Genomic DNA, 55,482 nt, shown 5'->3' on the forward strand with positions numbered 1-55,482 from the left:
CGGGTCATGGCCGACCTCTACGGGTCCGGTAATCTCGTCCGCGAGGGCCTGCTGCCCGCGCAGGTCGTGGCGCAAAGCCCGGAATGGCTCCGCCCGCTGGTCGGCATCCAGCCCCGGTCGGGGCATTTCCTGTATTTCCTCGCCTTCGAGATAGGCCGCTCGCCCGACGGGTCTTGGTTCGTCCTCGGCGACCGGACACAGGCGCCCTCCGGCGCGGGCTTCGCGCTGGAAAACCGGATAGCGACGCTCAGGATCTTCTCGGACCACTACCCGCAGGCCAACGTCGAGCGGCTCGCGGGCTTCTTCCGGCAATTCCGCGATGCGCTGAACGGCCTGCGGGACGAGGGATCGGGTCGCGTCGCGATCCTCACGCCGGGGCAGGAGACCGATACCTTCTTCGAGCATGCCTACATCGCGCGCTACCTCGGGTTCACCCTGTTGGAGGGGGAGGACCTGCGGATCGCCTCCGACCGGCTCGCCGTCCGCACGGTCCGTGGCCCGGAGCCGCTCAGCGTGATCTGGCGACGCCTGGACAGCCGCTACGCCGACCCTCTCGAACTCGACGAGAACTCGGCCCTCGGGACGCCGGGGATGGTCGCGGCCCTGCGTGCGGGTGCTGCGACCATGGTCAACTGCCTCGGGTCGGGCGTACTGGAGACACGCGCGCTTCTGGCCTTTCTGCCGGGGCTCTGCGAGCGGCTGATGGGCGAGCCTCTGAAGCTACCCAACATCGCCACATGGTGGTGCGGTGCGCCTGCCGAGCGCGATTACGTCCGGCAGAACCTCGACCGGATGCTCGTGGGCCCTGCCTTCTCCACCCGCCTCCCGTTCGAAAGCGACCGGGCGGACCTAGACCCGGACGTCTCCATCGAAGAACTGCTGGATCGGGAGGGAGAGCGTCTTGTGGGTCAGGAGGCGGTCACGCTGTCGACGACGCCGGCCTTCGTCGATGGGCAACTCAGGCCGCGCCCGATGACGGTCCGCGTTTTCGCGGCGCGCACGCCGCAGGGGTGGACCGTCATGCCCGGCGGATACGCCCGGATCGGCCGCACGGGCGATGCCGCCGCACTCGCCATGCAGCAAGGAGGATCGGTGGCCGATGTCTGGATCGCCTCCGACGCGCCACCGGAGTCCGTGAGCCTGACCGAGCCGGCGACAGGTCCCTTCGTCCGGCGGATGCCCGGGCTCCTGCCCTCCCGCGCGGCCGACAACCTCTTCTGGCTCGGTCGCTACGTCGAGCGGGCCGAGGGGCTCATCCGCCTGCTGAGGGCCTACCACATGCGGCTCTCGGGGGGCGGCACCGCCACGCAGCCGCTGCTCGACTACTTGAAGACGTATCTCGGCACCTATGCCGAGCCGGACGACCCTGTCCCCGAGGCGCTACTCGACCTGTTGGGCGCTGCCCGGAGCTGCGCGCTCCGCGTCCGCGACCGGTTCTCGCCCGATGGCTGGCTCGCGCTGGACGAGCTGGAGGAGGCGGCGCGGGAGATGGCCGGGACCCGGCGGGCTGGAGACGACGCCGCCCGCGCCATGGGCGATCTCCTGCGGCGGCTCGCGGGGTTCTCCGGCCTCGTGAACGAGAACATGTTCCGCTTCACCGGCTGGCGTTTCCTGACGATCGGCCGCTCCCTGGAGCGGGCACATGCGGGGGCCGAGCTTCTCCGGGTCTTCGCCGACGACGACGCTCCGTCGGGCGCCTTCGACGTGGCGGTGGAGGTCGCGGACAGCGTGATGACCCACCGCCGCCGCTACTCGGTGGAGACCAACCGGGCGACGGTAATCGACCTGCTCGCGCTCGACGACAAGAACCCGCGCGCAGTGGTCTACCAGGTGGCGCTCATGCGCGGCGAGGTGGCCGAACTGCCCGCCGCGACGGTGGCCGGACGGATGTCGGAACTCTCGAGCGCGCTCTTGCGGCTGCATACCGAGCTGCAGGTCGTCGCCCCGGAGGACCTGGACTCGGGGACGCTCGCCGGGATCCGGGACGAGATCGCCGCGCTCTCGGACCGGCTCTCGGCGCAGTACCTGGCCTAGGCGATGCTCTACGATATCCGTCTCTCGATCAGCTACGACTACGACCAGCCCGCCGCGGCGGGGCGGCACCTCTTGCGGATCCTGCCGCGTGGCCTGCCGGACCAGCAGGTGATCTCGGGCCGGATCGAGACCGATCCGCCCGCCTCGTTCCGCCGCGACGGGACGGACTTCTTCGGCAACCCGACGACCGAGATCGCCATCGACCGGCCGGTCGACGAGATGACCGTCTCGTTCACTGGACGTGTGCAGCGGGAGGTTACGGATTCGGTCTTCGACCTGGCGCCGCGGCTCGAGGATCTACCGGGTGAGATCGCGGGGTTCGCCGCGCTCGGGCCGGAGGCGCCGCATCATTTCCTGGGGCGGTCCGACCGGGTCCATCCATCCGCCGAGATCACCACTTTCGCGCGGGACGCGACGCGCGGGGCCCGGTCCGTCCTGGGCGCGCTCACGGCGCTGACCCATGCCCTGCACGCCGAGATGGCCTTCGACGCGGAAGCGACGGAGGTGAGCACGCCGACGCTCGAGGCGTTCAACGCCCGGCGGGGGGTCTGCCAGGACTTCAGCCATGTCATGATCGCCGCTCTGAGGGGACTGGGGATCCCGGCGGGATATGTCTCGGGCTTTCTTCGGACGCTGCCGCCCGAGGGGCGGGCGCGGCTGGAGGGGGCCGATGCCATGCACGCCTGGGTGCGGGCCTGGTGCGGGACCGAGATGGGGTGGGTGCAGGTGGACCCGACAAACGACATGGTGGCCGGCAACGATCACGTCGTGGTCGCCTTCGGACGGGACTACGCGGATGTCGCGCCGATCCGGGGGGCGCTCCGCTCTTCAGGGAGCCACTCGACCCGGCACGAGGTGGACGTGGTGCCGGTGAACATGGAGCGTCCAAGTTTGGACAGTGTTTCAACTTATTGAAATAACTACACTAATATGGTTAACGGAATTTCCGTTAACCATTTTGGCCCCACGCTCCTAGCTCTGAAGGGCGCGCACGAGAACCGGCAGGCTTTGGTCGAGGCGATAGTCGATCGAGGAATGGTTGTCGTCGAATTCCTCGTAGACGTGGGCGACACCGGCCGCCTTCAGTAGCCGCGTGAGACGCCGGGCGCCGTAGAGCAGGTTGAACTGATCGACGCGGCCGCATTCGATCCAGAGCGCCTTCATCTCCTTCAGCGCCGGGACATGGGCGGGCGCGGCGACGACCGGGTCGTGCTCCAGCCAGGCCTCCCACCGCTCCGGGATCACCTCGCAGGTCTCCATGTCCACCGGCAGGCGGATGCCGCAGAAGGACCCCGGATCCGGATCGTAGGTGGCGGCCATCGCAAGCGTCATGAGGACGTGAATACCGCCGCCGGCGAACTTCGGGCCGGCTTCGAAGCCTGTGAGCCAGTCCTCGACCGAGCCGGCCTTCGCCAGCGCCCGCAAGGCCTGCGGCATGTCAGGCAGGTAACAGAGCTCGAAGGCCATGTCGCCGGAGTGGCACGCCGCGGCGGACCAGACATCGGGGTGGCGCATGGCGTGCATGAGGGCGCCGTAACCGCCCGAGGACTTTCCGAAGACCCCGCGCCGCCCCTCGCCGCCGCATCCGAAGGTCGCCTCGACCGCGCGCAGCATGGGCCCGGTGAGCCAGCCGGCCCAGGGCCCCATGGCGGCGGAATCGATGTACTGGTTGCCGCCCAACCGAGTGAAGCAATCGGGCATCGCCACGACCACGGGCGGAAGGGCGCCTTCATGTATCAGGCGGTCCAGACGCTCCGGCAGGTTCTCCCCGAAGTTCTTCCAGTTCGCATGGGCCGCGCCCGAGCCCGTGAACCCGGCGAGGTCGACCAGCAGCGGCAGCCCCTCGCCCGGGTGACCGGGTGGCAGGTAGACGTGGACGTCGCGCGCGACGGGGTCGCCCAGCATGTTGCGGGCGAGCATGTCGCTCTCGACGCGGAGCGTCCGGACCTCGCCGGCGGGAATGTCGTGGCGGCGGCGCATGGGACGTCTCCGGTTCAGGGCTCGTATCTGACGATGGGCTGCGTGACGACGACCACGTCGCCCGCGACGGCAAGCGAGAGCGCGCCGAAGGGCTGCCACCCCGCATCGATATAGTCGTTCACCTGTTTGGAAAGCCGGTCATGCTGCCCGTCAGTATTGTTGCTGGCATAGAAGGTGCGCAGCACCTTGTATTCCGCGATGCGGCTCATGGGCGTCTCCCTCATCCGGCCCGAGGCTAGCCCGAGCGTCGCCTCCGCGAAAGTGGACGCTGAGAATTCTAGGAAAACCGCCGGGACCCGCCGGAGGACTGCGGCCTAGCGCCGCGAACGTCTTGGAACCGCGCGATCAGAGCCGATCTAGGACCTGAGCAAAAGGAGCAAGGACTCATGGTTGGGCTGAAACCGATGATCGGCCGTCGCACACTGGGTGGTTTCGCGCTGGGGCTGACTGCGGTCATCCTCTCCGCTCCGGGGGCGAGCGCGCACGTCAACTGGTTCGTCGATCCCGACGCCACTCCGCTTCCGACCTACGGCATCGGCGACCCCGTCTTTCTTGGCTGGCTGGTGCTTGCGGGGCTTCTCGTGACGGCCTCGGTCTGGCTCGACGACAAGCTGCCGAGCCCGCCGATCGCGGGGACCCGCACCCGGCACGACTTCATGGAGCTGCTCCGGGTCTTCACCGGCATGAGCTTTCTCCTGACCGCGTACGAGGGCGCGCTTCTCGCACCGCACCAGTCTGCCGTCGGGCCGGTGGGCACGGCGATGCTCTTCATGCAGGCCGGGATCGGGATCATGCTGATCGCCAACCGGTGGATCGCCTATGCCGCGGCCTTGATGCTGGTCCTTCAGCTCGGTGTCGCGATGAAGTTCGGGCTCTTCGCAGCGCTGGAATACGCCATCTACATCGGGATCGCCCTCTTCCTGCTGTTCAACAGCCTGGAGGGCGAACTTCAGCGGAGGTTGAAGCCCTATTCCGTCGATGTCCTGCGGATCTGCACCGGCGTTTCCCTGGTGGCGCTGGCAATCGGGGAAAAGCTCGCGCCCTCGTCCCTCGGTCAGACCTTCGTCGCGCAGTACCAGTGGAATTTCATGCAGGGGCTGGGGGTCGAGGCCTTCGACGACCGGCTTTTCGTGCTGTCGGCCGGCATGGTGGAAGCGGTGATCGGCATTGTCCTGATCCTTGGGACGACCACCCGCCTGGCCATCCTCGCGCTGTCGGTCACGATGGCGATCTCGAACGTGGTCTTCATCCTTCAAGGCAACAGCGAAGCCGCACTCGTCGAGTTCATCGGCCACATGCCGATCATCGGCGTCGCGCTCGTCCTTCTGCTGCTGGGTTACGGCCGTCGGATCAAGGTCACCCATGCCTTCCGGTCAGCGGGGACCGCCGCCTCCGGTGCCTGAGACCTGCCCTCCCTAAGGTAACTTTTTCGAGAACTCCCGGAAAAGGCGAGTGCGGAGAAGGTTTTTCATCTTAGGCTAGGGCTGCCTCAGAGAGCGACCGGGCGTCCGTTCCCCGGTCGAGCGCGCGTAGACCTCTCCGACTTGTCCCAAGTCCTCGCGCCTTCTCATCCCCAGTAGGCGGAGGCCCGGGTGCCACTCCCGTGCCCGGGCCTCGATCTACGGTCGTGATCCGTCCGGACAGAATGAGAGACCCCATGGGTGATCCATGGGGCCTGTCAGTCGTCACACATTTTTTGCCAGTAGCGGGAAGTGAACCCCCCGGAGCCCGGATCGGTTCCCGCGGACGCCGCTCCGGGTGGCATTCGGCGCCGCCACCGCAGCGGGTTCAGCCGTAGGGAGACTGGTTGGTCGGCTTGAGGCTGATGTTCTGCTCTGATGCCTTGTCGTAGATCGACTCTTCCGACCGTCCGAGCTTGAGACCGATGACGCGGGTTGGCGTGTTCTCGCTGGCCAGGTGCTTCAGCTCGTTGATGTCCTCGGCGGACCAGGGTTTGCCGTCGTTTTCCGGTGTCTTGCTCATGGCGTCGCATCCCATCTTGGAGTCTGCCGGATAACGGAGCGCCTATGACGCCGGTTCCCCTGGCCCCGGGGTGCGAAGCCGCTCGCGTCCGGGCCCGGAGAGGGTAATGTCGGTCTCGAAGACATGGCTCCTGGCCGAAACGAGGGGATCCCGCATGCAAGCGATACTGGAGTACGCGAGCTACATGCCGCATGGCTACTGCCTGTTCTGGCAGCCCTGGCTGGTGATCCTCTTCGTCGGGTCGGATTTCCTGATCTTCGCCTCCTACTCGGCGATCCCCATCGCGCTCTGGTCCTTTCTCAGGCAGCGGCAGGACATCAGGTATCGCGGCCTGGTCGCGCTGTTCTCGGCCTTCATCCTGCTCTGCGGGATCACCCACCTGGTCTCGATGTTGACGCTCTGGGTGCCGATGTATCCGCTGCACGGTGTGACGAAGCTGATCACCGGCATCGTCTCGGCCGCGACGGCCGTCATGCTGTTCCGCCTGATCCCCGAGCTCGTCCGGATCCCCGCGCCGTCGGAGCTGGAGCGTGTGAACGCCGAGCTTCGAAAGGAGGTCGAGGCCCACGAGAAGACGTTCGCCCTGCTGCGCGAGGCCCAGCGGGACCTGGAGGAGAAGGTGGAAGCCCGGACGGCGGAGCTCGAGGAGCTCAACGGTCGGATGGCCGTCGCCGCGCGGGAAGCGGTGCACCGGTCGAAGAACCTTCTGTCGGTCGTCACCTCCATCGCGCGCCAGACGGCCCGCGGGGCCGTGTCCAAGGACGACTTCGTGCAGAGCTTCATCGGTCGGATCGATGCCCTCGCCTCGGCGACCTCTTCGGTCATCCGGGGGGACGGGGCGCGGTCGGCGGATATCGGGGACATCGTCCGGTCGCAGCTGGAGCCGGCGCTGCTGACATACGGCGACCGGATCGCAGTGGAGGGGCCGCCGGTCGCGGTCGGTCAGCAGGGCGCGCAACAACTTGGGCTTCTGCTCCATGAGCTCGCCACGAACGCGCAGAAGTTCGGTGCGCTGGCGGGCGAAGAGGGGTCCATCGACGTGCGATGGGACCTGCGGGAATGGGCCACAGGGGATCCCGCCCTGAACTTCACCTGGAGAGAGGCCGGGCCCGGGGGGAGCGAAGCCAGCCTGCCCGATCAGGATGCCGGAGGGTTCGGCAGCAAGCTCTTGACCACCGTCGTGCCCGGAATGCTCAGCGGCTCGGCCACGCGGAGGCTCGAGCAGGGGTATCTCGTCTACGAACTGACCGTTCCGCTCTCCGCGATCGAGCCGGATACCGAGGCAAAGGAGGCAGGCGTGGCCGAAGCCTCTCGCCTGACGGAGCGCGAGTACGGCGTGCCGACCGCGGCGCGGGTCCCGCTTTGAGCGACGAGCCCCGGGGCAAGCCTTTCGGAGTCTTCGCTCTCCAAGGCTCTGCTCGCCGAGGAGAAAGGCAAAAGATCAGGGGAGTGTGGTGCCGGTGATAGGACTCGAACCTACGACCCCATCATTACGAATGACGTGCTCTACCAGCTGAGCTACACCGGCCACGGCGCGCCTCTTAGCACCGGCCCCGGGGAGGCGAAAGGCTATTTTTGCGCTTCTTCCGAGGGCCCCTGGGTCTCTTCGGCACCGGGCGCCGGCGTCTCGTCGACGACCTCGGCCTCCACGGGCGCCTCGTCGTCGGTCTCGGCCTTCTTGTCCAGCGCGCCCACGATCAGGGGCAGCATCTCGGTCCCGCGCGGCATCGCGACCTCGGACTCCGGTGGGCGGGTCCAGGTGAGGGTGTCGAAGCTGTGGCAGTTCGGGCAGACAGGCGCCCAGTCGCGCGTGATGTTGTGGCAGTTGTCGCAGATCCACTGCGGGCCGCGCGGCGCGTTGAGCGCCCGGGTCAGCCAGCCGCGCACGACCGAGTCGTCCTTTCCCTCGCCGCGTTCGATCGCGGCCATCAGGGTGAGCACGCGAGCCGTGGGATCGGTCTCCACCAGGTCGCCCAGGGCCCGGCGCGCCTCGGGGAAATGCTCCGCGGCGACGTTAAGCTCGGCCATGAGCATGCGGCTCTCGGCGTGCCCCGAGTTCGCACCGGTGAGCTCGCGGAATCGCTTGAGGCGCGCGTCCGGCTTTTCGTCCGGCCGGATCTCGGCAAAGGCCGCGGCGAGATCGGGATGCGGCTTGGTCGCCCAGGCCTTCTTGAGGACGCGGGCGGCGGAGCGCGGCGAGTTGCGCGCAATGTGGGCGCGGGCAGCCATGATCGCGGCGGGGATCAGCTCGGGCGACAGGCGGTTCGCCTCGATCGCGCCGTCGCGGGCCTTGTCCTCCTTGCCGTCGGCCATCTGGTCGCGCGCCTCGGAGAGCGCCAGCACGGCGTCGCGGCGCTTGTGCACGTCGCGCGGCATGGTGCCGTTGCGGAGCTTGGAGGCGAGCGTCGTGCGGGCGCCGGACCAGTCCTCCTCGTCGGCCTGGAGCCGCAGGAGCGTGTCCGAGACCTCGGTGTTCTTAGGCCGGAGGGTGAAGGCCTTTTCGGCAAGCTTGAGCGCGGTCTCGGTGTCGCCTTCGGCCAGCTTCTGCTTCATCAGCCCACGCACGCCGACGAAGCGGGTGCGCTCGTCCGACAGCAGCGCCTTGTAGGTCTGTTCGGCCTTGCGCTTGTCGCCGGCCATCTCGGCGGCTTGCGCGGCGAGGAGATTGGTCAGCTCGGGGCGCTCCAGATAGCGGTTCGCCCGGTCGGCCTTGATCATCGCGAGCTGGCCGTCACCCGAGGCGAGCGCCATCATGCCGTCGGCCAGGGCGTCGTAACCCCGGCGTTCCCGGTTCCGGGAGAAGTAGCGGGAGATCGCCGTCTCGTCGCCGTTGAGAAACTTGAAGGTCGCGACCAGCAGGCCGATCAGCTTGAACGCCAGCCAGATGAGGGCCACCAGCACGATCGCCGCGATGACGAGCTGAAGCGCGCTCAGCGAGATCTCGTAGCCGCCGGCGGTCATCGTCGCGCTCGCCGGCACCTCGAGCAGAAGGATAGCGCCCCAAGTCAGCGCCATCACGGCGGCGACGAAGGCCAGGATTTTGATCAGGGACCAGAGCATCATGGGGTGTCGCCTCAGTTCGACGTAACGTCTTGGGTGAGCGTCTCGACCGCGTCACGGGCCGCGATCCGGGTCTCGGCCGCCGAGATCCAGTCGGTTAGCGGCTCCTGCGCGTCGTCGGGCAGGTCCTGCAGCTCGGCAAGGGCATCGGCCAGGCGGCCCTGTTCGACGGCGGCACCGGCGCGGGACAGCACGGCGTCGGCGCTGTCGCCTTCGCGCGGCTCGACCGAGCGGACATTGAGCTGGCGGGTGAAGAAGGCTCCCATGCCGCCGCCTTCCTCGTCCGCTCTGGCCTGCGCGAGCGCACTGCGGGCCGCATCGGGGAAACGGTCGCGCAGGGCGGCCAGGCTGGGCACGCCCTCTTCGGCGTTCGCGGCCAGCGCCTCGGGCGTCTCGACCGCGCCGGTCGCCTGCAGCGCCGTCAGGGCCTCGGTAAAGGGTGCGCCGTTTTCGATGGCAGCGCGAATGTCTGAGAGTGCGGCGGCCGCGGCGGCACGGGCGGCGGCGGCTTCGGTGTCTTCCTCGATGGCCTCCGCCTCGGAGCGGATTTCTTCGAGCCGGGTCGAGACCTCCTCGGTCAGACCGGCAAACCGCTCCTCGATCTCGGCGGCGCGGGCGTTCAGCCCCTCGACCGCCTGCGCCGTCTCTTCACGAAGGGCGGCGATCTCGCGCTCGTAGGCGGCGACGGCCTCTTCCGACAGGCTTCCGTCGGCTTCAGGGCGCTGTTCCACGTTCGTCAGCCGGTCATCGAGCTGATCGAGGCGGTCGCCGAAGGAGGCCAGCGTATCACCCAGCTCGGTCTGCAGGGCGTCGATGCGGGCCGAAGTGTCGGCGCTGGCGCTGGTCGCGGCCTCGAGCTCCTGCTGGAGCGGGGTGAGGTCGGGGCCCTCTGCGAGCGCCTCGGTCTGCGCTTCGATCTCGGACAGACGCTGGTCCAGGCCGGTAATGGTTTCGTCCCGCGCTCCCAGTTCCGAGGCGAGGTCGAGCGTGCCGTTCTGCTGGCCGAGATACCAGGAGGCGCCGAAGCCGAGCGCGGCAGCCACGACGCCGCCGAGGAACAGGGGCACGAAGCCGCTGCTGCGCCGCGCGCGGGCTTCCGGCACCGGGCCGGTACTCTGATCGGGGATCGGAACGGGATCGGCGGGCGGCTCGGGGCGGCTCGGCGTCTCGGGCTCTGCTGCGCCCGGCGCTTCCGGCGCTTCCTCGGAGACCGGGACGTCGCGCCCGGACCGAGGGAGGGGCGTCATGTCGGCATACTCCGGCGGGACGCTCTCAGCGCCCTGGTCGGTCGATGTCCTCTTGTCGTCCTGCGCCACGTCCGCGCCCCCTCTGCCTTCACGGGACCGCTCGGGCCCGATCCGCAACGTAGCCCGCCGGGCAGGTGGCCTCAAGCCGACGCGTGGGATCCGCGACCGCGCTCAAGGACTTCGCGGGTCAGGGCGAGCATATCCGATGCCGAGGGATGCGGTGCGACGCGGCATTGGGCGGGATGCAGAGAGACCACCGCTTCCGCGACGGCGGGAGACATCGCGACGACGAGGAGCGGCGCGGCGAAGGGCCCCTCCGCGGCGAGCAATTCGGCGGTCCGGGGGGAGAAGAGCGGGACGACCACGGGCTCTGCCCCGGCGAGAAGGCGCCGCGCCTCTTCCGAGAGAGGGAGGGGGGTCTGTTCGTAGACGATACGCTCCTCGGTCGGCAGACCCGCCTCCGTCAGCCGCCGGGCGAGATCGCCGCGCGCGTGGCGGCCGCGGAGGTGCAGCAGCGGTGTAGGCGGTTGCAGCGACAGGATTTCATAGTAGAGCGCTTCGGCGTCACCTGCGGCCGCACGGGCATCGAGACCGGCCAGCCGGGCGGCCTCGGCCGTGGCCTCCCCCACGCAGAGCGCGGGCGTGCCTTGCGGAACGTTGAGCCGGGCGGCGGCTTCGGCCCCGCGCAGGGAGGTCAGGACCAGCGTGCGGGCCGACGGCAGGTCGGGGGACAGCGGTTCGATCCGGAGCAGCGGCGAGATGACCACCGGGCCTGCGTCGCCAAGCTGCCGCGCAAATCGCTCGGACTGGTCTTCGGGGCGGGTGAGCAGCAGCGCGGGCATGGGACGGGCCATTGTGAGGCGTGGGGGCCAGTGTTACTTGAGGCCCGATCAGGAGCAACCGCCCCCCATGAGTTCCGCCCCCCTCGTCCTCGGTATCGAATCGAGCTGCGACGACACCGCCGCGGCGGTGCTGCGCGACCGCGAGATCCTCTCGAACGTGGTCATGGGACAGGCCGAGCTGCATGCGGCCTACGGAGGCGTCGTGCCCGAGATCGCCGCCCGTGCCCATGCCGAGAAGGTCGACCTCTGCGTCGAGCAGGCGCTGGAGGGCGCCGGTGTGTCGCTGGGCGAGATCGACGCGATTGCGGTGACGGCCGGGCCGGGGCTGATCGGCGGGGTGCTCGCGGGTGTGATGTGCGGCAAGGGTCTTTCCGCCGCGACCGGCATTCCGCTGGTGGGCGTGAATCATCTCGCGGGCCATGCCCTGACACCGCGGCTGACCGAGGGGCTCGAGTTTCCCTACCTCATGCTGCTCGTATCGGGTGGGCACTGCCAGTTTCTTCGGGTCGACGGACCCGAGAGCTTCACCCGCATGGGCGGGACCATCGACGATGCCCCGGGCGAGGCCTTCGACAAGACGGCCCGCCTGCTGGGGCTTCCGCAACCGGGTGGGCCTCACGTCGAGCGCGCGGCGGAGCGCGGCAACGCAGGCCGCTTTCCCCTGCCCCGTCCCCTTCTGGATCGGCCCGGCTGCGACATGAGCTTTTCCGGGCTCAAGACGGCGCTGCTGAGGGCGCGGGATGGCATGGTCGCCGCGAAGGGCGGACTGACCGAGACCGACCGCGCCGACCTCTGCGCCGCGTTCCAGTCAGCGGTCACGGCGATCCTCGCGGAGAAGTCCCGGCGGGCGCTGGAGGCGGCGCCGGACGTCACGGGCTTCGCTGTGGCGGGCGGCGTGGCGGCGAACGGGGCGGTCCGCGCCGCGCTGACCGGTATCGCCGAGGCGCGGAACGTGGCCTTCGTGGCGCCGCCGCTCGCGCTCTGCACCGACAACGCCGCGATGATCGCCTACGCCGGGGCGGAGCGGCTGAAGGCCGGGAAGACCGATGACCTGGATCTCCCCGCGCGTCCGCGCTGGCCACTCGACACGCGATCCCCGGCGCTGCTGGGGTCGGGCAGAAAGGGAGCGAAGGCATGATCGCAGTTGCAGGAGCCGGGGCTTTCGGGACGGCGCTCGCCGTGGCGCTCTCGGCCAACGGGGCGGTGACGCTCTGGGCCCGCAGCCCCGACACCGCCGCCGAGATGGCGAAGACGCGGGAGAACAAGGAACGGCTTCCGGGGATCGAACTGCCCGAAAGCGTGACCGTGACCTCCGACCCGGAAGAGCTGCTGAAGGCGGACACGATCCTGCTGTCGATGCCCGCGCAGACCGTCCGCGCTTTCGTCGAGAGCCACCGCGACAGGCTCGACGGCACGACGCTGGTCGCCTGCTGCAAGGGCATCGACCTGGAGACGCTGACCGGGGCGGCGGGCACGGTGGCGGAGTCCCTGCCCGGCGCGGTGCCCGCAGTGCTGACCGGGCCGAGCTTCGCCGCCGATATCGCGCGGGGGCTGCCCACGGCACTGACGCTGGCCTGCGCCCGCCCGGAAGAGGCGATCCGGCTGCAGGAGAGCCTGTCGACGCCGTGCCTCCGGCTCTACCGGACAAGCGACGTGGTGGGCGCGGAGCTGGGCGGTGCGCTGAAGAACGTGATCGCCATCGCCTGCGGCGCCTGCATCGGCAAGGGCTACGGGGTGAGCGCGCGGGCCGCGCTCATGACCCGGGGGTTCGCCGAGATGCAGAGGCTGGCCGCACACCGCGGGGCCGATCCCGTGACACTCATGGGGCTCTCGGGTTTCGGCGACCTGACCCTTACCTGCACCTCTGACATGTCGCGGAACTACCGCTTCGGGCTCGCCTGGGGCGCGGGGGAGGACTTCGACACCTCCGCGACGGTGGAAGGCGTGAAGACGGCGCAGGCCGTGGCGCGACTGTCTCGCGAGCAGGGGATCGACATGCCGATCACCCGTCTCGTCGCCGATGTGGTGGACGGGGAGATCGACATTTCCGACGCCCTGGGCCAGCTTCTGTCCCGGCCGCTGAAGGAGGAGTGATGCGCTACTGGCTCTTCAAGTCCGAGCCCTCGACCTGGGGATGGGACGACCAGGTCGCCAAGGGCGACGCGGGCGAGGAATGGGACGGGGTCCGCAACTACCAGGCGCGCAACATGATGCGCGAGATGGCCGTCGGCGACCGGGGCTTCTTCTACCACTCGCAGAAGGAGAAAGCCGTCGTCGGCATCGTCGAGGTCATCGCCGAGGCTCATCCGGATTCGACCACCGACGACGCGCGGTGGGAATGCGTCGACATCAAGGCCGTCCGTCCCTTCGAGACGCCGGTGTCGCTCGACACGATCAAGGCAGAGCCGGCGCTCTCCGAGATGGTCCTGGTGAAGAACACGCGGCTGTCCGTGCAGCCGGTGACCGCGGAAGAATGGCGCCGCATCTGCGAAATGGGGCAGACGAATCCCGACTGAGGGCGCATGCTCCGCGATGTCACAGGACATACGGAGGTCGACATGGGTTTCGTGAGCGTCATCGCGGCGGCGGCCGCGGCATTCGTCTTCGGTGCGGTGTGGTACGGCTTTCTTTCGAAGCCCTGGATGGAGGCGGCGAGCGTTCCGTCCGACGAGAAGGGCCGCCCCGCGAACTCCAGCAGCCCGGTGCCCTACGTCACCTCTGCCGTCTGCATCCTCGTCGTCACGATCATGATGCGGCACACCTTCGCGACCTCCGGGATCGAAACGCTGGGCGCCGGGTTCGTAGGCGGCCTGGGCATCGGCGCCTTCTTCATCACGCCCTGGATCGTCCTGAACAACGGATACGCCATGCGGCCGCCCGTGCTGTCGGCCATCGACGGCGGCTACGCCACCATCGGGTGCGGGCTGGCGGGGCTGGTGCTGGTTCTCTTCTGACGGGTCAGAGATAGACCCCTTCGCGGCCGAAGTGCTTGGTCAGCATGTAGTAGACCACTGCACGGTACTTGTTGGTCTCGGACCTGCCGTAGGTCTCGATGACCTCTTCGATCGCATCCATCAGCTCGGGGCTGTCGCGCAAACCAAGTTTCCTGATGAGGAAGTTGGAGCGTATCGTCTCCAACTCGTGCGGCTGGCCCGCCGCCACGGTCGCAGCGTCCGCATCGTAAATCGCCGGGCCGCAGCCGATGGTGACCTTTGTGAGCAGGTCCATGTCGGGCTCCATGCCGCACTTCAGGCGCAGGTCGTCCGCGTAGATCGCGATCAGGTTGTCTCTTTTGCTCATGTCTCCGGTCTCCCCCTCGGCGGCGCATGCTGGCCGCGCGGCAAGGGTAGTGTCGGACGACGTGTCGGGTCAAAAGAAACGGCCGCGCAGCGGGGCTGCGCGGCCGATAGAGGTGGTCGGGCTGGACCTTAGGAGTCCGAACCTTCCTCGCTCTCCATCATGTCGCCGAGAACGACGTCATCCTCGAGGCCTTCGACACCGGTCTCGTCGAACTCGGGACGCTCACGGAGGGCGTCGCGCGTGGCGTCGAGGCCGAGGCTGTCGCCTTCTTCACGCAGCTGGAATTCCTCGATCGGGATCGCCACTGTGTACTCGGCGAGGCCGAGGAAGCCGCCGATGCCGATCACGCCGGCAAGACCGCCGTCCTGTTCGACCACGTAGTCGATCTCGCCGATACGCTCGTCTTCGGGCGAGAAGACGACGAGGCCGATGAACTCGCCGACCGTCATTTCGGCGATGGACGTGGGCTGACCCTCTTCGGCCATGCCGGTGTCGCCTTCGGTCATGTCGGTGGACATGCCGTCGCCTTCGCCGGTGGCGGCGTCTTCGGACATATCGCCTTCGGCGGCCATTTCGCCTTCGCCTTCAGCGGACATGTTGGACTCGCCGTCGGCGGCCATATCGCCTTCACCTTCGGCGGCCATGTCGGACTCGCCCTCGGCAGCCATGTCGCCCTCGGCGTCTTCGCCTTCGGCCGTTTCGGAGCTCTCTGCGTCGGACGACACTTCAGCGTCCTCGGCCATCTCCATTTCGCCTTCGACCTCACCTTCGCTTTCGGCGCCGGACTCGGCCTGGGCTTCGGTGTCGGTCGACATCTCGGTGGTGGCTTCGGTGTCGCCTTCGGTGGTGTCGTCCTGAGCCAGGGCGGGGCCCGCGAACAGGGCGGCAACGGCGGTACCGAGCATAAGGTTCTTGAGGGTCATGATAGTCTCTCCTGAGAATGACTTATTGGCAAAGCGACGCGCAGCCCCCCTCGGTCGTTCCCCCGTCGGCCACTATCGGCAGTGTCATGCAATAAAGCCCTCTCGGGCTCGGCCGGTTCCCGCCAAGCCGCCACGTCGGATGCTTTTTCACATGACGATCAACGACAAAGGGGCAGGAACGACGTCCCTGCCCCTTGCTCAATGCTTTGTAGCGGCCCGATCAGTAGCGGTAATGCTCCGGCTTGAACGGCCCCTCGGGCGCGACGCCGATGTATTTCGCCTGGTCAGGCGACAACTCGGTCAGCTTGACGCCGATCCGGCCCAGGTGAAGGCGCGCGACCTTCTCGTCGAGGTGCTTGGGCAGGATGTAGACCTGGTTCTCGTACTGGTCGCCCTTCGTGTAAAGTTCGATCTGGGCGAGCACCTGGTTGGTGAACGACGCCGACATGACGAAGGACGGGTGCCCGGTCGCGTTGCCGAGGTTCAAAAGCCGGCCTTCGGACAGGAGGATGATGCGGTTGCCCGAAGGCATCTCGATCATGTCGACCTGTTCCTTGATGTTGGTCCACTTGTGGTTCTTCAGGCTGGCGACCTGGATCTCGTTGTCGAAGTGGCCGATGTTGCCAACGATCGCCATGTCCTTCATCGCGCGCATGTGCTCGATGCGGATGACGTCCTTGTTGCCGGTCGTCGTGATGAAGATGTCGGCGCTGTCGATCACGTCCTCGAGCAGCACGACCTCGAAGCCGTCCATCGCGGCCTGAAGCGCGCAGATCGGGTCGACCTCGGTTACCTTGACCCGGGCACCTGCGCCGCGCAGCGAGGCGGCGGAGCCCTTGCCCACGTCGCCGTAACCGCAGACCACGGCGACCTTGCCGGCCATCATGGTGTCGGTGGCGCGGCGGATGCCGTCGACGAGGCTCTCGCGGCAGCCGTACTTGTTGTCGAACTTCGACTTGGTCACGCTGTCGTTGACGTTGATCGCGGGGAAGGGCAGCCGGCCCTCCTTGACCAGCTCGTAGAGCCTGTGAACGCCGGTGGTGGTCTCTTCCGACACGCCCTGGATCATGTCGCGCTGCTTGACGAACCAGCCGGGGCTCTCGGTCATGCGCTTCTTGATCTGGGCGAAGAGCGCCTCTTCCTCCTCGGAGGTCGGGGCGACGATCAGGTCCTCCTCGCCCTCCTCGACGCGCGCGCCGAGCAGGATGTAGAGCGTCGCGTCGCCGCCGTCGTCGAGGATCATGTTCGCGCCGCCCTCGGGGAACTGGAAGATGCGGTCGGCATAGTCCCAGTATTCCGGCAGCGTCTCGCCCTTGATGGCGAAGACCGGCGTGCCGCCCTCGGCGATCGCCGCCGCGGCGTGGTCCTGCGTCGAGAAGATGTTGCAGGAGGCCCAGCGCACGTCGGCGCCGAGCGCGACCAGCGTCTCGATCAGGACGGCGGTCTGGATCGTCATGTGAAGCGAGCCGGCGATCCGCGCGCCCGCGAGCGGCTTGCTCTCGCCGTATTCCTCGCGCAGCGCCATGAGACCCGGCATCTCGGTCTCGGCGATGTCGAGTTCCTTGCGACCGTAGCCCGCAAGGCCGATGTCCCGCACGATGTAGTCCTTCGCCATTCCCGGCACTCCTGACGCTGTCTCTCGGATTGCAGGCGCATTAGCAGGAGGCACGTTAATGAACAACAAGCGGCTGTGTCGCGGCGGGTGCGACGTCGGGGTTGCCCTCCCCGACCCCTCCGCCCTAACTCGGGCCGGACCGACCGGAGGGACACATGCCGCCTCGCGCCTGGCAACGAATGCTATCGGGACGCAGGCTCGACCTGCTGGATCCCACGCCAGTGGACATCGAGATCGAGGACATCGCGCACGGCCTCGCCTTCGTTGCTCGCTGGAATGGGCAGACGGCGGGCGACTACGCCTACTCGGTGGCCGAGCACTCGCTGCTCGTGGAGGAGATCTTCCGGCTCCAGCACCCCTCCGCCCCGGTGAAGTGGCAGCTGGCCGCTCTGCTGCACGATGCGCCGGAGTACGTCATCGGCGACATGATCTCGCCGGTGAAGGCAGCGGTCGGCCCGTCCTACGGCGAACTCGACACGCGGCTGCTGGCGGCGATCCACATCCGGTTCGGGCTGCCCGCGCAGGTGCCGCAGACGGTCAAGAAACAGATTAAGAAGGCTGACAAGGTCTCGGCCTGGCTCGAAGCCGTGCGGATCGCCGGGTTCTCCGAGGCTGAGGCGACGCGGTTCTTCGGCCGGCCGCCCCCGGCGCTGATAGAGACTTGCGATATCCGCCTGCGACCCCCGGTCGACGTGCGCCGGGACTACACCGCGCGTCACGCGGAACTGCTGGCGGCGCTCTAGTCCTTCGGCGGTGGGGCGACGCTGCCGCGCTCGACCACCTCGATGGGCAGGACGGTCCGGGGATCCGTCTCCTCTTCGGGGCTTTCGATCATGCGGATCAGCAACTCCGCGCTGCGCTTGCCGACGCCCGCCTTGTCGACGCGGACGGTGGTCAGGCCGGGCGGGATGAGCCTCAGGACCTCGCTGTCGTTGAAGCCGGTGACCGAGACGTCGCCCGGGCAGGACAGCCCCATCTGGTTGATCGCTTCGATGGCGCCCAGGGCGAGGCGGTCGTTCGCGGCGAGGATCGCGGTCGGACGCTCGACAAGGGACAGAAGCGCCTCGGTGCAGCGACGGCCTTCGGACTCGATGAGGCGGTCTGAGCGGATGATATGGTATTCGGGGATCTTGAGGCCGAATTCCTTCACCGCCTCTCGGAAGGCGGCGTGCCGCTCCACGCCGGTCGAGAGCTGCTGCGGACCGGCGATATGGGCGATGCGGGTGTGTCCGGCATTCGTCAGTAGCCGGACCATGGCGCGAATGCCCTCGGCATCGTCGCTGACGACCGCCGGGATTCCTTCGGCGTCCAGCGCCCGGTTCACCGTGACGACGGGCACCTTCTGCCGGCGCAGCTCCTCGAAGAAGGGATCCTCGCGCTCGACGGCGGCGTGGATGATCCCGTCGACGCCGCGCTCCAGCAGAACGCCGACCTGGCTGCGCTCGCGGTCGCGGCGGCTGTCGGTGTTCACGATGATGGAGACATAGCCCAGCGGCTCCAGCACGCTCTCGACGCCGCGCACGATGGGCGGGAAGAGCGGGTTGGTGATGTCGGGGATGACCAGACCCACGGTCTTGGTCCGCTTGGTCCGCAGGCCCGAGGCCAGGCGGTTGGGGCGATAGCCCATCCGCTCGGCCGCCATGCTGACCTTCTGGACGACCTCGTCGGTCAGGGCCGATCGGGCCCGCGGGTCCAGCGCCCGCGAGACCGTGGAGACGTGAAAGCCCGTCTCCCTGGCAATATCCTTCAGCGTAACGCCCCGCACCGCTTACCCTCTTTCCTGTCCGGCTCCGACGCAAACTATCGTTTGTGCCGGCCCGGCACAAACGTTTGCGTTAACACACCAGGAAATATGGGCGCCGCGCATCAGATCATCATGCGCCTCGGGTCTTCGATCAGACGCTTGAGGTGCGCTGCGAAGCGCGCGGCGTCCGCGCCGTTGAGCGCCCTGTGGTCGTAGGATAGGTCTATCGGCAGCATCGGGACCGGCTCCGGCGTGCCCTCGGTCCAGCGCGTCGCGGTGTAGGTCCGCGTCAGGCCGAGGATGGCGAGCTCCGGCGGGTTGACGATCGGCGTGAAGGCGGTGCCGCCGATGCCGCCGAGGCTGGAGATCGACATCGAGGCGCCGCCCATCTCGTCCGGGCCGATCTTCCGGGCCTGCGCGCGGGCGGCGAGGTCGGCGATCTCGGAGGCAAGCTGCCAGAGCCCCTTGCGGTCAGCATCGCGGATCACCGGCACCATGAGACCGTACGGCGTGTCCACCGCGATCCCGATATGCACGAAGTCCTTGCGATAGAGCGTGGCGCCGTCCGGAGAGAGCGAGGCGTTGAAGTTCGGGAAGGCCCGCAGCGTCTTGGCCAGTGCCTTCACGTGGAAGGCGAGCGCCGTGAGCTTCACGCCCCGCGCCTTCGCCTCGTCCCGCCAGGAGGACCGCAGCGCCTCGATGGCCGTGACCTCGGCCTCCTCGTGGTGGGTGACCTGCGGGATCAGCGTATTGGCCGCAGAGAGATTACGGGCAGCTGTCCGGGAGAAGCGGCTGACCGCCTCTTCGGTCACCGGTCCGTAGGCCGAGTGATCCACGTCCCAATAGCTGGTGTCGCCTGCGGGGGCGGCCTGAGCCTGCCCGCCGCCCTTGCTGTCGAGGTCGTCCATGGTGATCGTCTCCCGCCCCAGCTCCTTGGCGAGGGCGTCGATGTCGATTCCCCGGTCGCCCGCGCGCTTGCGGACGGAGGGGCTGGCGATGGTGTCGCTCATCGTGGTGGCTCCTTACCAGGCGGCGGAGATGTACTGGGTTTCCATGAACTCGAGCATGCCCTCGTGGCCGCCTTCGCGCCCGAGGCCCGACTGCTTGGTGCCGCCGAAGGGTGCTGCGGGGTCAGAGACGAGGCCGCGGTTCAGACCCACCATGCCGTAGTCGAGCCGCTCGCAGACCTGCAGGCCGCGCTTCATATTCTCGGTAAAGACATAGGCGACGAGGCCGTACTCGGTGTCGTTGGCCCGCCGGATCACTTCGTCCTGGTCCTTGAACGTCTGGATCGCGGCGACGGGACCAAAGATCTCGTCGGCGACGCATTCGGCGTCCTCCGGCACGTTGGAGATGACGGTGGCAGGATAGAAGAAGCCCTTGCCCTCCGGCACCTTGCCGCCGCACTGGATCTTGGCGCCGCGCTTTACGGCGTCCTCGACGAAGGCGGCGACCTTGTCGCGCGTGTCGGCGTTGACCAGCGGGCCGACGTCAACCGAGGGATCGGTGCCGTCGCCCATCTTGAGCGCGCTCATGCGCTCGGTCAGGCGCTTGGTGAACTCCTCCGCCACCGACTCGTGCACGTAGATCCGGTTCGCCGCGGTGCAGGCCTCCCCGAGGTTGCGCATCTTGGCGAGCATCGTGCCCTCGATGGCGGTGTCCATGTCGGCGTCGTCGAAGACGATGCAGGGGGCGTTGCCACCGAGTTCCATCGCCGGCTTCAGCACCTGGTCGGCGGCGGACTTCAGCAGCGTCCGGCCGACGCCGGTGGAGCCGGTGAAGCTCACGACGCGCACGCGCGGATCGTGCAGCATGTGGTCCACGAGCTTGCCGGTCCGGCGCGACGGCAGGACGTTGACGAGGCCCTTGGGAACACCCGCCTCCTCGAGTAGCGGCATCAGGGCGAGCATGGTCAGGGGGGTCTCGGAGGCGGGCTTGATGATCACGCCACAACCGGCGGCGAGGGCCGGGGCGATCTTCCGGGTGCCCATCGCCGCCGGGTAGTTCCACGGCGTCACGAGGACGGCGAGGCCAGCGGGCTTGTGCTGGACCATGATCCGCGCACCCGAGGCAGGCGCATGCGTGAGGAGGCCGTCGGCCCGCACGGCTTCCTCCGCGAACCAGCGGAAGAACTCGGCGGCATAAGTCGCCTCGCCCATGGCGTCGGTGTGGCCCTTGCCGTTCTCCAGCGTGATGAGCCGGGCGAAGTCCGGGAGACGCGCCGTCATCAGCTCCCAGGCCTTGCGCAGGATCTCGGAGCGCTCGCGCGGCTTGCGCGCGGCCCAGTCGGCCATCGCTTTCTCGGCAGCGTCAAGCGCGGCGTCGGCGTCGGCGATATCGGCGGAGGCGACGGAGGCAAGCACCTCCTCGGTCGCGGGGTTCAGGACGTCGAAACGCTGGTCACCCGTCGCCGGGCGCCAGCCGCCGTCGATCCAGAGATCGGAGGGCAGCGCGTCGAAGTTCAGGCTCTGGTCGGTCATGGTCAGTCCTCTTCGTCAGAGCAAGTGCCGGAGCGGCTCGTCGAGCCGGCCGGCAAAGGCAGTCAGCAGATCGACCGCCTCGGAGGCGGTCAGTTGAGAGGCGGCACACTCTAGAGTCACGGAAAGCGTCCCGCCCTTGCCGGCGAGGGTCAGCACGGGCTGGGCCTCCGGTCCGAGAGAGACGGCCGTGAGCGGGCTGCCGCGGAGGTCGCGAACCAGGAGATCCGGCGACGTCTCCGCCTCGGCCTCCTCGGTCGCCCCGAGAGCTCCGCCGGCAGGGACGGTGAAGACCCGCGTCGCACCATGCGCTTCGACCGCGACGGCGCCCGAGGCACCGGGCAGACCGGCGGCCGCGAGACCGGCAAGCAGGGCACCGGGATCGGATAGACCCGCCTCACCGGCCCAGGCGACGAAGTCCTCGAGCGCCGAGGGGTCGATCTCGGCCACCAAGTGACGCGCGGGGGCGGCACCGCCGGCAGCGGCCTCGGTCGCGGCGTCCGCCGGCAGAGAGCGCAGGGTCTCGAGGTCGGAGACGTGGTAGGGCTGGGGATAGCCCGCCTTGACCAGCCTCGAGAGGTCGAGCCCCTCTTCCATCGCCAGACGCCGCACCTTCGGCGAGGCGAGGATCTTCCCGCCCGGATCCGCCTGCGGGGCAGGCGATTTCGGCGGGGCCTTGGCTTGCTGCGGTGCGGGCGCCTTCTTCTCCGGTTCGGCCTTGGCCTCCGGCTCCGGCGCCTTGGCGGGCGCGGGGGCAGCCGCAGCCGCGCTGCGGCGCACGGGGTTCTCGGGCTTCTCGGCCGAGACGATCGCGATGGTCTGGCCGGTCGGCACGTCTTCGCCCGGCTCGGCGAGCAGGGCTGCGATGTAGCCGGAGACCCCGGCGGGCACCTCGACGACGCTCTTGTCGGTCTCCACCTCGAAGAGCACGTCCTCCTCACCCACCTCGTCACCGAGATCCTTGTGCCAGGCAACGAGCTGACCTGCGTCCTGAGCCATGCCGAGGGTCGGCATGATCACGTCCTTGCCCTCGGGCAGGTCGCCGCCATCGCCACCCGCATCGGCGGCGGGCTCTGCGGCAGGGGCGGCGGCCGGAGCTTCTCCCGAGCCCTCCGGGCTGTCGGAGATCTTCGCGATCACCTGTCCCACGGGCACGTCGGTCCCCTCGGCGGCGGTGACGTCGGTCAGGTACCCGGCGCCCTGGGCCTCGACTTCCATGGTGGCCTTGTCGGTCTCGACCTCGAAAAGGACATCGCCCTCCGCGACCTCGTCGCCGGGCGACTTGTGCCAGGCGACCAGGTGACCACTGTCCTGCGCCATGCCGAGGGCCGGCATGATGACATCAAGCGGCATGAATGAGCTCCCCGGAGACCAGCTTGCGCGCGGCCTCGACCACGCGCTCGGGCGTCGGAACGGTCAGATCCTCCAGCGCGGGCGAGAACGGCACCGGCACGTCCATCGCGCCCATCCGCAGGACCGGCGCATCGAGATGATAGAACGCCTTCTCGTTCAGGCGGCTCGCGATCTCGCCGGTGATGCCGTAGCTCTGATGACCCTCGTCGATGACGATGGCGCGGGAGGTCTTCTTGACGCTCTCGATCAGGGTCTTCTCGTCCAGAGGCACGATCGTGCGCGGATCGATGACCTCCGCCGAGATGCCTTCGCCCGCCAGGATCTCTGCGGCCTTCTCGGCGACCTGGACCATGGACGAGGTGCCGATCAGGGTGATGTCGGAGCCTTCCCGCTTCACGTTCGCCTCGCCGAAGGGGATCAGGTACTCCTCTTCCGGGACCGGGGCCTTGTCCTGGTACATGAGCTTGTCTTCGAAGATCACGACAGGGTTGTCGTCCCGGATCGCCGTCTTCATCAGGCCCTTTGCCTCGTAGGCCGACGACGGCATCGCCACCTTTAGGCCGGGGATGTGGGCCACGAGCGCATGCAGCGACTGGCTGTGCTGCGCCGCCGAACGGCGGGTGGCCCCGAGGTTCGTCCGAAGCACCATCGGCACGTTCAGCTTGCCGCCGGACATGTAATAGGCCTTCGCCGCCTGGTTGCAGAGCTGGTCCATCACCAGGAACAGGAAGTCCCCGAACATCAAGTCGACCACCGGCCGCGCGCCGGTGAGGGCCGCGCCGACGCCGATCCCGACGAAGCCGGGCTCCGAAATCGGGGTGTCGAGCACCCGATCGGTGCCGAACTCCTCGACGAGGCCGGAGAGGACCTTGAAGGGTGTGCCCGCCTCGGCGACGTCCTCGCCCAGGATGAAGACGGTCTCGTCCCGCCGCATTTCTTCGGCGAGCGCCTCGTTCACCGCCTTCGAGAGTGTGATCTCGCGCATTGTCTTACCGTCCCGTTGTTCACGCCAGAGCGTGTTCGATTCCCTTGTACACGTGCATGTCGACCTCCTCGCCGGGCGGGTACGGCGCATCGAGCGCGTACTTCACCGCGGCCTCGGCGTCGGCGGCGACCTCGTCGTTGATCGCGACGAGCTCGTCGGCGCTCGCGATGCCCTCCGACTCCAGCCACTTGCCGAAGTTCGTGATCGGATCGCGGACCTTCTTCCACTCCGCTTCCTCGTCCTTGGAGCGGTAGTAGTCGCGGTTGATGTCGCCGACGTGGTGCCCGTGGTAGCGGTAGGTCTTGAGCTCGATGAAGAACGGCCCCTCGCCCTTGCGCGCCCTCTCGACGAGCTTGGCGGACAGCTCGTTGACGGCGAGCACGTCCTGCCCGTCGACCTCGAAGCTCTCGATGCCGAAGGCCTTGGCCCGGTCGAGGATCGAGCCCGCGGCGATCTCGTCGGTCCTGGTGTACTCGGAGTAGCCGTTGTTCTCGCAGGCGTAGATGACCGGCAGCTTCCACAGCGCGGCCATGTTCATGACCTCGTACCAGAGGCCCTGTGCCGTCGCGCCGTCACCGAAGAAGCAGACCGACACGTCCTTGGAGCCCTGGAGCTTGGCCCGCAGCGCGGAGCCCGTGGCGATGCCCATGGAGCCGCCGACGATGGCGTTGGCGCCGAGGTTGCCGTGGCTCTGGTCGGCGATGTGCATCGAGCCGCCCTTGCCGCGGCAGTAGCCCTCGGCCTTGCCCAGCAGCTCGCAGAACATCTCCTTGAACTCGGCGCCCTTGGCCACGCAGTGCCCGTGGCCGCGGTGCGTCGACGTGATCCGGTCGTCGTCGTTCAGGGCCTCGCAGATGCCCACCGCCACGGCCTCCTGGCCGGAATACATGTGGGTCAGACCCGGCATCTTCGCCGAGAGATAGAGCTGGTTGGCCTGGTCCTCGAAGGCGCGGATCCGCACCATCTGCCGGTACATCCGGAGATAGTCCTCGGAGTTCGTCTTCGTCTTGGTCGTCTTCGTTGTCTTGCTCTGCGCCATCGTCATTCTCCAAAAGGCGTCGGGGACGGACGCCGCCGCCCGTCCCCCATCCGGACCGCCGGGCCCCGCTCAGTAGCGGTTGGCGATCGGCAGATCCTCGGCTGGGAAGAGCGAGATCACCTCACAGCCGGTGTCGGTCACGACGACCTCTTCCTCGATCCGGGCCGCGGAGTAGCCGTCGGCCGCGGGGCAGTAGGTCTCGAGCGCGAAGACCATGCCGGTCTGGATCTCCATCGGATTGTCGAGGGAGACCGCGCGGCTGATGATCGGACGCTCGTGCAGGGCGAGGCCGAGGCCGTGGCCGAACTGCAGGCCGAAGGCCGAGAGCTCGTCGGGGAAGCCGAGGTCCGTCGCCTTCGGCCAGAGCTTCGCCACCTGGTCGGTGGTGACGCCCGGCTTGATCGCCTGGATCGAGGCATCGAGCCACTCGCGGCACTTCACGTAGGCGTCGTTCTGCGCCGGGGTGGCGCGGCCGACGTTGAAGGTCCGGTAGTAGCAGGTGCGGTAGCCCTGGTAGCTCTGCAGGATGTCGAAGAAGGCCTGGTCGCCGGGGCGGAAGTAACGGTCAGTGAAGTTGTGCGGGTGCGGGTTGCAGCGCTCGCCCGCGATCGCGTTGATCGCCTCGACGTCGTCCGAGCCCATCTCGTAGAGCATCTTGTTGGACAGAGCGACGATGTCGTTCTCGCGCACGCCCGGCTTAAGCTCTTCCCAGATCATGTGGTAGACGCCGTCCACCATCGAGGCAGCCTGCGTCAGGAGCTGGATCTCGTCCCAGTTCTTGATCTCGCGGGCGCCGAGCATGATCTGCTGGCCGTCGACGACGTTCAGGCCGGCTTCCTGCAGGGCATGGAACATGGCCGTCTCGGCGTAGTCGACGCCGACGGGCATGCCCTTCATCCCGGCGTCCTCGATCAGGCCGGCGATTTCCTCGGCGTACTTCTTCATCAGGCCGAAGGACGGCGGGATCGTGCCCCGCATCCCGGTCACGCCGGCGCGGCAGTGGTCCTCGAGCAGCCAGTCGGCGTACTTCTTGTGGTGCACGGCGGCCGAGCCAAAGTCCCAGACGTAGGGCGCGTCGTCACCGGTGAGCAGTGCGAAGCGGCAGAGCTTGTCACGCTCCCACTCGCCGATCTTGGTGCCGGAGACGTAGCGGATGTTGTTCACGTCGAAGAGCAGCAGCGTGCCGCAATCCGAGTTCTTGAGCGCTTCGCGGGTGCGGCTGAGGCGGTAGCGGCGCAGGCGGTCGTGATCGACGCGGCGCTCGAAATCGACCGAGGTGTGGCCGAGCGCGGGCAGCTTGCCCTCCCAGCGCCAGTTGGGTTCGAGGTCCGCCGGCTTGAGGATGTTCGGGGTCAGAGCGAGGTTCATGGGAGGTCTCCGAGTTTGATAGGCACGAAAAGTCTACCGCGCGAGTGCGTCGGCAAGCCAATCCGCCACCTGGGTGCGATACTTGTAGGGTCTGTTGTTGGCGACGTGGGTGCCGTCCTCGATCATGTTGAGGACGACGGGCCCGCTGACCGCGTCGGCCAGTCGTTGCGCGTGGTCGGGCGGCAGCACGCGGTCCAGCGCGCCGCCGACGATGTAGGTCGGGCATCTGATCCGCGGCGCGGCCTCTTCGAGCGTCATGTGGGCGGCGACCTCGCGCGCGGCATCCTCGCCGGAGGCGAAAGCGCGGGCGGTGAAGGCCGCGCGGGTCAGCGGCGGCGCACGGTCGAAAGCCTCGGCGAAATCGAAGGGTCCGGTGAGCGAGACGCAGGCCTTGAGGCGATCCTCGTAGGCGGCGGCCCGGGGGGCATAGTAGCCGCCGAGGCTCACGCCCCAGATGGCGACGCGGTCGGAATCGAGATCGTTCCGCGTCTCGATCATGTCGAGCACGGCGGAAACAGGCTCTTCGTAGGCGGGATGGATGGGCATGTCGTACTCGCCCTCGCCCTGCCCCGGCCCGTCGAAGGCGAGCGTGGCGAGGCCGCGGTCGAGGAAGACCTGCTCGTTGCTCGGCATCTCCTCCTTCGCGGAGTCGAGGCCCATGGCCATGACGACCACCGGCGGACGTTCCACGCCGCGCGGCTTGCGCAGGTTGCCGTAGAGGGTGTGCCCGTTCCAGGGGATCTCCACCCGCTCGCCCGGCGGATCGACGAACGGCAGGGCGCGGTTGCGGCAATCGACGGCGCGCTCGTGGGCGGCGCGCATCTGCGCGCGATCGTGGACGAAAAGGAACTTGCCGAAGTGGTAACAGACGGCGGCGGTCGACAGGTGCTCGGCCCCGCTTCTCTCGTAGCCGCCGGCAAAGGCCGCTTGAGCGAGCCCTTCGTGCACCTCCGCGCGCGACGCCCAGGCAGCGCACCACTCGTCCCAATGGCGGATCGAGCCGGTCACGTCCTGGAAGTCGGCGAGCGGCACGCCGTTGGTGACGAACCGATGCGACCAGTGCGCCGCCGCCGAAGCGACGCGCGGATCGATCTCGCTGTGCTGCTCTGTTGCCGTCATCAGTCTCTATCCTTGGGGCGCCGGGCCGGAGGAACCGGCCCGGCGTGTGGTCTTACATACTGTCCTTGTAGGCCTGGACTTCTTCCTCGACCTCGGCGCGATCGAAGTCGTTGGCCGTTTCGAGGTAGTGGTCGTTGAGGATCTCGTCGGTGGAGACCTCGCTCTCGATCATCCCGACTTCTGACATCTCGTCGATCACGCCCTGCCAGACGTCGTGGCGAACGTCGCCGAAGACCTCGCCGTCAGGACGGTGAAGGTCCTGCGCGGCCTCCAGGAAGATCGTGCCCAGGTCTTCGTTCACCCAGTTCTCGGGGTCGGCTTCCATGACCATCGCCCGGGTCGCCTCGAGGTCGTGGAGGCCAGCGTAGGCGGACTTCGCCCAGGCGTTGAAGAAGCCCTGCACCAGCTCTTCGTTCTCGCCGCCGATCGCATCGGCGCGCATGGCGAAGTTGTTGGCGGGCTGGTTACCCATCTCCGGCGGCAGGACGTCCTTGATCTGGATGTCCTGGCTGCGGATCGCGACGAAGTCGGAGATCGCGCCGACGATGGCCGAGACCTGCTCGGTCTGCAGCGAGTTCGCGAGGAGCGGCGCGCTCTCGCCGAGCACGGCGATGGTCACGTCGTCTTCCGACACGCCGGCGTGGCCGAGCGCGGAGAGAAGCAGGCCCCGGTCGGACTCGCCGACGATGCCGATCGTGGTGCCGGCCAGGTCGGCAAGGCTCTCGGCCGGGTTGCTCTCGAGGACGAAGATGCCTTCGACGGCGCCGTGCATGACCTCGTAGACCACGTCGAAGTCGAAGCCGCGCTCTTCGGCGAGGATCACTTCGGACGGATCGAGGGCCGCGATGTCGACCTGGCCGTTCTCGAGGAACGCGGTCGCCGGCAAGTCACCGCCGTTGACGAGGTTCACCGCGATACCTTCCTCCTCGAAGTATCCCAGCGCCTCGCCCACGATAAGCGGGAACCAGGCCGTGTGGCGCGGCAGCGGCGTGAGCACGTCGACCTCCTGGAGGTCCTGTGCCCATGCCGGGGCCGAGCCGAGGGCCGTGGCGGCCGTCACGATGGCTGCGAGTGTCTTTTTCATATCGTCGTCTCCTCCCTTGAGACTCTTTTCGGATGCATTGGTCGGCCCGCCGTCAGACGGCAGGCCCTTTACCGAGCAGGTCGGCATTCTTCGCGCGCATCCTGCGCGAGATCCGGTTCACGAGGTCCTCGTGCTGCCAGAAGACGATCCGACGGTCGGCGAAGGTCGCCGTGCCGTAGAGGATCAGGCCCATCACGGTGAGCATGATGAGGCAGGCGAAAGCCTGCGGCAGCAGGAGCTGGAAGCTGAAGCGCTGGATCAGCACGCCCAGGCCTTCGGAGGCCGAGACGAATTCGCCCACGATGGCACCGATGAGGGCCAGCGAGATGCCCGTCTTGAAGCCGGCCATGATCACCGGCATCGCGCCGGGCAGTTGCAGGTGGCGGAAGATCTTCCACTTGCTGGCGCGCATCGAGTGGAACATCTCGAGGCTCTCGGAATCCACCTGCATCAGGCCGGTCAGCGAGTTGATGAAGATCGGGAAGAAGCAGATGATCGCGGCGATCGCCATCTTCGGCTCCATGCCGAAGCCGAGCCACGCGACGATGATCGGCGCGATGGCGATACGGGGCGTCACCTGCAGGGCGACCATGTAGGGCTGCACCAGGCGGCGGAAGGTCTCGGACAGGGCCGAAAGCACCGCGATGGTCACGCCGAAGCCCGCGCCGATAGCGAAGCCGACGACCACCTCGGTCAGGGTGACGGCGAAGTGCGACCAGATCAGGCCGCGGACGATGGCGAGATCCCACCAGGCCGCGACGACGTCGAAGGGCGAGGGCAGGATCAGGGCGGAGACCCATTCGAAACGGACCGACATCTCCCAGATCGTCATGAAGATGACGAAGACCAGCAGATGCTGCGCCCAGTACGGGATGCCGGAGGTCGTGGTCCTGCCGGCGCTGTTCTCGAGGGGGATTTCTGTCGCGCTCATGTGGCCGCTCCCAGAACGTCGCGGATCTCGAAGACCCGCCGGTTGAATTCATCGGACTTGGTGATCTCCATCTCGCGGGGACGCGCGAGCGGGACGTCGACGATCTCTTCCAGACGGCCGGGGCGCGGCGTCATCACGAAGACCTTGTCCGCAAGGAAGACGGCTTCCTGGATGTTGTGCGTCACGAAGAGGATGGTGGCCTTCACCTCGCGCTGGATGCGCAGGAGCTCGACGTTGAGGCGTTCGCGGGTGAATTCGTCCAGCGCGCCAAAGGGCTCGTCGAGCAGGAGGATTTCCGCTCCGGTGTTGAGCAGCCGCGCCAGCGCGACCCGCTGCTGCATGCCGCCGGAAAGCTGGTTCGGGAAGGAATACTCGAAGCCCTCCAGGCCGACGAGGTGGAGCAGCTCGATCGCCTTCTCGCGATCCTTGCGCGTAGCTCCGCCCGCGAGGGTCTTGGGGAGCAGGACGTTGTCCATGACCGACTTCCACGCGAGAAGGGTCGGCTTCTGGAACATCATGCCGATCTCGGGGCGCGGCTTGGTCATGGGGCTGCCCATGACGTTCAGCTTACCCCCGGAGGCGGGCAGGAGACCCGCGACGAGACGCAGCAGCGTGGACTTGCCGCAGCCCGACGGGCCGATCAGCGAGATGAAGTCGCCCTGCTGCACCGTGAAATTGATGTCCTCGAGCGCGACGACGGATCCGCCGAAGGTCTTGCCGATATGCTCGGCGGAGATGATCTCCTGCCGGGCCGCTCCGGCGGTGCCGGGACTTTCCTTGAGTTGCGATACTGCGTTCATTCCGTTCCCTATCCTGTTGTCGGCGTCCGGGCCTCGTCGGGCGGGCCGGTTCGCCCTGTTTTCGTAGTGACCGTTTTCAACCGCGCTGAACGATGACTGCGCCCGCAACGACGAGGGCGAGCCCGGCGAGGCGCATGGACGAGAGTTCCCGCACTTCCAGGCGAAAGGCGCCCACGTGGTCCGCGAGGGCGGCCCCGGTGAGCTGGCCCGCGATGATGCAGACGAAGAAGAGCAGGGCGCCGATGACCGGCGCGATGACGATACCCCCGGCCACGAAGATCATGCCGGCCACGCCGCCGAAGTAGACCCACCACGGTGCGGCGCCGAGCGTCGCCACGGTGATGCGACCCGCACCCATGAAAGGCAGCAAGGCGAGCGAGCATAGAAAGGCCACGAAGATCGAGACCGTGGCCGCGCCGTAGGCGCTGCCGACCGACTGCGCCAGAATGGCGTTCAGCGCGGGTTGCACCGAGATCAGCATGCCTACCGCGAAGGCTGCCAGCATGAAGCCGAGGGCGTGCATTCTCAGACGCCTTCCTTCTCTTCGCGCAGCTTGGCGAGATGCGGGTATTTTTCCGTCAGGAGAGACCCGTGGTAGTAGGTCTTCTTGAATTCCGGGCGGTGCCGGATGTTGTCGAGCCAGGTCGCGATCTGCGGGCGGTCGGCCCAGAGATGGCCGAGGTTGATGTCGTCCATCCGTACGATGACCGGCATGATCGAAAGGTCCGCGAGGCTCAAGCGGTCGCCCATGACCCAGGGTCCGCCGGATTCGGTGATCCAGCCGTCCATGCGCTCGATACCGCGCTTGAGGCGACCCATCGCCTCTTCCATGTCCTTCTCGGGGAAGCCGGTCCGGCCCATCCTCATCAGGAATTCGCGGCGCAGCGGCTTGCTGTCGCAAAGAGCCTGGAACTCCTCCTCGGTCATCGCCTGAAAGTGCGGCAGGAACGCGAGGTTGTAGGAGGGTACCCGGATCGCCGGGGTCGGCACCTCGTCGATGAAGCGCATCATCGCGCGCATCTTGGCGGCCCCGACGGCATCGGCCGGACGCATCGGCGAGATTTCGGGCCGGGTGTCCTCGAGGTACTCAAGGATCACGGCGCTATCGATCACGGGCACACCGTTCTCGACGATCGCCGGGACGACCCCGTTGGGGTTGATCGCGAGGTACTCCGGCTTGAGCTGGTCGCCCGAGAAGAGGTCGAGCTTGCTTTCCTCGAACTCCAGCCCCTTGGCGTGCAGCGCGAAGCGCACCCTCTGGCTGCAGGTCGATTGCGGCGCGTTGTAGAGATGAATATCAGCCATTCGGATCAGTCCCAATTCAGGATGCGCGGCAGCTTGCGGTGACGTGCGAGCGTCCCGACGAGGCCGAGCGGGAAGAAGATGAGCGCGATCGCCATGATGACGCCGGTGGCCAGGATGTTGACCGTGGAGGCGCCGAGCGTGGCGACGAAGAACTCGTTGAAGGCGATGATGAGGATCGCGCCGACCGCCGGGCCCGCAACGGTGCCCTTGCCGCCCAGGATGCACATCAGCACCATGTTCACGGAGATCAGGATCACCAGGAAGATGTTGGGGCGGATGTAGGTCAGGTACTCGCCCCAGACCGCGCCGGCCATGCCGACGAAGAAGGCCGACAGAGCGAAGGCCAGCACCTTGTAGAACCGCGTGTCGATCCCGGCGCTCTCTGCCTTGATCTCGTCGACCGAGATCGCGCGCAGGCCCATGCCGAACTTCGAGTGCTTGATCTTGTAGGAGGCCCAAAGCGCGAACGCGGCCATGGCGAGGAAGGCGTAGTAGTAGGGCAGCTTCGCCCATTCCACCGGCAGCCCGTTCGCCGGAAGGGCAACCCCGGCGGCCCCGCCGATGAAGTGCCAGTTCTCGAAGGCGATGCGGAAGATCATCACCAGCGCCAGCGAGGAGATGATGAAGGACGGACCGCGCACCCTCAGCGTGATGAGGCCGATGACGTAACCGAGCGCCGCGCAGACAAGCCCGGCAAAGGGCGCGAGGATGATCGTCGAGATGCCGAGCCGTGCGAAGAGCATGCCGGCGACGTAGCCGCCGACCGCGAAGAACACGTTGTGACCGAGGGAGATGTATCCGGCGAACCCGCCGAGAATGTTCCAGCCCGAGGCCATGACCACGTAGCACATGGTGTAGAGTGTGAGGTGGATGACGTAGTTGTAGTTCGTCCCGGTCAGCTGGAGCAGGGGCAGCAGGATCAGTAGCGCGAGCAGCGCGATCGGGAACCACGTGGCCCGAGTCTTGTCCTGCGCCTGCATGAGGGTCTCGTTGTAGGCGCGCCGCTGGGCAATGATGTCCTGGGAATTGTCTGTCGTGACCATCAGGCTAGCTCCGGTTTTTCGCCGAACAGGCCCTGCGGGCGAACCAGCAGCACCACGAAGAGCGCGATGTAGAAGGTGAGCGTCGACCAGGTCGCGCCGAAGTAGTAGCCGACGAAGGCCGCTATGACGGAGAGCAGGAACGACGCGACGACCGTCCCGAGGATCGACCCCATGCCGCCGAGCACCACCAGGGACATCAGGACCGCGATCCATTCCCAGTGCTTGGAGGGGTAGAAGGAGAAGACGAAGGAGACGAGCGTCCCGGCCGCTCCCGCAAGGCCGACGCCGATGGCGAAGCTCGCGAGACCCACGAAGTTGACGTTGACCCCGAGAAGCTCCGCCGCCTCGCGGTTCTGCGTCGTGGCGCGGATCGCGTAGCCGAAGCGCGAGAACTTGAGGAACAGCGCCAGCCCCCCGATCAGGACCAGGGACACGATCCCAGCGTAGAGCTGGCCCTTGGGAATGAAGACCGAGCCGATGAAGAAGGCGTCGGTCGCGTACTCGGGCGAGGTCACGCGCTGGGTGTTGGTGAAGGCCGTCGCGAGACCGCCCTCGAGGATCATGGCGACCGCGAAGGTCAGCAGCACCGTCATCTCGGAGTACTTCGCCGAGCGCGCCTCGCGCTCGAAGAAGAGCTTGTACAGGATCACGCCGGTCGCCGCGAGAATGACGGCCGCCACCGGAAGCATGATGAGGGGGTCGATGCCGTAGAGGCGGAAGCCCCAGTAGGCCACGTAGGCGCCGCCCATGATGAGCGAGGGATGCGCGAGGTTCACGATCCGCATGACGCCGAAGACGAGGCTAAGGCCCGAGCCCATGAGGGCATAGACTCCGCCGAGCGCGAGGCCCAGCACGACGATCTGGATAATCTCAGCCATTACGCCGCCTTCTTTCCGCCGAGGTAGAGTTCCTGGATCCGCGGATCCGCGAGCACCTCGTCCGCCGGCCCTTCGAAGAGGGTCCGGCCGAGGTCGAGCACCACGCCCCAGTCGGCGTTCTTGAGGCCCATGAGGGCGTTCTGCTCGACGATGAGAACGGTGATCCCGGTCTCTGCCATGACGTGCATGATGTCGAAGACCTCCTGCACGATCTTGGGCGCGAGCCCGAGGGAGGGCTCGTCGAGCATCACGATGTCGGGCCGGATGATCATGGTCCGCGCCATGGACAGGGTCTGTTGCTGCCCGCCGGACATGGTGCCGGCATGCTGGTCGCGGCGCTCCTTGAGGATCGGGAAGCGCTCCTCGATCTCGTCGATGCGCTCCTCAAGGTCGGACTTGTCCTCGAGGGAGAAGCCGCCCATGCGGAGGTTCTCGCGCACGGTCATCTTCGGGAAGAGCGCGCGTTCCTGCGGCACGAAGCAGATGCCCTTCTTGAGCACCTGATCAGGGCGCAGGCCCTTCAGGTCCTCTCCCCGCAGTTTCACGTCGCCCTGGCGGACCTTCAGCATGCCGCAGATGGCCTTGAGCAGGGTCGATTTGCCGGCGCCGTTCGGGCCGATGATGCAGTGGACCTTGCCGGGCTGCACCTTCAGCGAGGCACCGTTCAGGATCGCGGGGCCGTCGCCGTACCCGGCGACCACGTCGCGGACTTCGAGAAGCTCGTTCATGCCGCCTCCTCGTCGAGAACGCCGCCGAGATAGGCATCGAGCACGGCCGGATCGGAGCGGACCTCGTCCGGCGTTCCGTCGGCGATCACCCGGCCCTGGGCCATGACGACCACGCGGTCACAGAGACGCATGATGAGCTCCATGTTGTGCTCCACGATGAGCACCGTCATGCCCTGCGCGTTCAGTTTCTTGATGTGATCGACGATCTCTTCCATCAGCGTGGGGTTCACGCCGCCGGCGGGCTCGTCGAGCAGGATGATCTTCGGGTCGCTCATCAGCAGGGCGGCGAGGTCCATCAGCTTCTTCTGGCCGTAGCTGAGGTTGGAGCCGTCCTCGTGGGCGATGCGGGTGATCCCGAGGAATTCGAGAATGCCCATGGCTTTCTCGATCTCCTCGGGGCTCATGGCCGGGCGGAACAGGTCGCGCCAGCCACGGACCTGCGATTGGCAGATCACGTTTTCCAGCACGGTCATGTCCGCCAGGTTGCGCGAGATCTGGAAGGTTCGGGAAAGCCCCTTGTGGGTGATCTTGTGCGGCCTCAGGCCGTCGATCCGCTCCCCGTCCAGCCAGACCTCGCCTTTGGTGGGCGCCATCGTACGGCTGATGCAGTTGAAGGCCGTGGTCTTGCCGGCCCCGTTGGGACCGATCAGGGCGGTGATCTTGCCCCTCTCGGCCGTGAACGAGCATCCGTCGACGGCGTGAATGCCGCCGAAGTATTTGCAGAGATTTTTGACCTCTAGCATCGGGTGTCCCCTCCGTACGATGACATCAGCATTCAGGCGCGGCTCAGAAGCCGTCCTTGGGATGCTGAAGTTCGGAGACGCCCTCGAACTGGTCCGTCGGGTAGACGAACTGCAGTTCTCCGCCGTTCCACTGAGCGATCAGGAAGGGCTTGTCGACCGGAAGGCCGCGCTCGTCCCACTGGAACGTGCCGAGCACGGTCCGGACCGGGTCGTCGGCCGTGCGGCCGTAGAGCCATTCACCCATCGCCGCGTTGTCGGTCGAGCCCGCACCGCGGATCGACTGCTCGATGCCCTGGCACACCGCGAAGGGGATCGCGCTGTCCTCGTCGGGGGCGTTTCCGTAGGCTTCCTCGAATGCCGCCACGAAGTCGGAGTTGTTGAACTCCTCGCCCGCCAGCGTGCCTTCGAAGGGCGCCGCCGGGTGCCACGAAGTATGCATCGTGATCGTCTCGGAGGCGTCGCCCGTGCCCTCGTAGAACTCGGTCTGCGTGCCCTGGCTGTAGTAGACCATCATGGGCTCTGCGCGCACGGTCTGCAGCGCGCGCGTGAGCTGAACGGCCTCTTCCGCGGAGGCGGTCAGGGCGATGATCAGGTCAGCCTCGGAGCGCTTGATCGAGTTGGCGAGGTTGAGCCAGTCGTTGAAGCCCTCTTCCGGCCACTTCTCGGAGTAGACCACCTCGATACCGGCGTCGGCGAGGTAGCCGGGGGACAGGTCTTCCACGACCGACCCGTCGGCGGGGTCGACGACCTCGGTGCCCAGGAAGCCCGCCTCGACGGCGTTCGCGAAGAAGTCGTCAGCGGCGACCACGGCGGCGGTCTGCGGGCGCTGGTCCTCGGGGATCAGCTCCTGGATCATGTCGGTGAGGGTCTCACCGAAGTACTCCGCCGCGTCGGGCTGGAAGTAGAACAGGTTTTCGTGGCCCTGCGTGTAGATCCGCAGCGCGCCGCCCGAGGGGACGGGGTGCACGAAGTTGTTCTTCGCCAGAAGGCTGGCGACCGGGAATGTGAGACGCGACGAGAAGGTGCCGAAGACGGCGTCCACCTGGTCGACGTTGATGAAACGCTCGTACTGGTTGATGGCGGTGGCCGGGTCGGAACGGTTGTCCGACGTGATCAGCTCGACCTGTTCGCCGAGAAGGCCGCCGCGCTCGTTGATGAGGTCGACGCAGAGCTCGTAACCCCGGCGATGCTTTTCACCGGCAATCGAGAAGGCGCCCGTGAGCGGCAGCGATGCACCGATCTTGATCTCGGCGGCCGCTCCCGTGGCCAGCACGGCGACAGCGGCCGTACCTGCAAGCAGTTGGCTTAGTTTCATGTCTCACTCCCTAGGTTGAACCGGCGCGCTCCCCGCGCCGGACTACGCACCCCTCGCGCCGCATCCTCCATTGCGACGCGAAAGGCGCTCGCGGCTCGCGCCGCTACTCGGCAGCCTCCTGGACTTCCAGTCCGGTCGGATACGGAGTCTCTTCGCTCACCAGGTCGAGCCCGGAGTGCTGCGCCACGGTCTCGAGGATCGCGGCGAAATCCTTGGCGAGGTAACCCTCGGGGTCGTCCTTCAGCTGGGCCATCCCGAAGTGTGCCTGCAGCTGCTCGCGGGTCGTCGCCGTGACCGGCATCGTGACGTCCAGCTTGCGACCCGCGGCAAGGCCGAGGTCGAGGTCCTTGCGGAGCAGCTCGGGCGTGAAGGTCGTGGTCCAGTCGAGGTTCACCAGCGCGTTTGTCTTGTAGCGCGTGAAGATCGAGCCCATGACCGAGTTGTTGATGAAGTCCAGGAACGCTTTGCGCGGCACGCCGGCCTTCTCGGCCAGGACGGTGATCTCCGCGAGGTTCTGCGTCACGACGCCGAGGAAGACGTTGTGCGCGATCTTGCAAAAGCGCGCGAGTTCGCCCTCGCCCACGTAGGCCACGCCGTTGGCGGCGACCGTCTGGATAACGTCCTCGACTTCCTTGAAGACGTCCTCGGGGCCGGAGACGACGGCGCTCAGCTTGCCCGACTTGACGCACTTGCCGTTGCCGCTGACCGGCGAGCAGAGAAACTTGGAGCCGCGGCCGTTCACCTTCTCACGCAGGTCGGCCGACTGCTCGGTCGAGATCGAGGACCAGTCCAGCATGATCCGCGGCGAGGCGTCGCCCGACATCACGCCGTTCTCGCCGAAATAGACCTGCTCCACGTCGGCCCCCGTGGAGACCATCGTGCAGAGCACATCGACGTCCGCCAGGTCACGCGGGCTGTCCACCAAGGTCGCGCCGGCCTCGGCCAGCGGCTCCGCCTTGGAGCGGGTCCGGTTCCAGATGCGAACGTCGTAACCGGCCTTGACCAGCCGTTCGGCCATCGGGAAGCCCATGCGTCCCATGCCGACCCATCCGATAGTGTGACGTGCCATTGCTTCTCCTCTCTCGAAATTCTGCTATTCCCGCGGTCCGGGGGCCCTGAGGCTCCTGCCGCCTATTGTCCCTGCCGCGAGGAGGACGATCGCTGTCCGGAAAGACGGGGCGGGTTCACGAGACCCCGGCACTTCGTCAAGCTTCTGGACATTCGGCGATCCTCCCTCCGCCCGGCCCCGCATTCTCTCGCAAACGGTTGCATGAAGGCTACGAAGGCCGACCCAAGCGGTCAAGGACAAACGGCAAACGTTTGCGAATTGTCCATATCGGACAGTTGAACATCCACCATGGACCTAACAAAACAAGGGCGTTAGCCCTTTGATCGGCGGTCATAGCGCAGTACGAAACGTAGCCTCAGAAACGGTCATAGACGGGTCACACGCATTGACATGCCCGCGCTTTCGCAATCGATTGCGCGAACACGTCAGGGCAACAGGCGCTGATTCGAAAAAGGGGCGATTCGGCGATGTTGGCCAATCTGGATATTCAGGCACTGCTCGCGGTGATCGTCGCCCTTGGCCTCGGCGGCTTCGTCAAGGGAGCGACGGGCTCTGGCGCGCCGCTGGTCGCCGTGCCGGTCATGGCCGCCTTCTACGACGTGAAGATGGCCATCGTGGTCATGGTCGTCCCCAATCTCGTGAACAACGCGCTCCAGGCTTGGAGCTACCGCGAGCACATCCACCCGCCCAAGCTCGCGCTGTTCATGGCGCTGGGATCCATCCCCGGCATCTTTCTCGGCACGCGCCTTCTCTCGGCGCTGGAGCCGGAGACTCTGTCTCTCGCGCTCGGCGTCCTGCTCGTGTGCTACCTTCTCCTGAGGATCTTCAATCCGCAGGCCGAACTCGGCCGCCGGGTTGCGCTCTTCCTCAGCTTCCCGGCCGGGTTCGGTGCAGGTCTGCTGCACGGGACCGCCGGGATATCCGGTCCTGCGGCGGTCCTCTTCCTCAGCACGATGAACCTCGCCCGGCCCGCCTTCGTCGGCACGATCTCGGCCTTCTTCGTGACGGGTGCGGTCGCCCATATCCCGGCGCTCTGGCAGCAGGACCTGCTGACGTGGAACGGCCTGATGATCTCCACGCTGGCGCTGATCCCTGTCAGCCTCTGCCTGCAGCTCGGCAACCGGGCCGCCCGGCGTCTGCCGAAGGAGACTTTCAACCGGTGGGTCCTCGTCCTGATCGCCGTGCTGGCGGCGCGGCTGCTCTGGCGCGGCCTGGCCTAGGCGCTGACCGCCGCGATGACGGACTCGCGCGTCAACGGCAGGGACAGTACCGGCACTCCGATCATCCGCTGAACGGCGTTCCCGAGCGCCGCGGCGACCGGGCCTTGCACAGCTTCCGCGCAGCCGAGCGGCGGCTCCTCGGGTCTGTCGATCATCTCCACCCTGACCTCGGGGATCTCCGAGAACCGCAGGATCGGGTAGTCGCCCCAGCCCGCGGTTCCGATAGCAGGGCCGTCCAGCGTCAGAGCCTCCTTGAGAGTCCAGCTCAGGGATTGAATCGCCCCGCCCTCGAGCTGGTTGAGTGCACCGTCAGGATTGACGACCTCGCCCATGTCGCAGGCGATCCGGACCCGGGTCGCACGCAACTCGTCGCCAAGTTCGGCCTCCACCAACACCGCCGCCCAGGCCGCCGTGTTCTTGTACCGGGCGAAGGCGATGCCCCAGTTCCGTTCCTCGGTTTCCTCTCCGATGATGTCGCTCGACATGGCCCGCAGTCGTTCGAGAACCTCGCGGGACCGCTTGTCCTCCAGGTTTGCGAGCCTCACCTCGAAGGGATCGAGCCCGCGCTCGATGATCGCGGCCTCCAGGGCGGTCTCGATGCCATAGACGTTGAGGTACGCGCCCAGCGCGCGGAGCGAGGAGGTCCTCCAGGGCAGCCCCGTGACCAGCTTGCGTTCCGTCAAGTGTGCGCCTGTCCCGTAGAGCGGAACACCGTTGCGGGCGGCCCCCCCGCCCCGCGCGGCGGGAAGATCGCCGGGCACGGGAAAGGGAAAGGGCTTGTCCAGCAAGTGACCGGACCGAAGGCAGGGCGCGCCGTTGGTGCTGGGTCGCGTCGCATGGGGCGGGCTAGTGACGTTGACGTGCATCCCATCGAGCCGCCCTGTCTCGTCCATCCAGATACGAACCCGGGTCATCATCGCCGCCCCGACCGGGGCTGCCCGGAACTCCGAGGCGCGGTTCCAGCTCAGCCGAACGGGACGCCCGGGGCAAGCGCGGGCGAGAAGCGCCGCTTCGAGAGCCGCATCGTCGGCGCCGTTGTGACCATAGCAGCCGGCTCCGTTCGCGTGGATGACGCGCACCCGCTCCTCGGGCTCTCCGAAGACTTCTGCAATGGCCTTGCGCAAGGGATAGACGCCCTGGGTATGCGACCAGACCGTCAGCCCCTCCTCGGTCCATTGCGCGAGTGCCGTCGAGGGCCCCATTGCGCCATGGCTGAGAAAGGGGCGGCGAACGGTGAAGTCGGCGGTGGCCTCTGCTTCGGGCAGCATGCCTGCCGAGTCGATCTCCTCGACCTCGGCATCGCTGGCCTCGAGTTCGTGGAACGGGTCCGAGGGACCATCGGGCGTGGCCCAGCTCAAGCGCGCCTCGAACCAGCGCGCGGCTGCGGCGGCCTGGGCCTCCGTCTCGGCAACGATCCCGAGAAAGCCCCCGTCTCGCACGACGGTCACGACGCCGGGTCGAGAGGCCAGAGTGTCGAGGTCGGTATCGTCAGCGAGGCGCGAGTCGAGTGTCGGCGGATGAAAGACCCGACCGAAGAGCAGACCTTCCGGCGCCATGTCGTGGACGAAAGGCGCGCCCACCATGCGGTCGCGCAGGTCGATCCTGTCGAGCGCATTCAGATGCCGGGCGCCAGCCGGCTTCGGCCCGGCGTGATCACTCACCGGAACGCCGAGGTCGATCTCCCCCGCGAGCCCCGCAAGCGTCAGGTCCGTTGCTGTCTCACCATCGATAATTCGACCCTGTTTCACCGCAAGTAGGCTCAAACCGGCGTTCAGGCGACGCGCGGCTTCTCCCAGGACCAGGGCCCTCAGCGCCGAGGTGGCCGACCGGATCGCGGCGCCGCCCTGGCTGATCGAGAGGCTGCCGGCGGTGAACCCTTCGTCCGGGCTCGCGCCCGTATCCGGTCCGGTGATCTCGAGGCTATCGGGCGGCACGTCGAGCTCCTCCGCCGCCATCTGCTTCAACGCGGTCAGCGCACCCTGGCCGAGCTCGGCGCGGCCGGTGCAGACCCGCAGGCGACCTCCACCGATCGGAGTGAGCCAGTCCGATATGAGCGGGGCACTCTGGAGCCCGGGGGGCAGTTTCGCAGCCATCACGCTCTCCCCATTTGCTCGGCGGCGTCCAGGACCGCATTCAGCATTCTCTGGTGGGCACCACACCGGCACAGGCTCGGATCCAGCGCTGCGGCGATCCCCTCACGGCTCACTGGCGCGTCGGAGTCGAGGTACGCCCGCGCGCGCATCAGGATGCCCGGCAGGCAGTAGCCGCACTGCCCCGCCTGATGCTCCAGGAAGGCTGTCAGCAGGGGATGGTCGCCCTCTGGACCAGCAAGGCTCTCGGCCGTGGTCACCGTTTTGCCCTCGATATCTTCCGCCGGGAGGGTGCACGAAAAGACCGGTTCGCCGTCGACGAGAACCGTGCAGGCCCCGCAGCTCTCCTCACCGCATCCCAGCCGGGCAGAGCGCAGGCCGAGCTGCTCCCTCAGCACCAGGAGCAGGCTCGTCCCCTCCTCCGCGCTGAACCGTCGTTGTTCGCCGTTGATCGTACAGGTCGTCTCGCCGTCCATGGTCGGTCCTCCCGCGCAAACGATTGCACCAGTTCGACCAAGGCTCAAGCCCGTCCGGACAAAACAGTCCGGCCGGATTGACTTGGAGGCCGGGTGACGCGATGCGACATGGGCCAAGACCGAAGAGGTTCGCCGTGAAAGTCTTCATCACCGGCACAGCCGGGTTCATCGGATTCCACCTCGCCAGGCTGCTGCTCGACGAGGGGATCGAGGTCCACGGCTTCGACGGGATGACGGACTACTACGACGTCACCCTCAAGCAGCGGCGTCACCAGATGCTGCTGCAAAGCCCAGGCTTCTCCACGACCGAAGCGCTTCTGGAGGATCAGGCGGCGCTGGACGCGGCGGTCGACGGCTTCGGGCCGGACATCATCGTCCACCTCGCCGCGCAGGCGGGGGTGCGCTACTCGCTCGAGAACCCGCGGGCCTACATCGAGGCCAACGTCGTCGGGACCTTCAACGTGATGGAGGCCGCGCGGCGGTGGGAGGTGCGGCATCTGCTGATGGCGTCCACATCTTCGGTTTACGGGGCGAACGAAGCGATGCCCTTCGCCGAGATGGACAAGGCGGATACGCAGCTCACGATCTATGCCGCCACGAAGAAGGCGAACGAGAGCATGGGGCATTCCTATGCCCATCTCCATGACCTGCCGACCACGATGTTCCGGTTCTTTACCGTCTACGGACCGTGGGGACGGCCGGACCTGGCGTACTTCAAGTTCACCGACGCGATCCTCGAGGGGCGGCCGATCGACATCTACAACCACGGCGACATGTACCGGGACTTCACCTACGTGGACGATCTGGTCCGCGGGATCCGGCTGCTGATCGACGCGGTGCCGGTGCGGCCCGCGTCGGCGGAGGAGGTTGCGGAGGGGGACAGCCTCTCGCCGGTGGCGCCGTTCCGGGTGGTGAACATCGGTAACAGCCAGAAGGTGCGGCTGCTGGATTTCGTCGACGCGATCGAGGCGGAGCTCGGGATCGAGGCGAAGCGGAACTACATGGAGATGCAGCCCGGGGACGTGCCGGCGACCTGGGCGGACGCGAGCCTCCTGCAGAGCCTCACCGGGTACCGGCCGGAAACTGATATCCGGGAGGGAATCGCCAGGTTTGTGGCCTGGTACCGCGACTATTACGGACGCTGAAGCGGCCGGGGATCAAGGGTGTCCAAGTTTGGACACCCTCATATCCGTCTGGAATCATTATATTTTCATGGTTAACGGCGGTTTCTTTAACCTTTAGCGCTGAGCCGTCTCCCAGTCGGGATGCACCCAGGGCTGCACGTTCTCCCGCGGGAGCGGGGTGCGGCCGAGGATGTGGTCCGACATCTTCTCGCCCACCATGATCGAGGGGCCGTTGAGGTTGCCGTTGGTGATCTGCGGAAAGATCGAGCTGTCGATGACGCGCAGCCCCTCGGCGCCGATCACCCGGCCCTCGCCGTCGACCACCGCCTCGGGGTCGTCGGGACGGCCCATGCGGCAGGTGCCGCAGGGGTGATAGGCGCTCTCGGCATGGTCGCGCACGAAGGCGTCGATCTCGTCGTCGCTCACCACGTCGGAGCCGGGCTGGATCTCGCGGCTGACATAGGGCCGGAAAGCCTCGGTCGCGAAGAGCTCGCGCGTGTGGCGCACGGCGGCGCGGAACTCGGCCCAGTCGTCGGGGTGGCTCATGTAGTTGAAGCGGATCACCGGCGTATCGCCCGGATCGGCAGACCGCAGTCGGACCGTCCCGCGCGACTTAGACCGCATCGGCCCGACATGCGCCTGGAAGCCGTGCCCCTTGAGCGCCGCCTTGCCATCGTAGCGAACGGCGAGCGGCAGGAAGTGGAACTGGATGTCGGGATAGCGAATCCCGGCGGCGGAGCGGATGAAGCCAGCGCTCTCGAACTGGTTGGTCGCCCCCGGTCCACCGCCCGTAAGCAGCCAGCGGGCGCCGACGTAGGCTTTGCCCAGCAGACTCCAGTAGCGGTAGAGCGTGACCGGCTGGCTCGAGGCCATCTGGATGTAGACCTCCAGGTGGTCCTGCAGGTTTGCCCCGACCCCGGGGCGATCTGCGCGCACCTCGATGCCGTGACGCTTGAGTTCCTCCGCGGGGCCGATGCCGGAGAGCATCAGCAGCTTCGGCGAATTGATCGACGATGCGGCGAGGATGACCTCTTTTCCCGCGCGAATCGTCTCTGTCCTGCCTCGACGGGTCACCTCGATGCCGGTGGCACGACCCTCCTCGAAGACGACGCGTCGGGCGAGACCCCGGACAAGCCGGCAATTCGGGCGCTTGAGCGCGGGCCGCAGGTAGGCGTTGGCGGCGGACCAGCGGCGACCGCGGTGGATGGTCGCCTCCATCGGGCCGAAACCTTCCTGCTTCTCGCCATTGTAGTCGTCGGTGACCTCGTAGCCCGCCTCGCGGCCCGCCTCGACGAAGGCCGAGACGAGGGGGTTGTCGCGCTGGCCGCGGCTGACGTGGAGCGGCCCGTCACTGCCGCGCCAGGAGGGATCGCCGCCGTGACCGGCCGGGTTCCAGTGCTCCATCCGCTTGTAGTAGGGCAGCACGTCGGCATAGCCCCAGCCGGTCGCGCCCATCTCTTCCCAGGCGTCGAAGTCGCCTGCATGACCACGCACGTAGACCATGCCGTTGATCGAGGACGACCCACCGATGACCTTGCCGCGCGGGACAGCCATCTTGCGGTTGTTCATATGCGGCTCGGGCTCGCTCCAGTAGCCCCAGTCGTAGCGCTTCATGTTCATCGGGTAGCTGAGCGCGCCCGGCATCTGGATGAAAGGCCCGGCGTCAGACCCGCCGTATTCCACCACGATGACCGAGGCCCCCGCCTCCGACAGGCGATAGGCCGCCGCGCAGCCGGCGGAGCCGGCTCCGACGATGACGTAATCCGCTTGCATGTTTTCGTCCTCCGGACGCCCCTCAGTAGGGCGCTTCGACGGGTCCGGCGCCGACGTAGACGCTCTTGACCTGTGTCCAGTGCGCGATCGCCTCGCGCGAGTTTTCCCGGCCGACGCCCGAGAGCTTGACGCCCCCGAAGGGCATCTCGACCGGCGTGAGATTGTAGGTGTTGATCCAGGTGGTCCCAGCCTGCAGCCGCCCGACGACCCGGTGCGCCCGGGCGAGATCGCGGGTGAAGACCCCGGCGGAGAGACCGTAGGGGGTCGCATTGGCCCGGCGTACCGCCTCGTCTTCCTCGTCGAAGGCGAGGACGGAGAGCACGGGGCCGAAGATCTCTTCGCGGGCGATGGTCATGTCGTCGGTGACATCGGCGAAGACGGTCGGGTCGACGAACCAGCCGTCACGGTTCGACCGTGTCCCGCCGGTGACCAGCCGCGCGCCCTCTGCCTTGCCCTTCTCGATGTAGTCGAGAACGATCTGCATCTGCCGCTCGCTGGCCATGGGGCCATAGTTCACGGCCTCGTCCATCGGATCGCCCATGACGACGCCGCGCAGGCGCTCGGTCATGCGGTCGAGGAAGGGCTCGACCAGCGGGCGCTCGATGAAGACCCGGGTGCCGTTCGAGCAGATCTGTCCCGAGGAATAGAAGTTGCCCAGGATCGCGCCGGAGACCGCGGCGTCGAGGTCCGCGTCGCCGAAGACGAGCATGGGCGACTTGCCCCCGAGCTCCATCGTGACGTGGCGCATGCCCTCGGCGGCGGTGGAATAGACCCGCTTTCCGGTCGGGACGGAGCCGGTGAGAGAGACCTTGGCGACGCGATCGTCGGTGATGAGCGCCTCGCCCACTTGGCCATGGCCCTGCACAACGTTGAAGACGCCGGGAGGGGCACCGGCCTCGGTCAGGATCTCGGCCAGCTTGAGCGCAGAAAGCGGCGTGACCTCTGAGGGCTTGAAGACCATCGTGTTGCCGCAGGCGAGCGCCGGGGCGGCCTTCCAGCTGGCGATCTGGATCGGGTAGTTCCAGGCGCCGATGCCGACGCAGACACCCAGCGGCTCGCGCCGGGTATAGAAGAAGTCATCGCCCAGCTGAACATGCTCACCACCGATGGTGGAGGCGATGCCGCCGAAGAACTCCAGCGCCTCCGCACCGCTCTCGGCGTCGGCGACGAGTGTCTCCTGCAAGGGCTTGCCGGTGTCGAGGGTCTCGAGCTCGGACAGCTCGCGGTTGCGCTCGCGGATGATCTCGGCGGCGCGGCGCAGGATGCGGCCGCGCTCGGTGCCGGTCATGGCGGCCCACTCGGGCTGGGCGCGCTCGGCGGCGGCGAGGGCGCGGTCGACGATCGAGGGCGTGGCGTCGTGCAGGGCTGCGATGGTCTCTCCCGTGGCGGGATAGAGACTGTTCAGCTCCGCGCCGTCCTTGTCCTCGACATAGGCGCCGTCGACGTAGTGGCTAGCTTGGGGTTGGGCTCTCATGGTCATTCTCCCCTCGGAAAGCGCTGGCTCTCTTCCAGCACGTTGAGGTCCATGTGGTTGCGCATGTACCGCTCGGACGCCTTCTGCAGGGGCTGGAAGTCCCAGGGGTAGTAGGCGCCGTTGCGGAGCGACTCGTAGACGACCCAGCGGCGGGCCTGGCTCTCGCGCACGTCTAGGTCGTACTGGCCGAGGTCCCAGGTCTCTTCCGCGATGCGCCGGAACTCGGAGGTCGTCTCGCGGTGCTCTGGCTCTGCGGCCAGGTTGGTCAGCTCGTGGGGGTCGGCCTCGAGGTCGAAGAGCTGCTCGGGGTCGAGGGCGCAGCGGGTGTACTTCCACTTGCCCTGACGCAGGCAGACGAGCGGGGCGTAGGAGCCCTCGGCGGCGTACTCGATGAGCACGGGTTCCTCGCGCGGCTCGCCCTTGGCGGTGGGGATCAGCGACTGGCCGTCGGTCCAGGGCTTCACGTCGTCCATCGAGACGCCGGTCAGCTCGCAGAGAGTTGGCGAGACGTCGATGGTGGAGACGGGCGTGTCGATCCGCTGAGGCTCGAGATCCGGGGCGGAGATCATAAGCGGCACGCGGGAGGAGCCTTCGTAGAAGCTCATCTTGAACCAGAGGCCGCGTTCTCCAAGCATGTCGCCGTGGTCGGAGAGGAAGAGGATGATCGCCTCCTGCCGGGTCGATTCGAGGGCGTCGAGGATCTCGCCGATCTTGTCGTCGATATAGGAAATGTTGGCGAAATAGGCTCTGCGCGAGCGGCGGATGTCCTCGTCGGTGATGTCGAAGCTGCGCCAGTCGTTGGCATCGAAGATCCGCTTGGAGTGCGGGTCGTGGTTCTCGTAGCCCATGGCCGGGACCTCGGGCAGGAGGTGTTCGCAATCCTCGTAGAGGTCCCAGTACTTGCGCCGTGCGACATAGGGGTCGTGCGGGTGGGTGAAGCTGACGGTCAGCGCCCAGGGCCGCTCGTCCCGGCCGCGCGACAGGTCGTAGATCTTGCGGGTGGCGTGGTAGGCGACCTCGTCGTCGTACTCCATCTGGTTGGTGATCTCGGCCACGCCGGCTCCGGTGACGGAGCCGAGGTTGTGGTACCACCAGTCGATCCGCTCGCCCGGCTTGCGGTAGTCCGGGGTCCAGCCGAAGTCGGCGGGGTAGACGTCGGTCGTCAGCCGCTCCTCGAAGCCGTGGAGCTGATCCGGCCCGACGAAGTGCATCTTCCCCGACAGACAGGTCTGGTAGCCCGCGCGCCGCAGGAAATGGGCGTAGGTCGGCACGTCCGAGCGGAACTCGGCGGCGTTGTCGTAGACCCCGGTACTGGAGGGCAGCGCGCCCGACATGAAGGCCGCCCGGCCCGGCGCGCAGAGCGGCGAGCCAGTGTAGGCATTGCGGAAGCGCACCGATTTCTCCGCCAGCCGCTTGAGGTTCGGCGCGTGAAGCCAGTCCGCAGGCCCGTCGGGAAAGAGCGTGCCGTTGAGCTGGTCGACCATGAGAATCAGGATGTTTGGCGCGGTCATTCGGACTCCAGGAGCAGATCGAGGGTGGCGATGGTGCGGTCGGCCGCCTCCTCTCCGCCGAGATCGTCGGCGGCGAGGGCGGCGCGGATGTAGATGCCGTCGATGAGGGCCGCGAGCGTGTCGGCGATCATCGGGGCGCGGGGTCCGGCGAGCGGACGCAGCTCGTGCAGGAGGTTCGAGCGGAGCCGCTTCTGGTAGAGCGTCAGGAGCCTGCGCACATCGGCTGAAACCTGGGCCTGCACGTAGAAGTTCATCCAGGCGGCGATGACATCACGCCGGAAGTTCGCAGGCTCGAAACTGGCCCGGACGATGGCCTTGAGCCGGTCGCGAGGTGTCCGGGCTCCGGCCAGCTGGTTTCGGACCGATGCGCCGTAGAGCTTGAGGATGTGACGCATCGCGGCGAGGAAGATCTGGCTCTTCCCGCCAAAATAGTGATGGGCGAGCGCGCTGGACACACCGGCCCTGCGCGCGATCTGTGCGACGGTCACGTCGAGCGCGCCGGACTGGCCGACCTCCTCGATGGTGGCCTCGATCAGCGCGGCACGCCGGACCGGTTCCATGCCGGTGCGTGGCATCCTATCCTCCACGGGCGTTGCATTACTTGACTAGGTGATGTTTAATTGACTCGTCAATCAAGAAAACCAACCGGGAGTTTTCACGACCATGCGAAATCTCAAGACCACCGCGGCTGCCCTTGCGGCTACGACGATGCTCGCCGGCGCCGCCCATGCGCAGGCCCAGTGCGAGGAAATCTCGTTTTCCGACGTCGGCTGGACGGACATCACGACCACGACGACGACCGCAGCCGAAGTGCTGCGCGCGCTGGGCTACGACGTGAACGTCCGCGTTCTCTCCGTGCCGGTGACCTTCGCCTCGCTCGGCTCGGGTGACGTCGACGTCTTCCTCGGCAACTGGATGCCGACCCAGGAGGCCGCGATCTCGCCCTACATCGAGGATGGCACGATCGAGACCATCAACGAGAACCTGACCGGCACGATCTACAACCTCGCTGTGCCGACCTATGCCTACGAGGCCGGCCTGCAGTCCTACGAGGACATCGCCGAATTCAGCGAAGAGCTGGACAACACGATCTACGGCATCGAGCCGGGCAACGAGGGCAACACCTATCTCATCGGCCTGACCGAAGAGAACGAGTACGGCCTCGGCGAGTTCGAGGTCCGCGAAAGCTCCGAGCAGGGCATGCTCTCCGAAGTCCGCCGCGCCGTCGATCGGGAAGAGCCGATCGTCTTCCTCGGCTGGGCGCCGCACCCGATGAACGCCAACTTCGACCTCGAGTACCTCGAGGGCGGGGAGGACTTCTTCGGCGGCGAGGGCTCGGTCTACACCGTGACCCGCGAAGGCTTCGTGGAAGACTGCCCGAACGCCGGCACCCTGCTGGAGCAGATGGACTTCACGCTCGACATGGAGAACACCATCATGGGCCTGATCCTCGACGAGGGCATGGACCCGGAAGCTGCCGTGCAGCAGTGGATCTCCAACAACCCCGACATCCTCGACGGCTGGCTCGAGGGCGTCACCACGGTCGAGGGCGAGGAAGCCCTTCCCGCCGTGCAGGAGCACTTCGGTCTCTAAATACCAAGCGATGCGCCGGGGCCCGCCCCGGCGCATCCCGTGACCGCGCCGCATCGGGCCGGCCCCGATGCGGCGACTTCTGTGGCCGGGCCTCCGTCATGATTGTAGGACTGGGGCAACGGCCCGAACGACAAGACGGCCGGACATCCATCAGAGGGGACAGCTCATGGAGTGGCTGACAAACAACAAGATCCCGGTCGGCGATGCCGCCGCGGCCGGTTTCGACTGGCTGCAACGGGTCGGACAGGGGTTCTTCGACGCCATCGCCGAGGGCGGCGAGGCGATGATCGACGCCATTCTGTGGCTTCTCCAGGAACCGCCCGAACTGCTGGTCATAGCCTTCTTCGTCGCGATCACCTGGGCGTTGCAGCGCTCCTGGAAGGTCTGCCTCTTCATCGCGCTCGGCTTTCTCTTCGTTCTCAACCAGGACTACTGGGAAGAGACGACCGAGAGCCTGACGCTCGTGTTGTCGGCCTGCGTGGTCTGTATGGCGGTGGGCGTTCCCATCGGCATCGCGGCAGCACACCGGCCCAAGCTCTACGCCGCGATCCGGCCGATCCTCGACCTGATGCAGACTTTGCCGACCTTCGTCTACCTGATCCCCGCCATCGTCTTTTTCGGCATCGGCATGGTCCCCGGCCTCTTCGCCACGGTGATCTTCGTGCTGCCCGCGCCGATCCGCCTGACGCATCTCGGCGTCTCATCGACACCGAAGTCGTTGATGGAGGCCGCGCAGGCCTTCGGCGCCACGCCGCGGCAGGCGCTCTGGAAGGTCGAGCTTCCCTATGCCTTTCCGCAGATCATGGCCGGTCTGAACCAGACGATCATGCTGTCGCTCTCGATGGTCGTCGTCGCCGCGCTTGTCGGCGCTGACGGGCTGGGCGTCCCGGTCGTTCGGGCGCTGAACCAGGTCAACACCGCGCTCGGCTTCGAGAGCGGGATCGTCATCGTGGTCGTGGCCATCATGCTCGACCGTATGCTGAGGGTGGAACGCTGATGACCGCACTCGTTTTCGACAAGGTGTCCATCGTCTTCGGCGGCAAGCCGGAGGTCGCACTGCCGCTCATGGACGCGGGCCAGAGCCGGAGTGAAATCCAGGCCGAGACCGAGCAGGTGCTCGGCGTGCACGACTGCTCCATCGAGGTGGGCGAGGGCGAGATCCTCGTGCTCATGGGGCTCTCGGGTTCGGGCAAATCGACCCTCCTCCGGGCCGTGAACGGGCTGAATCCCGTGGTCCGCGGCGAGGTGAAGGTGAAGGACGGCGACCAGCTGACCTCCGTCACCAAGGCAGACGCCAAGACGCTGCGGCGGCTGCGGCTCAACAAGATCGCCATGGTCTTCCAGCAGTTCGGCCTTCTGCCCTGGCGGTCGGTCCGTGAGAACGTCGGCCTCGGGCTCGAGCTCGGCGGCATGGACAAGGCGAAGCGCAACGAGGTGGTCGAGAAGCAGCTGGAGATGGTGGGCCTGTCCGACTGGGCCGACCGGAAGGTCGCGGAGCTCTCCGGCGGTATGCAGCAGCGCGTGGGTCTTGCCCGCGCCTTCGCCACCGACGCGCCGATCCTGCTGATGGACGAGCCCTTCTCCGCGCTCGACCCGCTGATCCGGAACAGGCTGCAGGATGAGCTGATCGAGCTGCAACAGAGACTGAAGAAGACGATCGTCTTCGTGTCCCACGACCTCGACGAGGCTTTCAAGCTGGGTGACCGGATCGCGATCATGGAAGGCGGCCGGATCGTGCAGCAGGGGACCCCGCAGGAGATCTTCTCGCACCCGGAGAACGAGTACGTCGCGGACTTCGTGGAGAACATGAACCCGTTGGGCGTGCTCTGCGCGCGGGACGTGATGGAGCCTGTTCAGGGCACACCCCGCGTGACCGTACCAGCCGGCGCCGACATCCGGTCGGTGATGGACGAGGTCCGCCAGCTCGAGGCGCCGGTGGGGGTCGAGGAAGACGGCAAGATCATCGGCCAGATCACCTCGGACACGGTCCTGACCAAGCTGCTCGATCCACGCGCCGAATAGGCATCGCGACCCCGTCGGAAAACGATTGCATAGACGCGCTGCGGTGATCCCGTTATAGCTTCCCCGTACCCGCCGCCCAGAGCGGCGCAATAGAGGTAGAGGGGAGACACCATGGCCGGGACACCGGAATTCATCGCGATCGAAGAGCACTTCATGGAGCCGTCGCTGGCCCAGTACCTGGGCAAGGCGGCCTCTCCGCCTGCCGCGGTCTCCGAGAAGCTCTACGACTTCTTCGAGCGGCGAATTCCCGAGATGGACGCGGCCGGGGTCACGAAACAGGTGCTCTCGCACCAGTCCCCCGGCAGTCAGCGGCTGGCCGATGACGTGGCCGAAGAAGCCTGTCGCAACGTGAACGACGCGCTGGCCGATGTCATCGCCCAGGCGCCCGACCGGTTCGACGGCTTTGCCATGCTGCCCACGAACCTGCCCGAGGCCGCGGCCGACGAACTCACCCGCGCGGTGGAGGAGAAGGGCCTGAAGGGGGCCATGGTCCATGGCCTGAACCACGGCGAATTTCTCGATGCCGAGCGCTACCGTCCGATCTTCGCCCGGGCCGAGGCGCTGGACGTGCCGATCTACATCCACCCCAGCCTGCCCGACAAGACGGTGACCGAGCGCTACTACGCGCCTTTCGACCAGACCCATCACGCGATGACGCGTGCCGGGTGGGGTTTCGGCGTAGAGGCGGGCACGCAGGCGGTCCGGCTGATCCTGAGCGGGATCTTCGATGAGCACCCGAACCTCAAGATCGTCCTGGGCCACCTCGGCGAGGCGATCCCCTACCTGCTGGTCCGGATGGACGAGGCCTTTTCCCGCGACGGCAACCGGCCGGTGAACTTCGCCGAGGTCTTCCGCCGGAACTTCTGGGTGACGACGAGCGGCTTCTTCTCCGACAGCGCCCTGCGCTGCTGCCTCGACGAGCTGGGCCCGGACCGCATCCTCTTCGCGGTGGACTATCCCTACGTCGGCTCCAAACCCGGTGTGGACTGGCTCAAGGCCTACCCGATGGACGAGGCGGAGAAGGCCAAGATCGCCTCGGGCAACGCCAAGGACCTGCTGAAGCTCTGAGGCCCTAGGTCAGGCGCTGGTCCCGGCCTCGTCCGCCTCTTCGTAGGGGGAATAGCCGTCGACCCAGCGCCGGACCGCGGCGCGCGCCCCCTCGTCATCGCCCTCTGCGATGGCGGTGCGCAGCGCCTTGAGGGCAGTCGCCACCTCGATCTCGCTGAGGTGCCCCTCGAGCGCGCGCAGGATCTTGGGATGATGCGTGCCGAGGAGCTGCGACCCGATCAGCAGTTCCTCGTGCAGCTTTTCGCCGGGACGGAGGCCGGTGATCTGGATCTCGATGTCGCCATCGGGATTGTCGGCATCCCGAACCGAGTAGCCGGCAGCCTCGATCATGTCATGGGCAAGCTGCATGATCCGGATGGGCCGGCCCATGTCGAGCACGAAGACATCGCCCCCCTCGGTGAAGCTGCCCGCGGTCAGGACCAGACGCACCGCTTCGCCGATGGTCATGAAGTATCGCGTCACGTCGCGGTGCGTAACGGTGACCGGACCACCGCGGCTGATCTGCTCTTCGAAGAGCGGGATGACGGAGCCGGAGGAGCCCAGAACGTTGCCGAACCGGACCATGGAGAACCGGGTCCGGGCGGAGCGCGTGGCGAGATCCTGCACCATCAGTTCGGCCAGCCGCTTGGCTGCGCCCATGATGTTCGTCGGACGCACCGCCTTGTCGGTGGAAATCAGGACGAAGTGGCTGACGCCCTGGGCCTCGGCCGCTTCGGCGAGGATGCGGGTCCCGAGAACGTTGTTCGACAGGCCGGCGAGCGGATTGCTCTCGACCATCGGGACGTGCTTGTAGGCGGCGGCGTGCAGGACGATCTCGACCTCGTGCTCGCGCATCACGCGGGTGACGCAGGCCTGGTCCGTGACCGAGCCGAGAACCGCCACGACCTCGACACGTCGGCGGCCCTGAAGCTCCGACAGCTCGCGCTCGATCTGGTAGAGGGCGAGCTCGGACAGTTCGAAGAGAACAAGACGGGTCGGCCGGCAGGACAGGACCTGGCGGCAAAGCTCGGACCCGATCGAGCCCCCGGCGCCGGTCACCATCACGGACTTGCCGCGATAGAGCTCGGTCACCCCCTCCATGTCCTGTTCCAGACCCTTGCGGCCGAGGAAGCTTACCGGATCGAGGGACTGCATCCTGTCCTGGATCTCTCCGTCGTCGCCGGTGAGCGCCGAGAACGAGGGGATCGTCCGGACTTCGCAGGGGAGGTTCTGCAGCCGGCGGGCGAGTTGCGCGAGCTTCGGGCGTGAGAGCGACGGCATCGCGATGACGACCCGGTGGATGTTCAGCTCTTCGACCAGTTCCTCCAGACGGACAGGCGAATGGACCGGAAGCCCGGCGACCATGAGCTTCTGCAGGGTCGAGTTGTCGTCGACGAACCCGGCCGGCTCCAGCGCGGCGTCCGTCCTGAGCGCGTTCGCCAGCTGCACGCCCGTCTGCCCGGCGCCGTAGATCAGGACGCGCCGCCGCTTGCCGCCGTGGCGGTAGATGCCGAGGAGAATGTCGCGCGCGACGAGGCGGGTCACGACCGAGAGCATGGCGAGGCTCATGGTGAAGATGACCATGGTTGTCGCCGACAGCACCTCGGAGAAGAACATCGGCTGGATAAGGAAACCGGCGATACCGGTCAGCAGCGCGAAGGCGCCGGTCCGCATGACCGCCTGCTGCTCGTAGGCCTTGAGCTGGATGCGGTGCAGGTCGAGGAGAAGAGAGAAGACAGCGCCGCAGACGACCAACAGGGCCGCGAAGGCCACGATCTGCCCCGGTCCCGCCGCGAGCGCCTCGTCCTCCAGCTGGCCGTAGTCGACCAGCAGACCGAAGAGCAGGGCGAGCGGGATCTGCACGAGATCCACGAGCATGAGGAGCACGCGCTTGCTGGTCCGGTCCAGGGACGTGACGAAACGGTAAAGGATCGCGCTCGCGCTCATGTACTTTCCGGTTTTGCCGTCACGAGGTGATACCGGTCATCCCGGTCTCTTTCCAGAAGGCTGCCGCAACTTGGACAGGAAGCGTGGCAAACCCGCCGATGGCGGGAATGCACGGCAATCCTTAAGGAACGGTGGGACCGTGGTGCCGGACCGCTAGAGCGGGGCCTTCACGAAGCTCGGCATCGGCTGGTTCGCGTCGCGGCCCAGGAAGGCGGCCGCGGTGTCGAGGCTCTCGCGGATCGTCACGTCCATGTCGAGGTAGCGATAGGTGCCGAGGCGGCCGACGAAGGTGACGCCCTCCTCGCGCTCTGCCCGGGCGACGTAGTCCGCCAGCAGGGCTTTCTCCTCCACCAGCCGGATCGGGTAGTAGGGAATATCCTCGGGTCCGCAGGCGCGGGAATACTCGCGGTAGAGCACGGAGCCCTCGTGGCTTTCCCACGGGCTGAAGTGCTTGTGCTCGGTGATCCGCGTGTAGGGCACGTCGCGGTCGCCGTAGTTCATCACCGCGCAGCCCTGCCAGTCGCCGGTGGCGGTGAAGCGTTCGAAGTCGAGCGTCCGGTAGCCGAGGCGGCCCAACTCGTAGCCGAAGAACCCGTCGAGCGGACCGGACCAGAAGACGTGGCCGTACCGTCCCGCCATCTCGGGGGTGAAGGGCGTCTCCAGGTGAAGGTCGATGCCGGGGTGGTCGAGGATGTCGGCGATCATCGCGGTGTAGCCACGCTCGGGCATGCCCTGGAAGCGGTGGAAGAAGTAGTTGTCGTCGTAGTTGAATCGCACCGGCAGGCGCTTGAGGATGCTGGCGGGGAGTTCGGTGGGCGAGCAGCCCCACTGCTTCTCGGTATAGCCCTTGAAAAAGGCCTCGTAGAGATCGGGACCGACGAACCGCAGGGCCTGTTCCTCGAAGGTCTGGGGATCGGTGATCGAGGTATCGGCCTGGGACTCGATGAAGGCGCGCGCCTCGTCCGGGCGCATGGTCTTGCCGTAGAACTGGTTGATCGTGTGCAGGTTGATCGGCAGCGAGAAGACCTGTCCCTGCGCCGTGGTCTTCACCCGGTTCTTGTAGGGTTGGAAGGTCTCGAACCGGTTGACGTAGCCCCAGACCTCAGCGTGGTCGGTATGGAAGATGTGCGGACCGTAGACGTGGACGTTCACGCCCGTCTCCTCGTCGCGCACCATGTGGCAATTGCCGCCGAGATGGCTCCGCGAGTCGATGACGGTGCAGTGATGGCCCGCCTCGGCGAGCGCCCGACCGATGACGGCGCCGGAGAGACCGGCGCCCACCAGAAGTATGTCCATTCCGGTCCCCCTGTAGGCTCGGGGGCTCTGTCCCACGCCGCGGATCAGAAATCCAGATCGTCCATCGTCACGCGCGCGGTCTCGATGCCCTCCAGCATCACGCTCCCGGTGCCCCAGTCCAGCAGCGTGCCCTCGGCATGGTCCTTGATCGTCATGTCCTCCCGCGCGACGTCCTCGAAGACGAGCCGGTCGTGCCCGGGCTGGAGGCCCTCGATCACGTCCGCGCCGCTGAACGGCCGAAAGACGAAGGTATCGGGGCCGGCGCCGCCGCGAAGACGGTCGTCGCCGCTGCCGCCGTCGATGTAGTCCCTCCCGTCGCCGCCGAAGAAGGTGTCCGCGCCCTCCGCGCCGGTGAAATACCCGCCGCCGGGCGAGGAGCGCAGGCGGTCGTCGCCGTCCTCGCCGTGGACCCGGTCCGCGTCGGGCAGGACGCTGCCAGGCCCGAAGATATCGGAGCCCGCTCCGAGATAGACGACATCCTCGCCCGATCCCGCGTAGACGATATCGTCACCCGCTCCGCCGTAGATGACATCGTCGCCCCCAGCGCCCCAGATCCAGTCTCGATCCGCCTCGCCGAGAAGGACGTCGTCACCGCCGCCGCCGTAGAGCCTGTCGCTGCCGTCGTCGCCGACGATCCGGTCGTGGCCGGTTCCGCCGTAGAAGCCATCATCGCCGGGCCCGCCGTAGAGCTTGTCGTTGTGGCGGCCGCCATCGAGGATGTCGTTGCCGCCGTCACCGAAGATCAGGTCCCCCCCGTCGTCACCGTTGAGGCGGTCGGACCCGGCCCCGCCGTAGATCCGCTCGGCCCCGCTGCCGCCGCGGGCCTGGTCATCTCCCCCCTCGCCGTAGATCGTGTCGTTACCGTGTTCCCCGTAGAGAAGGTCGTCGTCGGCACCGCCGAGCATGTGGTCGGCCCCGCGGCCGCCGCGCAAATCGTCCGCGCC

The 55,482-nt window shown here is 67.1% G+C and carries 52 protein-coding genes, 1 tRNA gene and 1 pseudogene (2 of these 54 running past the window's edge); 15 read left to right on the forward strand and 39 right to left on the reverse strand.

The features are described from left to right. Together F3S47_RS13250 and F3S47_RS13255 are read left to right on the forward strand one after the other, a co-directional pair. On the forward strand, positions 1-2,034 hold the 3' portion of the coding sequence (locus F3S47_RS13250; RefSeq protein ID WP_150445761.1) for a circularly permuted type 2 ATP-grasp protein. The gene continues 345 nt to the left of window position 1, outside the view; 2,034 of the gene's 2,379 nt are visible here — the last part of the coding sequence; its start codon lies off the left edge, out of view; its stop codon occupies positions 2,032-2,034. Between the two features lie 3 nt (positions 2,035-2,037). Further along, positions 2,038-2,949 (forward strand): transglutaminase family protein, encoded by a 912-nt coding sequence (locus F3S47_RS13255; protein ID WP_150445762.1) that lies wholly within the window; start codon positions 2,038-2,040, stop codon positions 2,947-2,949. A 57-nt stretch (positions 2,950-3,006) separates the two neighbouring features. Here the strand turns inward: F3S47_RS13255 and F3S47_RS13260 are convergent, their stop codons facing one another. Both F3S47_RS13260 and F3S47_RS13265 read right to left on the reverse strand, forming a co-directional pair. After that, positions 3,007-4,014 (reverse strand): alpha/beta hydrolase, encoded by a 1,008-nt coding sequence (locus F3S47_RS13260; RefSeq protein ID WP_150445763.1) that lies wholly within the window; start codon positions 4,012-4,014, stop codon positions 3,007-3,009. Between the two features lie 14 nt (positions 4,015-4,028). After that, positions 4,029-4,223 carry a DUF1737 domain-containing protein gene (locus tag F3S47_RS13265; RefSeq protein WP_191090188.1) on the reverse strand — a complete coding sequence of 65 codons (195 nt, stop codon included), beginning with the start codon at positions 4,221-4,223 and terminating at the stop codon, positions 4,029-4,031. A 177-nt stretch (positions 4,224-4,400) separates the two neighbouring features. Here F3S47_RS13265 and F3S47_RS13270 point away from each other — a divergent pair, with 177 nt between their 5' ends. Further along, positions 4,401-5,417, forward strand: a complete 1,017-nt coding sequence (locus F3S47_RS13270) for a DoxX family membrane protein (protein ID WP_150445765.1) — start codon at positions 4,401-4,403, stop codon at positions 5,415-5,417. Positions 5,418-5,802: 385 nt separating this feature from the next. On the opposite strand, the gene F3S47_RS13275 is transcribed toward F3S47_RS13270, so the two are convergent. Continuing rightward, positions 5,803-5,997 carry a hypothetical protein gene (locus F3S47_RS13275; protein ID WP_150445766.1) on the reverse strand — a complete coding sequence of 65 codons (195 nt, stop codon included), beginning with the start codon at positions 5,995-5,997 and terminating at the stop codon, positions 5,803-5,805. Positions 5,998-6,151: 154 nt separating this feature from the next. On the opposite strand from F3S47_RS13275, the gene F3S47_RS13280 reads away from it, so the two are divergent. After that, positions 6,152-7,363 carry a sensor histidine kinase gene (locus F3S47_RS13280; RefSeq protein ID WP_191090189.1) on the forward strand — a complete coding sequence of 404 codons (1,212 nt, stop codon included), beginning with the start codon at positions 6,152-6,154 and terminating at the stop codon, positions 7,361-7,363. A gap of 86 nt (positions 7,364-7,449) precedes the next feature. Here the strand turns inward: F3S47_RS13280 and F3S47_RS13285 are convergent. The 4 genes from F3S47_RS13285 to F3S47_RS13300 all read right to left on the reverse strand — a co-directional run bounded on the left by F3S47_RS13285 (position 7,450) and on the right by F3S47_RS13300 (position 11,146). Next, positions 7,450-7,525 (reverse strand) — tRNA-Thr (locus F3S47_RS13285). A gap of 41 nt (positions 7,526-7,566) precedes the next feature. Further along, a complete protein-coding gene (locus F3S47_RS13290) occupies positions 7,567-9,057 on the reverse strand; it encodes a heme biosynthesis protein HemY (RefSeq protein ID WP_150446161.1) in 1,491 nt (496 codons plus the stop codon). A gap of 14 nt (positions 9,058-9,071) precedes the next feature. After that, the gene (locus tag F3S47_RS13295) at positions 9,072-10,373 is read right to left on the reverse strand and encodes a COG4223 family protein (RefSeq protein ID WP_150445768.1); all 1,302 of its coding nucleotides are present in this window, start codon (positions 10,371-10,373) and stop codon (positions 9,072-9,074) included. A 71-nt stretch (positions 10,374-10,444) separates the two neighbouring features. Continuing rightward, positions 10,445-11,146, reverse strand: coding sequence for a uroporphyrinogen-III synthase (locus tag F3S47_RS13300; protein WP_191090190.1), 702 nt, complete (start codon positions 11,144-11,146; stop codon positions 10,445-10,447). Positions 11,147-11,213: 67 nt separating this feature from the next. Here F3S47_RS13300 and tsaD point away from each other — a divergent pair, with 67 nt between their 5' ends. Genes tsaD through F3S47_RS13320 form a run of 4 tightly spaced genes read left to right on the forward strand, consistent with a single transcriptional unit; the run spans position 11,214 to position 14,100 of the window. Next, entirely contained in the window at positions 11,214-12,284 is a 1,071-nt protein-coding gene (tsaD, locus tag F3S47_RS13305) for a tRNA (adenosine(37)-N6)-threonylcarbamoyltransferase complex transferase subunit TsaD (RefSeq protein WP_150445770.1), read from the forward strand. Beyond that, positions 12,281-13,240, forward strand: coding sequence for an NAD(P)H-dependent glycerol-3-phosphate dehydrogenase (locus F3S47_RS13310; RefSeq protein ID WP_150445771.1), 960 nt, complete (start codon positions 12,281-12,283; stop codon positions 13,238-13,240). The genes tsaD and F3S47_RS13310 overlap by 4 nt, the downstream gene beginning before the upstream one ends. Beyond that, complete coding sequence (locus F3S47_RS13315; protein ID WP_150445772.1) at positions 13,240-13,662, forward strand: EVE domain-containing protein; 423 nt, start codon at positions 13,240-13,242, stop codon at positions 13,660-13,662. The genes F3S47_RS13310 and F3S47_RS13315 overlap by 1 nt, the downstream gene beginning before the upstream one ends. Positions 13,663-13,704: 42 nt before the next feature. Further along, entirely contained in the window at positions 13,705-14,100 is a 396-nt protein-coding gene (locus tag F3S47_RS13320) for a DUF1761 domain-containing protein (RefSeq protein ID WP_150446162.1), read from the forward strand. A 4-nt stretch (positions 14,101-14,104) separates the two neighbouring features. On the opposite strand, the gene F3S47_RS13325 is transcribed toward F3S47_RS13320, so the two are convergent. The 3 genes from F3S47_RS13325 to ahcY all read right to left on the reverse strand — a co-directional run bounded on the left by F3S47_RS13325 (position 14,105) and on the right by ahcY (position 16,984). Next, the gene (locus F3S47_RS13325; RefSeq protein WP_150445773.1) at positions 14,105-14,446 is read right to left on the reverse strand and encodes a DUF2853 family protein; all 342 of its coding nucleotides are present in this window, start codon (positions 14,444-14,446) and stop codon (positions 14,105-14,107) included. 128 nt (positions 14,447-14,574) lie between these two features. Further along, positions 14,575-15,369, reverse strand: a complete 795-nt coding sequence (locus F3S47_RS13330; RefSeq protein WP_150445774.1) for a putative sodium/potassium/calcium exchanger — start codon at positions 15,367-15,369, stop codon at positions 14,575-14,577. A 220-nt stretch (positions 15,370-15,589) separates the two neighbouring features. Then, positions 15,590-16,984, reverse strand: a complete 1,395-nt coding sequence (gene ahcY / locus F3S47_RS13335; RefSeq protein WP_150445775.1) for an adenosylhomocysteinase — start codon at positions 16,982-16,984, stop codon at positions 15,590-15,592. A gap of 155 nt (positions 16,985-17,139) precedes the next feature. Here ahcY and F3S47_RS13340 point away from each other — a divergent pair, with 155 nt between their 5' ends. After that, on the forward strand, positions 17,140-17,727 hold the full coding sequence (locus F3S47_RS13340; protein ID WP_150445776.1) for an HD domain-containing protein: 588 nt from the start codon (positions 17,140-17,142) through the stop codon (positions 17,725-17,727). Here F3S47_RS13340 and F3S47_RS13345 read toward each other — a convergent pair. The 20 genes and pseudogenes from F3S47_RS13345 to F3S47_RS19690 all read right to left on the reverse strand — a co-directional run. Then, positions 17,724-18,749: a LacI family DNA-binding transcriptional regulator gene (locus tag F3S47_RS13345; protein ID WP_150445777.1), complete on the reverse strand. Its 1,026-nt coding sequence runs from the start codon at positions 18,747-18,749 to the stop codon at positions 17,724-17,726. The two genes, F3S47_RS13340 and F3S47_RS13345, sit on opposite strands and share 4 nt — an antisense overlap. A gap of 101 nt (positions 18,750-18,850) precedes the next feature. After that, a complete protein-coding gene (locus tag F3S47_RS13350) occupies positions 18,851-19,738 on the reverse strand; it encodes a 2-oxo acid dehydrogenase subunit E2 (protein ID WP_150445778.1) in 888 nt (295 codons plus the stop codon). A 12-nt stretch (positions 19,739-19,750) separates the two neighbouring features. Further along, positions 19,751-21,208 (reverse strand): NAD-dependent succinate-semialdehyde dehydrogenase, encoded by a 1,458-nt coding sequence (locus F3S47_RS13355; RefSeq protein ID WP_150445779.1) that lies wholly within the window; start codon positions 21,206-21,208, stop codon positions 19,751-19,753. A 15-nt stretch (positions 21,209-21,223) separates the two neighbouring features. Continuing rightward, the gene (locus tag F3S47_RS13360) at positions 21,224-22,558 is read right to left on the reverse strand and encodes a biotin/lipoyl-containing protein (RefSeq protein ID WP_150445780.1); all 1,335 of its coding nucleotides are present in this window, start codon (positions 22,556-22,558) and stop codon (positions 21,224-21,226) included. Continuing rightward, the gene (locus F3S47_RS13365; protein ID WP_150445781.1) at positions 22,548-23,543 is read right to left on the reverse strand and encodes an alpha-ketoacid dehydrogenase subunit beta; all 996 of its coding nucleotides are present in this window, start codon (positions 23,541-23,543) and stop codon (positions 22,548-22,550) included. The genes F3S47_RS13360 and F3S47_RS13365 overlap by 11 nt, the downstream gene beginning before the upstream one ends. A 19-nt stretch (positions 23,544-23,562) precedes the next feature. Then, positions 23,563-24,582: a thiamine pyrophosphate-dependent dehydrogenase E1 component subunit alpha gene (locus F3S47_RS13370; protein ID WP_150445782.1), complete on the reverse strand. Its 1,020-nt coding sequence runs from the start codon at positions 24,580-24,582 to the stop codon at positions 23,563-23,565. 69 nt (positions 24,583-24,651) lie between these two features. Continuing rightward, a complete protein-coding gene (locus F3S47_RS13375; RefSeq protein WP_150445783.1) occupies positions 24,652-25,950 on the reverse strand; it encodes a M24 family metallopeptidase in 1,299 nt (432 codons plus the stop codon). 33 nt (positions 25,951-25,983) lie between these two features. After that, the gene (locus F3S47_RS13380; protein ID WP_150445784.1) at positions 25,984-27,069 is read right to left on the reverse strand and encodes an alpha/beta hydrolase family protein; all 1,086 of its coding nucleotides are present in this window, start codon (positions 27,067-27,069) and stop codon (positions 25,984-25,986) included. A 52-nt stretch (positions 27,070-27,121) separates the two neighbouring features. Next, a complete protein-coding gene (locus F3S47_RS13385) occupies positions 27,122-28,153 on the reverse strand; it encodes an ABC transporter substrate-binding protein (protein WP_191090191.1) in 1,032 nt (343 codons plus the stop codon). A gap of 52 nt (positions 28,154-28,205) precedes the next feature. Further along, on the reverse strand, positions 28,206-29,084 hold the full coding sequence (locus F3S47_RS13390) for an ABC transporter permease (RefSeq protein WP_150445786.1): 879 nt from the start codon (positions 29,082-29,084) through the stop codon (positions 28,206-28,208). Further along, positions 29,081-29,884: an ABC transporter ATP-binding protein gene (locus F3S47_RS13395; RefSeq protein WP_150445787.1), complete on the reverse strand. Its 804-nt coding sequence runs from the start codon at positions 29,882-29,884 to the stop codon at positions 29,081-29,083. The genes F3S47_RS13390 and F3S47_RS13395 overlap by 4 nt, the downstream gene beginning before the upstream one ends. A gap of 76 nt (positions 29,885-29,960) precedes the next feature. Then, the gene (locus F3S47_RS13400) at positions 29,961-30,407 is read right to left on the reverse strand and encodes a DMT family transporter (protein ID WP_150445788.1); all 447 of its coding nucleotides are present in this window, start codon (positions 30,405-30,407) and stop codon (positions 29,961-29,963) included. Positions 30,408-30,409: 2 nt separating this feature from the next. Beyond that, positions 30,410-31,189: a glutathione S-transferase family protein gene (locus tag F3S47_RS13405; protein WP_150445789.1), complete on the reverse strand. Its 780-nt coding sequence runs from the start codon at positions 31,187-31,189 to the stop codon at positions 30,410-30,412. A 5-nt stretch (positions 31,190-31,194) separates the two neighbouring features. Beyond that, positions 31,195-32,232, reverse strand: coding sequence for a branched-chain amino acid ABC transporter permease (locus tag F3S47_RS13410; protein ID WP_191090192.1), 1,038 nt, complete (start codon positions 32,230-32,232; stop codon positions 31,195-31,197). After that, positions 32,232-33,110 (reverse strand): branched-chain amino acid ABC transporter permease, encoded by an 879-nt coding sequence (locus F3S47_RS13415; protein WP_150445790.1) that lies wholly within the window; start codon positions 33,108-33,110, stop codon positions 32,232-32,234. Before F3S47_RS13415 ends, F3S47_RS13410 begins: the two co-directional genes overlap by 1 nt. Then, positions 33,110-33,838, reverse strand: a complete 729-nt coding sequence (locus F3S47_RS13420) for an ABC transporter ATP-binding protein (RefSeq protein ID WP_150445791.1) — start codon at positions 33,836-33,838, stop codon at positions 33,110-33,112. Before F3S47_RS13420 ends, F3S47_RS13415 begins: the two co-directional genes overlap by 1 nt. After that, the gene (locus F3S47_RS13425; protein ID WP_150445792.1) at positions 33,835-34,581 is read right to left on the reverse strand and encodes an ABC transporter ATP-binding protein; all 747 of its coding nucleotides are present in this window, start codon (positions 34,579-34,581) and stop codon (positions 33,835-33,837) included. The genes F3S47_RS13420 and F3S47_RS13425 overlap by 4 nt, the downstream gene beginning before the upstream one ends. A gap of 43 nt (positions 34,582-34,624) precedes the next feature. Further along, positions 34,625-35,896 carry an amino acid ABC transporter substrate-binding protein gene (locus tag F3S47_RS13430; protein ID WP_150445793.1) on the reverse strand — a complete coding sequence of 424 codons (1,272 nt, stop codon included), beginning with the start codon at positions 35,894-35,896 and terminating at the stop codon, positions 34,625-34,627. Positions 35,897-35,999: 103 nt separating this feature from the next. Continuing rightward, complete coding sequence (locus tag F3S47_RS19685) at positions 36,000-36,488, reverse strand: NAD-binding protein (RefSeq protein WP_317978263.1); 489 nt, start codon at positions 36,486-36,488, stop codon at positions 36,000-36,002. Beyond that, positions 36,486-36,968 (reverse strand): annotated as a pseudogene (locus tag F3S47_RS19690) (NAD(P)-dependent oxidoreductase); the annotation flags it as partial. The pseudogene F3S47_RS19690 and the gene F3S47_RS19685, both read right to left, overlap by 3 nt. A 464-nt stretch (positions 36,969-37,432) precedes the next feature. Between F3S47_RS19690 and F3S47_RS13440 the strand changes: the two are divergent. Next, complete coding sequence (locus F3S47_RS13440) at positions 37,433-38,185, forward strand: sulfite exporter TauE/SafE family protein (protein ID WP_150445795.1); 753 nt, start codon at positions 37,433-37,435, stop codon at positions 38,183-38,185. Here the strand turns inward: F3S47_RS13440 and F3S47_RS13445 are convergent. Both F3S47_RS13445 and F3S47_RS13450 read right to left on the reverse strand, forming a co-directional pair. Next, positions 38,182-40,278 (reverse strand): molybdopterin cofactor-binding domain-containing protein, encoded by a 2,097-nt coding sequence (locus F3S47_RS13445; protein WP_150445796.1) that lies wholly within the window; start codon positions 40,276-40,278, stop codon positions 38,182-38,184. The genes F3S47_RS13440 and F3S47_RS13445 overlap by 4 nt on opposite strands. Next, positions 40,278-40,751 (reverse strand): (2Fe-2S)-binding protein, encoded by a 474-nt coding sequence (locus tag F3S47_RS13450; RefSeq protein ID WP_150445797.1) that lies wholly within the window; start codon positions 40,749-40,751, stop codon positions 40,278-40,280. Before F3S47_RS13450 ends, F3S47_RS13445 begins: the two co-directional genes overlap by 1 nt. A 101-nt stretch (positions 40,752-40,852) precedes the next feature. Here F3S47_RS13450 and F3S47_RS13455 point away from each other — a divergent pair, with 101 nt between their 5' ends. Next, positions 40,853-41,896, forward strand: a complete 1,044-nt coding sequence (locus tag F3S47_RS13455) for an NAD-dependent epimerase/dehydratase family protein (RefSeq protein WP_150445798.1) — start codon at positions 40,853-40,855, stop codon at positions 41,894-41,896. 93 nt (positions 41,897-41,989) lie between these two features. On the opposite strand, the gene betA is transcribed toward F3S47_RS13455, so the two are convergent. From betA to betI, 4 genes are read right to left on the reverse strand one after another with little or no spacing between them, the layout of a single operon-like run. Beyond that, positions 41,990-43,648: a choline dehydrogenase gene (betA, locus tag F3S47_RS13460; protein ID WP_150445799.1), complete on the reverse strand. Its 1,659-nt coding sequence runs from the start codon at positions 43,646-43,648 to the stop codon at positions 41,990-41,992. Between the two features lie 22 nt (positions 43,649-43,670). Beyond that, the gene (gene betB / locus F3S47_RS13465; protein WP_150445800.1) at positions 43,671-45,128 is read right to left on the reverse strand and encodes a betaine-aldehyde dehydrogenase; all 1,458 of its coding nucleotides are present in this window, start codon (positions 45,126-45,128) and stop codon (positions 43,671-43,673) included. Continuing rightward, positions 45,125-46,633, reverse strand: coding sequence for a choline-sulfatase (betC, locus tag F3S47_RS13470; RefSeq protein WP_150445801.1), 1,509 nt, complete (start codon positions 46,631-46,633; stop codon positions 45,125-45,127). Before betC ends, betB begins: the two co-directional genes overlap by 4 nt. Further along, entirely contained in the window at positions 46,630-47,208 is a 579-nt protein-coding gene (gene betI / locus F3S47_RS13475; RefSeq protein WP_150445802.1) for a choline-binding transcriptional repressor BetI, read from the reverse strand. The genes betC and betI overlap by 4 nt, the downstream gene beginning before the upstream one ends. 88 nt (positions 47,209-47,296) lie before the next feature. Between betI and choX the strand changes: the two genes are divergently transcribed. The 4 genes from choX (at position 47,297) to F3S47_RS13495 (ending at position 51,316) form a co-directional block, all read left to right on the forward strand. Beyond that, positions 47,297-48,226, forward strand: coding sequence for a choline ABC transporter substrate-binding protein (gene choX, locus F3S47_RS13480; protein ID WP_150445803.1), 930 nt, complete (start codon positions 47,297-47,299; stop codon positions 48,224-48,226). A gap of 166 nt (positions 48,227-48,392) precedes the next feature. Further along, complete coding sequence (gene choW, locus F3S47_RS13485) at positions 48,393-49,223, forward strand: choline ABC transporter permease subunit (protein WP_150445804.1); 831 nt, start codon at positions 48,393-48,395, stop codon at positions 49,221-49,223. Next, a complete protein-coding gene (gene choV / locus F3S47_RS13490; RefSeq protein WP_150445805.1) occupies positions 49,223-50,248 on the forward strand; it encodes a choline ABC transporter ATP-binding protein in 1,026 nt (341 codons plus the stop codon). Before choW ends, choV begins: the two co-directional genes overlap by 1 nt. Positions 50,249-50,359: 111 nt before the next feature. After that, a complete protein-coding gene (locus F3S47_RS13495) occupies positions 50,360-51,316 on the forward strand; it encodes an amidohydrolase family protein (RefSeq protein ID WP_150445806.1) in 957 nt (318 codons plus the stop codon). 9 nt (positions 51,317-51,325) lie between these two features. Here F3S47_RS13495 and F3S47_RS13500 read toward each other — a convergent pair whose 3' ends face one another. The 3 genes from F3S47_RS13500 to F3S47_RS13510 all read right to left on the reverse strand — a co-directional run. Then, positions 51,326-53,242, reverse strand: a complete 1,917-nt coding sequence (locus F3S47_RS13500) for a polysaccharide biosynthesis protein (protein ID WP_150445807.1) — start codon at positions 53,240-53,242, stop codon at positions 51,326-51,328. Between the two features lie 153 nt (positions 53,243-53,395). Continuing rightward, on the reverse strand, positions 53,396-54,538 hold the full coding sequence (locus F3S47_RS13505) for a UDP-galactopyranose/dTDP-fucopyranose mutase family protein (protein ID WP_150445808.1): 1,143 nt from the start codon (positions 54,536-54,538) through the stop codon (positions 53,396-53,398). A 44-nt stretch (positions 54,539-54,582) separates the two neighbouring features. Continuing rightward, positions 54,583-55,482 carry the 3' portion of a calcium-binding protein gene (locus F3S47_RS13510; RefSeq protein ID WP_150445809.1) on the reverse strand. The gene runs 2,184 nt beyond the window's last position, so 900 of the gene's 3,084 nt are visible here — the last part of the coding sequence; its start codon lies beyond the right edge, outside the window — the gene reads right to left on this strand; the stop codon is at positions 54,583-54,585.

This window comes from Histidinibacterium aquaticum (assembly GCF_008710275.1).
Classification (GTDB): Bacteria; Pseudomonadota; Alphaproteobacteria; order Rhodobacterales; family Rhodobacteraceae; genus Oceanicola; species Oceanicola aquaticus.

Bases quoted from the DNA above. Each gene is read 5' to 3' on its own strand.
- F3S47_RS13390 (WP_150445786.1), bottom strand. From the start codon at position 29,084: ATGAGCGCGACAGAAATCCCCCTCGAGAACAGCGCCGGCAGGACCACG.
- ahcY (WP_150445775.1), bottom strand. From the start codon at position 16,984: ATGGCGAAGGACTACATCGTGCGGGACATCGGCCTTGCGGGCTACGGT.
- F3S47_RS13310 (WP_150445771.1), top strand. From the start codon at position 12,281: ATGATCGCAGTTGCAGGAGCCGGGGCTTTCGGGACGGCGCTCGCCGTG.
- choV (WP_150445805.1), top strand. From the start codon at position 49,223: ATGACCGCACTCGTTTTCGACAAGGTGTCCATCGTCTTCGGCGGCAAG.
- F3S47_RS13320 (WP_150446162.1), top strand. From the start codon at position 13,705: ATGGGTTTCGTGAGCGTCATCGCGGCGGCGGCCGCGGCATTCGTCTTC.
- F3S47_RS13280 (WP_191090189.1), top strand. From the start codon at position 6,152: ATGCAAGCGATACTGGAGTACGCGAGCTACATGCCGCATGGCTACTGC.
- F3S47_RS13450 (WP_150445797.1), bottom strand. From the start codon at position 40,751: ATGGACGGCGAGACGACCTGTACGATCAACGGCGAACAACGACGGTTC.
- F3S47_RS13405 (WP_150445789.1), bottom strand. From the start codon at position 31,189: ATGGCTGATATTCATCTCTACAACGCGCCGCAATCGACCTGCAGCCAG.
- F3S47_RS13350 (WP_150445778.1), bottom strand. From the start codon at position 19,738: ATGAGCGACACCATCGCCAGCCCCTCCGTCCGCAAGCGCGCGGGCGAC.
- F3S47_RS13495 (WP_150445806.1), top strand. From the start codon at position 50,360: ATGGCCGGGACACCGGAATTCATCGCGATCGAAGAGCACTTCATGGAG.
- betA (WP_150445799.1), bottom strand. From the start codon at position 43,648: ATGCAAGCGGATTACGTCATCGTCGGAGCCGGCTCCGCCGGCTGCGCG.
- F3S47_RS13265 (WP_191090188.1), bottom strand. From the start codon at position 4,223: ATGAGCCGCATCGCGGAATACAAGGTGCTGCGCACCTTCTATGCCAGC.
- F3S47_RS13315 (WP_150445772.1), top strand. From the start codon at position 13,240: ATGCGCTACTGGCTCTTCAAGTCCGAGCCCTCGACCTGGGGATGGGAC.
- F3S47_RS13340 (WP_150445776.1), top strand. From the start codon at position 17,140: ATGCCGCCTCGCGCCTGGCAACGAATGCTATCGGGACGCAGGCTCGAC.
- F3S47_RS13385 (WP_191090191.1), bottom strand. From the start codon at position 28,153: ATGAAAAAGACACTCGCAGCCATCGTGACGGCCGCCACGGCCCTCGGC.
- betI (WP_150445802.1), bottom strand. From the start codon at position 47,208: ATGCCACGCACCGGCATGGAACCGGTCCGGCGTGCCGCGCTGATCGAG.
- choW (WP_150445804.1), top strand. From the start codon at position 48,393: ATGGAGTGGCTGACAAACAACAAGATCCCGGTCGGCGATGCCGCCGCG.
- F3S47_RS13370 (WP_150445782.1), bottom strand. From the start codon at position 24,582: ATGGCGCAGAGCAAGACAACGAAGACGACCAAGACGAAGACGAACTCC.
- F3S47_RS13355 (WP_150445779.1), bottom strand. From the start codon at position 21,208: ATGACCGACCAGAGCCTGAACTTCGACGCGCTGCCCTCCGATCTCTGG.
- betC (WP_150445801.1), bottom strand. From the start codon at position 46,633: ATGACCGCGCCAAACATCCTGATTCTCATGGTCGACCAGCTCAACGGC.
- F3S47_RS13500 (WP_150445807.1), bottom strand. From the start codon at position 53,242: ATGAGCGCGAGCGCGATCCTTTACCGTTTCGTCACGTCCCTGGACCGG.
- F3S47_RS13395 (WP_150445787.1), bottom strand. From the start codon at position 29,884: ATGAACGCAGTATCGCAACTCAAGGAAAGTCCCGGCACCGCCGGAGCG.
- F3S47_RS13330 (WP_150445774.1), bottom strand. From the start codon at position 15,369: ATGACCCTCAAGAACCTTATGCTCGGTACCGCCGTTGCCGCCCTGTTC.
- F3S47_RS13415 (WP_150445790.1), bottom strand. From the start codon at position 33,110: ATGGCTGAGATTATCCAGATCGTCGTGCTGGGCCTCGCGCTCGGCGGA.
- betB (WP_150445800.1), bottom strand. From the start codon at position 45,128: ATGACCATGAGAGCCCAACCCCAAGCTAGCCACTACGTCGACGGCGCC.
- F3S47_RS13455 (WP_150445798.1), top strand. From the start codon at position 40,853: ATGCGACATGGGCCAAGACCGAAGAGGTTCGCCGTGAAAGTCTTCATC.
- F3S47_RS13380 (WP_150445784.1), bottom strand. From the start codon at position 27,069: ATGACGGCAACAGAGCAGCACAGCGAGATCGATCCGCGCGTCGCTTCG.
- F3S47_RS13410 (WP_191090192.1), bottom strand. From the start codon at position 32,232: ATGGTCACGACAGACAATTCCCAGGACATCATTGCCCAGCGGCGCGCC.
- F3S47_RS13445 (WP_150445796.1), bottom strand. From the start codon at position 40,278: ATGGCTGCGAAACTGCCCCCCGGGCTCCAGAGTGCCCCGCTCATATCG.
- F3S47_RS13360 (WP_150445780.1), bottom strand. From the start codon at position 22,558: ATGCCGCTTGATGTCATCATGCCGGCCCTCGGCATGGCGCAGGACAGT.
- F3S47_RS13300 (WP_191090190.1), bottom strand. From the start codon at position 11,146: ATGCCCGCGCTGCTGCTCACCCGCCCCGAAGACCAGTCCGAGCGATTT.
- F3S47_RS13505 (WP_150445808.1), bottom strand. From the start codon at position 54,538: ATGGACATACTTCTGGTGGGCGCCGGTCTCTCCGGCGCCGTCATCGGT.
- F3S47_RS13420 (WP_150445791.1), bottom strand. From the start codon at position 33,838: ATGAACGAGCTTCTCGAAGTCCGCGACGTGGTCGCCGGGTACGGCGAC.
- F3S47_RS13260 (WP_150445763.1), bottom strand. From the start codon at position 4,014: ATGCGCCGCCGCCACGACATTCCCGCCGGCGAGGTCCGGACGCTCCGC.
- F3S47_RS13375 (WP_150445783.1), bottom strand. From the start codon at position 25,950: ATGAACCTCGCTCTGACCCCGAACATCCTCAAGCCGGCGGACCTCGAA.
- F3S47_RS13440 (WP_150445795.1), top strand. From the start codon at position 37,433: ATGTTGGCCAATCTGGATATTCAGGCACTGCTCGCGGTGATCGTCGCC.
- F3S47_RS13430 (WP_150445793.1), bottom strand. From the start codon at position 35,896: ATGAAACTAAGCCAACTGCTTGCAGGTACGGCCGCTGTCGCCGTGCTG.
- F3S47_RS13255 (WP_150445762.1), top strand. From the start codon at position 2,038: ATGCTCTACGATATCCGTCTCTCGATCAGCTACGACTACGACCAGCCC.
- F3S47_RS13400 (WP_150445788.1), bottom strand. From the start codon at position 30,407: ATGCACGCCCTCGGCTTCATGCTGGCAGCCTTCGCGGTAGGCATGCTG.
- F3S47_RS13325 (WP_150445773.1), bottom strand. From the start codon at position 14,446: ATGAGCAAAAGAGACAACCTGATCGCGATCTACGCGGACGACCTGCGC.
- F3S47_RS13365 (WP_150445781.1), bottom strand. From the start codon at position 23,543: ATGCGCGAGATCACACTCTCGAAGGCGGTGAACGAGGCGCTCGCCGAA.
- F3S47_RS13275 (WP_150445766.1), bottom strand. From the start codon at position 5,997: ATGAGCAAGACACCGGAAAACGACGGCAAACCCTGGTCCGCCGAGGAC.
- tsaD (WP_150445770.1), top strand. From the start codon at position 11,214: ATGAGTTCCGCCCCCCTCGTCCTCGGTATCGAATCGAGCTGCGACGAC.
- choX (WP_150445803.1), top strand. From the start codon at position 47,297: ATGCGAAATCTCAAGACCACCGCGGCTGCCCTTGCGGCTACGACGATG.
- F3S47_RS13270 (WP_150445765.1), top strand. From the start codon at position 4,401: ATGGTTGGGCTGAAACCGATGATCGGCCGTCGCACACTGGGTGGTTTC.
- F3S47_RS13425 (WP_150445792.1), bottom strand. From the start codon at position 34,581: ATGCTAGAGGTCAAAAATCTCTGCAAATACTTCGGCGGCATTCACGCC.
- F3S47_RS13290 (WP_150446161.1), bottom strand. From the start codon at position 9,057: ATGCTCTGGTCCCTGATCAAAATCCTGGCCTTCGTCGCCGCCGTGATG.